At 58.9% G+C, this 57,671-nt stretch carries 44 protein-coding genes and 7 pseudogenes (1 of these 51 running past the window's edge); 24 read left to right on the top strand and 27 right to left on the bottom strand.

Translation table 11 applies throughout. The features are described 5' to 3' along the window. The 7 genes from ACR3FB_RS18365 to ACR3FB_RS18335 all read right to left on the bottom strand — a co-directional run. Nucleotides 1-242: the start of a zinc-dependent alcohol dehydrogenase gene (locus tag ACR3FB_RS18365; RefSeq protein WP_480566538.1), read on the bottom strand. The gene continues 739 nt to the left of window position 1, outside the view; 242 of the gene's 981 nt are visible here — the first part of the coding sequence; the start codon lies at nt 240-242; the stop codon falls past the left edge of the window. Continuing rightward, nucleotides 239-961: an SDR family NAD(P)-dependent oxidoreductase gene (locus ACR3FB_RS18360; protein ID WP_425085733.1), complete on the bottom strand. Its 723-nt coding sequence runs from the start codon at nt 959-961 to the stop codon at nt 239-241. Before ACR3FB_RS18360 ends, ACR3FB_RS18365 begins: the two co-directional genes overlap by 4 nt. Nucleotides 962-1,002: 41 nt before the next feature. Beyond that, on the bottom strand, nt 1,003-2,310 hold the full coding sequence (gene hisD / locus ACR3FB_RS18355) for a histidinol dehydrogenase (protein ID WP_170549840.1): 1,308 nt from the start codon (nt 2,308-2,310) through the stop codon (nt 1,003-1,005). A gap of 10 nt (nt 2,311-2,320) precedes the next feature. Next, entirely contained in the window at nt 2,321-3,649 is a 1,329-nt protein-coding gene (locus ACR3FB_RS18350; protein ID WP_170378176.1) for a TRAP transporter large permease, read from the bottom strand. Between the two features lie 11 nt (nt 3,650-3,660). Further along, nucleotides 3,661-4,176: a TRAP transporter small permease gene (locus ACR3FB_RS18345; RefSeq protein WP_480566535.1), complete on the bottom strand. Its 516-nt coding sequence runs from the start codon at nt 4,174-4,176 to the stop codon at nt 3,661-3,663. 115 nt (nt 4,177-4,291) lie between these two features. Continuing rightward, nucleotides 4,292-5,437: a TRAP transporter substrate-binding protein gene (locus tag ACR3FB_RS18340; protein WP_480566533.1), complete on the bottom strand. Its 1,146-nt coding sequence runs from the start codon at nt 5,435-5,437 to the stop codon at nt 4,292-4,294. A 26-nt stretch (nt 5,438-5,463) separates the two neighbouring features. Beyond that, nucleotides 5,464-5,646, bottom strand: coding sequence for a hypothetical protein (locus ACR3FB_RS18335; RefSeq protein ID WP_170467628.1), 183 nt, complete (start codon nt 5,644-5,646; stop codon nt 5,464-5,466). Between the two features lie 152 nt (nt 5,647-5,798). On the opposite strand from ACR3FB_RS18335, the gene ACR3FB_RS18330 reads away from it, so the two are divergent. Further along, a complete protein-coding gene (locus ACR3FB_RS18330) occupies nt 5,799-6,845 on the top strand; it encodes a LacI family DNA-binding transcriptional regulator (RefSeq protein WP_425085735.1) in 1,047 nt (348 codons plus the stop codon). 92 nt (nt 6,846-6,937) lie between these two features. Here ACR3FB_RS18330 and ACR3FB_RS18325 read toward each other — a convergent pair whose 3' ends face one another. Genes ACR3FB_RS18325 through ACR3FB_RS18310 form a run of 4 tightly spaced genes read right to left on the bottom strand, consistent with a single transcriptional unit; the run spans nt 6,938 to nt 12,049 of the window. Next, on the bottom strand, nt 6,938-7,882 hold the full coding sequence (locus ACR3FB_RS18325) for an ABC transporter substrate-binding protein (RefSeq protein WP_170689178.1): 945 nt from the start codon (nt 7,880-7,882) through the stop codon (nt 6,938-6,940). A 41-nt stretch (nt 7,883-7,923) separates the two neighbouring features. Beyond that, the gene (locus ACR3FB_RS18320; protein ID WP_480566531.1) at nt 7,924-8,931 is read right to left on the bottom strand and encodes an ABC transporter permease; all 1,008 of its coding nucleotides are present in this window, start codon (nt 8,929-8,931) and stop codon (nt 7,924-7,926) included. Beyond that, the gene (locus ACR3FB_RS18315; RefSeq protein WP_480566529.1) at nt 8,928-10,454 is read right to left on the bottom strand and encodes a sugar ABC transporter ATP-binding protein; all 1,527 of its coding nucleotides are present in this window, start codon (nt 10,452-10,454) and stop codon (nt 8,928-8,930) included. The genes ACR3FB_RS18320 and ACR3FB_RS18315 overlap by 4 nt, the downstream gene beginning before the upstream one ends. A 41-nt stretch (nt 10,455-10,495) precedes the next feature. After that, nucleotides 10,496-12,049, bottom strand: coding sequence for a UxaA family hydrolase (locus ACR3FB_RS18310; protein WP_425085737.1), 1,554 nt, complete (start codon nt 12,047-12,049; stop codon nt 10,496-10,498). A gap of 83 nt (nt 12,050-12,132) precedes the next feature. Here ACR3FB_RS18310 and ACR3FB_RS18305 point away from each other — a divergent pair, with 83 nt between their 5' ends. From ACR3FB_RS18305 to ACR3FB_RS18275, 7 genes are all read left to right on the top strand, one after another. Next, nucleotides 12,133-12,870, top strand: coding sequence for a GntR family transcriptional regulator (locus ACR3FB_RS18305; RefSeq protein WP_480566527.1), 738 nt, complete (start codon nt 12,133-12,135; stop codon nt 12,868-12,870). Then, nucleotides 12,867-13,919 (top strand): aldo/keto reductase, encoded by a 1,053-nt coding sequence (locus ACR3FB_RS18300; protein WP_480566525.1) that lies wholly within the window; start codon nt 12,867-12,869, stop codon nt 13,917-13,919. The genes ACR3FB_RS18305 and ACR3FB_RS18300 overlap by 4 nt, the downstream gene beginning before the upstream one ends. Next, nucleotides 13,909-14,337: an RbsD/FucU family protein gene (locus tag ACR3FB_RS18295; protein ID WP_480566523.1), complete on the top strand. Its 429-nt coding sequence runs from the start codon at nt 13,909-13,911 to the stop codon at nt 14,335-14,337. The genes ACR3FB_RS18300 and ACR3FB_RS18295 overlap by 11 nt, the downstream gene beginning before the upstream one ends. Next, entirely contained in the window at nt 14,334-15,164 is an 831-nt protein-coding gene (locus ACR3FB_RS18290) for an amidohydrolase family protein (RefSeq protein WP_480566521.1), read from the top strand. Before ACR3FB_RS18295 ends, ACR3FB_RS18290 begins: the two co-directional genes overlap by 4 nt. A 1-nt stretch (nt 15,165) precedes the next feature. Continuing rightward, nucleotides 15,166-16,278 (top strand): fumarylacetoacetate hydrolase family protein, encoded by a 1,113-nt coding sequence (locus tag ACR3FB_RS18285; protein ID WP_480566519.1) that lies wholly within the window; start codon nt 15,166-15,168, stop codon nt 16,276-16,278. Nucleotides 16,279-16,290: 12 nt separating this feature from the next. After that, nucleotides 16,291-17,793, top strand: a complete 1,503-nt coding sequence (locus tag ACR3FB_RS18280) for an aldehyde dehydrogenase (NADP(+)) (protein WP_480566517.1) — start codon at nt 16,291-16,293, stop codon at nt 17,791-17,793. Nucleotides 17,794-17,895: 102 nt separating this feature from the next. After that, the gene (locus tag ACR3FB_RS18275; protein ID WP_480566515.1) at nt 17,896-18,738 is read left to right on the top strand and encodes a fumarylacetoacetate hydrolase family protein; all 843 of its coding nucleotides are present in this window, start codon (nt 17,896-17,898) and stop codon (nt 18,736-18,738) included. Nucleotides 18,739-18,829: 91 nt separating this feature from the next. Here the strand turns inward: ACR3FB_RS18275 and ACR3FB_RS18270 are convergent, their stop codons facing one another. Beyond that, nucleotides 18,830-20,653 carry a BCCT family transporter gene (locus ACR3FB_RS18270; protein WP_480563951.1) on the bottom strand — a complete coding sequence of 608 codons (1,824 nt, stop codon included), beginning with the start codon at nt 20,651-20,653 and terminating at the stop codon, nt 18,830-18,832. 74 nt (nt 20,654-20,727) lie between these two features. After that, entirely contained in the window at nt 20,728-21,672 is a 945-nt protein-coding gene (locus ACR3FB_RS18265; RefSeq protein ID WP_480565742.1) for a PDR/VanB family oxidoreductase, read from the bottom strand. A gap of 256 nt (nt 21,673-21,928) precedes the next feature. Here ACR3FB_RS18265 and ACR3FB_RS18260 point away from each other — a divergent pair, with 256 nt between their 5' ends. The 5 genes from ACR3FB_RS18260 to ACR3FB_RS18240 all read left to right on the top strand — a co-directional run bounded on the left by ACR3FB_RS18260 (nt 21,929) and on the right by ACR3FB_RS18240 (nt 28,401). Then, entirely contained in the window at nt 21,929-22,834 is a 906-nt protein-coding gene (locus ACR3FB_RS18260; protein WP_480565740.1) for a LysR substrate-binding domain-containing protein, read from the top strand. Between the two features lie 103 nt (nt 22,835-22,937). After that, nucleotides 22,938-24,095 carry an aromatic ring-hydroxylating oxygenase subunit alpha gene (locus ACR3FB_RS18255; RefSeq protein ID WP_480565738.1) on the top strand — a complete coding sequence of 386 codons (1,158 nt, stop codon included), beginning with the start codon at nt 22,938-22,940 and terminating at the stop codon, nt 24,093-24,095. Next, the gene (locus ACR3FB_RS18250) at nt 24,092-25,543 is read left to right on the top strand and encodes an aldehyde dehydrogenase family protein (RefSeq protein WP_480565736.1); all 1,452 of its coding nucleotides are present in this window, start codon (nt 24,092-24,094) and stop codon (nt 25,541-25,543) included. Before ACR3FB_RS18255 ends, ACR3FB_RS18250 begins: the two co-directional genes overlap by 4 nt. A gap of 2 nt (nt 25,544-25,545) precedes the next feature. Continuing rightward, nucleotides 25,546-25,785, top strand: coding sequence for a hypothetical protein (locus ACR3FB_RS18245; RefSeq protein WP_170463900.1), 240 nt, complete (start codon nt 25,546-25,548; stop codon nt 25,783-25,785). A gap of 195 nt (nt 25,786-25,980) precedes the next feature. Continuing rightward, the gene (locus ACR3FB_RS18240) at nt 25,981-28,401 is read left to right on the top strand and encodes a GcvT family protein (RefSeq protein ID WP_480565734.1); all 2,421 of its coding nucleotides are present in this window, start codon (nt 25,981-25,983) and stop codon (nt 28,399-28,401) included. A gap of 377 nt (nt 28,402-28,778) precedes the next feature. On the opposite strand, the gene ACR3FB_RS18235 is transcribed toward ACR3FB_RS18240, so the two are convergent. The 4 genes from ACR3FB_RS18235 to ACR3FB_RS18220 form a co-directional block, all read right to left on the bottom strand. After that, the gene (locus tag ACR3FB_RS18235; protein ID WP_480565732.1) at nt 28,779-30,992 is read right to left on the bottom strand and encodes an NADP-dependent isocitrate dehydrogenase; all 2,214 of its coding nucleotides are present in this window, start codon (nt 30,990-30,992) and stop codon (nt 28,779-28,781) included. Nucleotides 30,993-31,214: 222 nt separating this feature from the next. Continuing rightward, the gene (locus tag ACR3FB_RS18230; RefSeq protein ID WP_480565730.1) at nt 31,215-32,246 is read right to left on the bottom strand and encodes a trans-3-hydroxy-L-proline dehydratase; all 1,032 of its coding nucleotides are present in this window, start codon (nt 32,244-32,246) and stop codon (nt 31,215-31,217) included. Between the two features lie 123 nt (nt 32,247-32,369). Continuing rightward, entirely contained in the window at nt 32,370-33,428 is a 1,059-nt protein-coding gene (locus ACR3FB_RS18225; protein WP_480565728.1) for an ABC transporter ATP-binding protein, read from the bottom strand. Further along, on the bottom strand, nt 33,425-34,231 hold the full coding sequence (locus tag ACR3FB_RS18220; RefSeq protein ID WP_480565726.1) for an IclR family transcriptional regulator: 807 nt from the start codon (nt 34,229-34,231) through the stop codon (nt 33,425-33,427). The genes ACR3FB_RS18225 and ACR3FB_RS18220 overlap by 4 nt, the downstream gene beginning before the upstream one ends. A 149-nt stretch (nt 34,232-34,380) precedes the next feature. On the opposite strand from ACR3FB_RS18220, the gene ACR3FB_RS18215 reads away from it, so the two are divergent. The 11 genes and pseudogenes from ACR3FB_RS18215 (at nt 34,381) to ACR3FB_RS18165 (ending at nt 45,594) form a co-directional block, all read left to right on the top strand. Further along, the gene (locus ACR3FB_RS18215; RefSeq protein WP_209250737.1) at nt 34,381-35,640 is read left to right on the top strand and encodes an ABC transporter substrate-binding protein; all 1,260 of its coding nucleotides are present in this window, start codon (nt 34,381-34,383) and stop codon (nt 35,638-35,640) included. Between the two features lie 93 nt (nt 35,641-35,733). Then, the gene (locus ACR3FB_RS18210) at nt 35,734-36,657 is read left to right on the top strand and encodes a carbohydrate ABC transporter permease (RefSeq protein WP_480565724.1); all 924 of its coding nucleotides are present in this window, start codon (nt 35,734-35,736) and stop codon (nt 36,655-36,657) included. Nucleotide 36,658: 1 nt separating this feature from the next. Next, complete coding sequence (locus ACR3FB_RS18205; RefSeq protein ID WP_170377452.1) at nt 36,659-37,507, top strand: carbohydrate ABC transporter permease; 849 nt, start codon at nt 36,659-36,661, stop codon at nt 37,505-37,507. A 22-nt stretch (nt 37,508-37,529) separates the two neighbouring features. After that, nucleotides 37,530-38,870 carry an alpha-galactosidase gene (gene melA, locus ACR3FB_RS18200; RefSeq protein WP_480565722.1) on the top strand — a complete coding sequence of 447 codons (1,341 nt, stop codon included), beginning with the start codon at nt 37,530-37,532 and terminating at the stop codon, nt 38,868-38,870. A gap of 55 nt (nt 38,871-38,925) precedes the next feature. Next, nucleotides 38,926-39,890: pseudogene (locus ACR3FB_RS18195) on the top strand (dihydroxy-acid dehydratase); the annotation flags it as partial. Next, nucleotides 39,888-40,634: an IlvD/Edd family dehydratase gene (locus tag ACR3FB_RS18190; protein WP_480566924.1), complete on the top strand. Its 747-nt coding sequence runs from the start codon at nt 39,888-39,890 to the stop codon at nt 40,632-40,634. The pseudogene ACR3FB_RS18195 and the gene ACR3FB_RS18190, both read left to right, overlap by 3 nt. Next, nucleotides 40,634-41,397 (top strand): annotated as a pseudogene (locus ACR3FB_RS18185) (SDR family NAD(P)-dependent oxidoreductase). Before ACR3FB_RS18190 ends, ACR3FB_RS18185 begins: the two are co-directional and overlap by 1 nt. A 4-nt stretch (nt 41,398-41,401) precedes the next feature. Further along, a pseudogene (locus ACR3FB_RS18180) lies at nt 41,402-42,294 on the top strand (2-dehydro-3-deoxygalactonokinase). Further along, nucleotides 42,291-42,896 carry a 2-dehydro-3-deoxy-6-phosphogalactonate aldolase gene (locus tag ACR3FB_RS18175; protein WP_480565715.1) on the top strand — a complete coding sequence of 202 codons (606 nt, stop codon included), beginning with the start codon at nt 42,291-42,293 and terminating at the stop codon, nt 42,894-42,896. Before ACR3FB_RS18180 ends, ACR3FB_RS18175 begins: the two are co-directional and overlap by 4 nt. Beyond that, complete coding sequence (locus tag ACR3FB_RS18170) at nt 42,893-43,753, top strand: SMP-30/gluconolactonase/LRE family protein (RefSeq protein WP_480565713.1); 861 nt, start codon at nt 42,893-42,895, stop codon at nt 43,751-43,753. Before ACR3FB_RS18175 ends, ACR3FB_RS18170 begins: the two co-directional genes overlap by 4 nt. Then, a complete protein-coding gene (locus ACR3FB_RS18165) occupies nt 43,750-45,594 on the top strand; it encodes a beta-galactosidase (protein ID WP_480566510.1) in 1,845 nt (614 codons plus the stop codon). The genes ACR3FB_RS18170 and ACR3FB_RS18165 overlap by 4 nt, the downstream gene beginning before the upstream one ends. Nucleotides 45,595-45,674: 80 nt before the next feature. Here ACR3FB_RS18165 and ACR3FB_RS18160 read toward each other — a convergent pair whose 3' ends face one another. The 10 genes and pseudogenes from ACR3FB_RS18160 to ACR3FB_RS18115 all read right to left on the bottom strand — a co-directional run. Beyond that, complete coding sequence (locus ACR3FB_RS18160; protein WP_480565709.1) at nt 45,675-47,636, bottom strand: beta-galactosidase; 1,962 nt, start codon at nt 47,634-47,636, stop codon at nt 45,675-45,677. Continuing rightward, nucleotides 47,633-49,279 carry an amino acid ABC transporter permease gene (locus tag ACR3FB_RS18155; protein ID WP_480565707.1) on the bottom strand — a complete coding sequence of 549 codons (1,647 nt, stop codon included), beginning with the start codon at nt 49,277-49,279 and terminating at the stop codon, nt 47,633-47,635. The genes ACR3FB_RS18160 and ACR3FB_RS18155 overlap by 4 nt, the downstream gene beginning before the upstream one ends. A gap of 65 nt (nt 49,280-49,344) precedes the next feature. Then, nucleotides 49,345-50,094 carry a basic amino acid ABC transporter substrate-binding protein gene (locus ACR3FB_RS18150; protein WP_419740815.1) on the bottom strand — a complete coding sequence of 250 codons (750 nt, stop codon included), beginning with the start codon at nt 50,092-50,094 and terminating at the stop codon, nt 49,345-49,347. A gap of 27 nt (nt 50,095-50,121) precedes the next feature. Continuing rightward, nucleotides 50,122-51,162 carry a LacI family transcriptional regulator gene (locus tag ACR3FB_RS18145; protein WP_170679961.1) on the bottom strand — a complete coding sequence of 347 codons (1,041 nt, stop codon included), beginning with the start codon at nt 51,160-51,162 and terminating at the stop codon, nt 50,122-50,124. Beyond that, nucleotides 51,163-51,909: a sugar phosphate isomerase/epimerase family protein gene (locus ACR3FB_RS18140; RefSeq protein WP_480565705.1), complete on the bottom strand. Its 747-nt coding sequence runs from the start codon at nt 51,907-51,909 to the stop codon at nt 51,163-51,165. It abuts the gene before it with no gap. An 80-nt stretch (nt 51,910-51,989) separates the two neighbouring features. Next, a pseudogene (locus ACR3FB_RS18135) lies at nt 51,990-53,071 on the bottom strand (ABC transporter ATP-binding protein). Between the two features lie 3 nt (nt 53,072-53,074). Next, nucleotides 53,075-54,727 (bottom strand): annotated as a pseudogene (locus tag ACR3FB_RS18130) (alpha-glucosidase). Between the two features lie 9 nt (nt 54,728-54,736). Beyond that, entirely contained in the window at nt 54,737-55,885 is a 1,149-nt protein-coding gene (locus ACR3FB_RS18125) for a carbohydrate ABC transporter permease (RefSeq protein ID WP_480565701.1), read from the bottom strand. A 3-nt stretch (nt 55,886-55,888) separates the two neighbouring features. After that, nucleotides 55,889-56,895, bottom strand: a pseudogene (locus tag ACR3FB_RS18120) (carbohydrate ABC transporter permease). A gap of 55 nt (nt 56,896-56,950) precedes the next feature. Beyond that, nucleotides 56,951-57,671, bottom strand: a pseudogene (locus tag ACR3FB_RS18115) (alpha-glucoside ABC transporter substrate-binding protein); the annotation flags it as partial.

Below are 57,671 nucleotides of genomic sequence, written 5' to 3'. Positions count from 1 at the left end.
ACCAGAGGGTTGATCGTCACACGCTCACCTGCGCGGGGTCCGTCAACGATGGTGCCAGCCGCCTCGTGCCCAAGGATAAGAGGGGCTGGGCGGCGGTTGTCGTGACCCAGATAGGCATGCATGTCCGAGCCACAGATACCCACGCTTTCCACCCGGATCAGCGCCTCGCCCAACTGTGGGGTTGGGTCCCTGGTCTCTTCGTAAGACAGGGCTTTAACGTCTGTATAAACAAGAGCTTTCATTTGGCGGTGAACCCTCCATCCAGCATCAGGATTTGACCGGTCACGTAGCGAGAGGCTTCTGAACACAGAAAGAGCAGAGGCCCATCGAGATCTCCGAGCGCCCCGTTGCGGCCAATGCAAGTTTGAGCTGCGTTACGTTCGGCGCGTTCGGGATCAGCAAAGACCGCCGCAGTCAGTTCGGTCTCAAAAAAGCCCGGGCCAATCGCATTTGTGTTGATCCCCGCGGACGACCACGCCTCGGCCATGGCGCGGGTCATCTGGGCCACGCCACCCTTTGAAGCGCCGTAGGGAAGTCCGTTTGGAAAGGCGCGGAAGGATTGTAGCGAGGCAAAGTTGACGATCCGCCCCCAGCCTTTTTCCTTCATGGCCGGAACAAAAGCCTGGCTCAGGAAAAAGGGGGCAGACAAGTTGACCGCGAGGGTCGCGTTCCAAATATCTGGTGACAGGTCCTCGGCTGGCAGTCTGGGGTTGAGGCCCGCAGCATGAACAAGAATATCCGGCGCGCCGAACGGAGCAGCTATTTCGTGCACCAGCTCCGGTTGGTTTTCAAGATCGGCCACATCGCCCGCGACGACGGCAACGTTTCCGCCCATCTCATCGGCCCAGCTTGCCAAGGCGTCGGCGCGGCGGGCAACGCCCACCACCTTTGCGCCAGAGTTTGCCAAGATCGTTGCCGCTTGTTGTCCGAGGCCAGAGCTGGCCCCGGTCACAACGGCCACGCGGCCGTCAACGCTGAATAATCGAGAGGAAGACAAGTGTTCTAGCCTTGCGCCGTCAGGTTGAATTCTTCGTCTGGGAAGTACTTCTTCAGGCGTATGTCAGCCGTGCGAGCGTGGCCTTCCATGCCCTCGAGGCGCGCAATTCGTGCGGTCGCTTCAGCGACGGGCTTGGCACCTTCACGGGTCGCGCGCTGCCAAGTCACGATTTTCATGTACTTGTGCACACTCAGGCCACCTGTGTAGCTGGCCGCCCCAGAGGTCGGCAGGACGTGGTTCGTACCGGCCGCCTTGTCGCCAAAGGCCACGGTGGTTTCTTCGCCCAAGAACAGCGAGCCATAGCAGCTGAGGCGATCCAACCACCACTCCAGATCTTCCGCCTGAACCGTCAGGTGTTCGGGTGCATAAGCATCGGAAGTTGCGGCCATTTCCTCACGATCCGCGCAAAGGATGACCTCTGCGTAATCGCGCCAGGCGGCGGTGGCATTGTCGCGGTTCACTTCTGGCAGATCGGCAATCAGCTCTGGCACCAGCCGCATGACTTCTTCAGCCAGCGCGCGGTCATCGGTGACCAGCCAAACCGGTGAGTTATAGCCATGCTCAGCCTGACCCACGAGATCGGCTGCAACCACCATCGGATCCGCTGTTTTGTCGGCCAGTATCAGGCTGTCGGTCGGGCCAGCAATCATGTCGATGCCGACACGGCCAAACAGCATCCGCTTCGCTTCAGCCACGAATTGGTTCCCCGGGCCCACGAGAATATTGGCCTTGGGCAAGCCAAACAGGCCAAACGTCATCGCTGCAACGCCCTGAACACCGCCCATGGCCAGGATTTTATCTGCACCACAGATATGCGCCGCATAGATGATAGCAGGCGCAATACCCACGTCGGGACGTGGTGGAGAACACGCGACGATGTGCTTACAACCGGCAACTTTCGCCGTGGTGACAGTCATGATCGCGCTTGCGATATGGCTATACCGCCCGCCGGGCACATAGCAGCCTGCAGCATCCACCGGGATTGCCTTCTGCCCCGCGATAAAGCCAGGAACGACCTCAGTTTCAAAGTCTTTGACCGTGCCCAATTGCGCCTCGGCGAACTTCTTGACGTTGGCATGGCTGAACTGGATGTCCTGCTTCAGCTTCTCGGGCACGAGGGCCGACGCAGCCTCAATGGCCTCAGGCGACAACAGAATTTCGCCATCGTAATTGTCGAACTTCCGGGCGTAGGCCATGGCTGCCTCATCCCCGCCGGCCTCAATTTCATCAAGAATGTCGCGGACGATTTTCTTGGTTTCCGAAGCATCGCTTTTCGAGGTCAGCGTCGCTTTTTTGAGATATTCTCTCGGCATTGATTGCTTCCTATTTGTAAATATCTGGCAGAAGAACGGTCGAGATCGTCGGCACGTAAGCGATGAACAGGGTGACGATCAGCATGAACAGGACGAACGGAATGGCGCGATAAGCGATCTTCAGGATCGACTCGCCCGTTATTCCTGCGACCACGAAAAGGTTCAGCCCCAAGGGTGGCGTGATAAAACCAACGCCCAAAGCTGTGATCATCATGATGCAGAACTGGATCTCGTTCATGCCGATGTCATCCGCCAGAGGCTTCAGGATCGGCGCGAGGATCACGATGTTCGGCGTGGTCTCCATCACGCAGCCCGCTGCGATCAGGATGCCGACCATCATCAGGATAAGGACAAGTGGTTCGTCACTGACCGAGGTGGCGGCTGCCACAAAGCCTTGCGGGACACCGATGATGGCCAGTGCTTCGGCCAAGGGGGCCGAAAAGGCGATGATTGGCAGAATGACCCCGTTCACCTTGGCTGAACTGACCAGCATCGCGGGAAAATCGCTCAGGCTCAGAGTGCGCAGGATGAACCCCATGACGATCGTCACCACCACGGCTGTAGCGCCTGCTTCGGTCGGCGTCAGACGACCTGAAAAGATGCCGTAGAAGATGATGCCGGGCACCAGAAAGGCATACCAACCGGACTTCAGGGCTTTGCCTAGCCGCGAGAAGTATTCGCCCATGCTGATGTTGCCACCACCTTCCCAGCCCTTGAGGCGGTTCATGATGATGTTGGTGGCAAGAATGGACAGAAGGATCGCGATGCCGGGGATCAGAGCGGCCAGGAACAGTGTCGAGGCAGAAATCCCCAAAACAAGGCCGATGATGATATAGGCGATCGATGGCGGGATAAGGATACCGGTACAGGCACCAGCCGCAACAAGAGCGCAGGCATAAGGCCGGGGGTAGCCGGATTCGACCAGTCGGTCGATCGTCATGCGGCCAACAGCTGCTGCCCCTGCGGCGTCCGAGCCCGAAATCGCGGCGAACATACCGCAGACAAGCACCGTGGCTGATCCAAAGCCACCCTTGGCGAATTGTGTTAGTGCCTCGGCCACATCAAGAAATTTTCGACTGAGCCCGGTTCTGACTAGGACGTCGCCCGTTAAGATAAACAGCGGCACAGCCGTCAGCGCGAAAAAGTCTATGCCAGAGAACAGCTTTTCCCCGACGAGGCTCAAAGGCAGAGCCCCGGACCAGACAAGCATCAGGATCGCGGCCGAACCGATGGCGGCCCAGACGGGAACGGCAAGCGCTACAAGGACGACGAACAGGATGACCGGGCCATAAAAATCCCAGCCGAGGACAACGGATTGATCGAGTTGGTTCCAAAGCATGTCCAGCCCCCTCAGTCGAACAGTTTGTCACCTTCGTAGACGGGGCGACCCGCACGAAGGTCCGCGATGTCGCGGAGGATGGATTGGAAGAGGCGAAGCAGAACCAGTGCGAAACCGATTGGAACGGCCATCAGGAACCAGACGCGGCTGATGCGCAGACCGTCTGTCACAGATCCAAATTTTGCGGAAACGTGGACTGTTTCATACGAGTAGTAGAGCGCCACGATTGACACGGCTACCATTACAAAATCGCCGAAGAGATACAGCAGCGCTTTAATCCGAGGGCTAACGTAATGCATGATCACGTCAATGCGGATATGGCCGCGTTCACGAACCGCAGCGGCCGCGCCGATCCAGGCGAGGTAGATGAACGAGTACCGGACGATTTCCTCGCCCCAGATCGAGGAATAGGACAACAGCTCGCGCCGAAGCACTTCGATGAACATCGTCGCCACCAGCATCGTGTAGAACACGAGCAGCAGCCAGCGCTCGGCATTCCGGTTCAGTTCTTGCAGTATTCTTTGCATGCAATCCTCCCGTTCACCGGCACCTCAAAGGCAGCCGGCAGCCGGATTTCCAAGTTGTCGTCAGATTTGTGGGGCGGCCAGTAACTATGCCGCCCCTGAAACGCGACGAGGCGTATCAAGCATCGTGGACGTAGTAGCGCCCTTTCGTGCCAGCCGCTTCTTCCAGCTTGGCAAAGTTGTCCATGGAACCGGCCAGCTCGACCTTGAACTCGTCCCAATCGGACAGTTGGTACCCACCAGCGGCTTTCCATTCCGCCAGCTGATCCTCGCTGAGGCTGTGGAACTCAACACCTGCTTTGCGCAGTTCCGCCATTGCGTAGGTGCGTGCAGATGGAACCTTGGCCAGATTCTGATGCGAGGTCAGTTCGCCCGCGAACTCGATGCCTTCCTGCACATCTGCGGGTAGCGAGTTGAACCATTCCAGATTCATCGAGTAAATCTGGCTGTCCGGCACTGCCTGGGTAAAGGTGACATGGCTCAGGATGTCCTTGAAGCCAAACACAAAGAGCGCGCCAACCGACGGATCCAGAGCATCTGCCACGCCCTGCTTGATCGCCGAAGGCGTTTCGCCCCAGGCCACCGGCGTCGGGTTCGCGCCGACCATGCGATAGTATTGCTGCAGCATCTTTGAGCCGGGCACGCGGAACTTGACCCCCGCCATGTCGCCAGGCGTGATCACGGCGTTGCCGCCCTTGCGCACTGCCACAACGCGCGGGTCGATATTGATGTAGAAAAGCGCCTTGAAACCTGCGGCTTCGATCTTGGGGTGTACTTCGGCTTTCCACGCATCCGAGGTCACTAGGTTGGTGAAGCGCTGGTTCGAGCCGCAGAAATAGGGCATGTTGATAAGGTCAGCCGCGCTCGCATAGGGAGCGAAATTCGACAGGGAATGCTGCGCACATTGGATGGTGCCAGCCTGCACTGCTTGCACCAGGGCGCCACCGGCCCCCAGCTGACCACCCGGTGCCAGCTTGACATAGACCTTGCCATTGGTGGCGTTCTGGATGTTCTCCTTCAGGTCCAGCTGCATGATCGGATAGCTGCGCGATGCACCCAGGACATACGCTGTCGCAAGGGTCATCGTGAATTCCGCTGCCTCCTCGCGTTCACGCTCTTCCTTGGCGGTTTGTGCCGCAGCCTCGGTAGACCACAAGGTCCCCGCAGCCCCTGCAACCAACGCTGCGGTGAAGCTACCGCTTCCTGCCAGCTTCAAGAAGTTCCGGCGTGAAGCCGAAGCCAATTCCTGCTTTTCACGATCCATGTTTTCCTCCCTATGGGTCATGTCATTTATTGTTTTTTTGATTGTGCGGCCGCCTCTTTCCTTAGCGTGACGACAACGAATGCGAGCGATGCCGCGAACAGCAACACCATCTCTCCTACGTCGCCCAGGAATTGGCCGTAGCCAAATGCGCCCGCGACGACGTTGATCAGGAACGCCAGAAAAAGCGCAATGGCCGCAAATATGAACATTGCCAAACCTCCTCCTCTCCGATTCGAAGCCACTGTAAGCGCTTACATTTTGCATTGCAAGCGCTTACACTGTATCTAAACGGGCACGCCAGTTGACCCCACATTCCGAAGGGCGCAAATGGAGCGCCAAAGCCACGAGTGTATTTAGGTAGATGACGAAGGCACCATTTCCAGACGAGCCAAGCCGGACGTCACCGACACTGGAAGACGTTGCGCAAAGCGCAGGCGTTTCAACGGCCACAGTTTCGAGGTGCCTCAACAATCCCAAAATGGTATCCGAGAAAACGCGCGAGAGGGTCCTCAGCGCGGTCAAAACACTTGGCTATACACCGAATTTCGGGGCTCAGGCTCTTGCCGCCAAGCGCACCAGAACCTTTGGGGCAATTATCCCGACGATGGAAAACGCCATCTTCGCACGTGGCCTCCAAGCCTTTCAGGAAGAGCTTCAGAGGCATGGCATAACCCTGCTCGTCGCCAGCTCTTCATATAACCCTGAGCTTGAAGAAGAGCAGATCCGCAGCCTCGTGGCGCGCGGTGCGGATGCGCTGTTGCTGATTGGCTTTGACCGGACCCCACAGGTTTACGATTTCCTTAAGAAACAACGGATCCCGTGTGTGGTCGCCTGGGTTTATGATCCCAGCCAATCGCAACTGTCCATCGGGTTCGACAACCGAAGCGCGATGCAGGCGCTGACCGAGCAGGTACTCGACTTGGGACATCGCGCCATTGCCTTTGTCACTGCGGAGCGGGACGGCAACGACAGAGCTCGGTTGCGCTGTGAGGGCGTAGAACAAGCGATGCTGTCTCGGAAACTTGATGCCGGTAACCTGCACGTGATCGAAACGCCCTACTCGATCGACAACGGAGCCCGCGCCCTTGAGGCGGCGATGGAATTGGACCCGAGACCGACTGCAATCCTTTGCGGCAACGATGTTCTTGCCGCTGGTGCTCTCAGGCAGGCCCGGAAGATGGGCCTCGAAGTACCGAGAGATGTCTCCATCACCGGGTTTGATGACATTGAAATAGCAGAGATCGTAACTCCGGCCCTGACAACTGTTCATGTTCCGCATCGAAACATGGGCAAAGGCGCCGCTCGTATGCTGGTCGCTTTGCGCAAAGGTGAGGATGCGGGGTCAAGTGTACAGCTCGAAGCCACGACAAAGATACGCGAGTCACTCGGGCCTGCACCCCAGGCCTAGGACACATGGCCACTAGTTGACCCGAGCTACCTCTAAGGCATCCGGCCCACCCAGTAAGGGCAGGCCGTACAGGTTTTCGTGAGTGGATGGTCTTAGTCGTACAGAACGGCCGAGATTTTCGGGTCGTCGATATTCGAGGCATCGTAGTAGTAGAAGCCCGTGTCGATCAGGGTCGGTACTTCTTCACCGTTCAGGGCCGAAACGGCAGCTTTGACGGTTTCATAGCCGATACCAACGGGGTTCTGCGTGATCGCACCAGCCATCAGACCGCTTTTGATCGCGTCTTTCTGCGCCTTGCCACTGTCGTAGCCGATGATGACCAGACCTTCAGTGCCGAGTTCCTGAACGCCATTCACAACACCAATGGCTGAACCTTCGTTGGTGCCGAAGATACCATTCAGATCCGGGTTTGCAGTCAGGATTGCCTTGGTCACCTCGGTCGATTTCAGGTGATCGCCCTGACCGTATTGAACCGTGACGACTTCGATGTCCGGATATTTCTCAGCGATGCGGTTTACGAACCCGTCGCGGCGGTCGATCCCTGTGCGGCTGGTCTGGTCATGCGCCACAACGGCAACCTTACCCTTGCCGCCAATCTTCTCGGCCATCTTGTCCGCTGCCAGACCGGCCGCTGCAAGGTTGTCCGTGGTTGCGGTCGAAAGCGGGATGTCGCTGTCGACGCCACTGTCAAAGGCGATGATTGGAATGCCTTTGTCATTGGCCTGTTTCAGCAGCGGGATCGCCGCTTGGCTGTCCAGCGCGGCAAAGCCGATGGCTTTGGGATTATTGGCCAGGGCTGCTGCCAGCATGTCGATCTGACGGTCCACCATAGTTTCGTTGTCCGGGCCTTCGAAGGTGATGGTGACGTCAAACTCATCCGCTGCTTGCTCTGCGCCGGACTTCACCGCCTGCCAGAACTGGTGCTGGAAGCCTTTGGACACCAGCGGGATATAGATTTCTTCGGCAGCCGCCATCGAGGCGGGACCTGCCAGGGTAGCGGCACTCAGCGCCCCCAGAATGAAACGACGTGAAAACATGTTTTCTCCTCCACAGTTGGTCGTTTTCTATTTTGTTATTCTCAGCCGGACTTCTTGCGCCGTGCCATGTCGGCATAGACCGCCAGAATAATGATCGCGCCGGTGACAACGGTCTGCCACTCCTGCGCGACAGACAGGACACGCAGCCCGTTGGTCAGAACCGCCATGATCAAGGCGCCGATCAATGTGCCCAGGATCGTGCCGCGACCGCCCGAGAGCGATGTGCCACCGATGACAACGGCCGCGATGGCCTCCAGCTCGTACCCAAGGCCCAAGGCAGGCTGTGCCGAGTTCAGACGCGAGGCGATTAGAATGCCGCCAATGCCGCAGATCGCTCCGGCCAGCGCATAGATGCGGATCTTCCACATATCGGTGTTGACACCGGACAGGCGCACCGCCTCTTCGTTCGACCCCAGCGCAAAGGTATAGCGGCCCAGAACTGTGCGGCTCAGGATATAAGAGGCGGCGATGGCGACGATGAACAGGATCAGCACGCCATTGGGGATGGGCAGCGCTGGGAAGACCTCTCCGATCAGCGACCCGCGCGAGATCTGGTCAAAGCCCGGCGTGTCATTGAAGTAGATTGGTCGCGTCCCCGAGATCACCAGCGAGAGCCCCTTCAGGATCAGCATCATGCCGAGTGTGGCGATGAAGGGTGGGATTTTCATCTTGGCGACGAAGGTCCCCGAACACAGGCCACAGAACGCACCCGCCGCGATTGCGGCCGCGACACCCAATAGCAACGGCATGCCCATATAGGTCAGCACCACCCCCGCGATCACCGCGCAAAAGGTCATCAACGTGCCCACCGACAGGTCGATCCCGCCGGTGATGATCACCAAAGTCGCAGCAACCGCCAGTACACCGTTGACCGAGGTCGCCTGCAAAATCGCAATCATGTTCGAGGTTTGCATGAAGTTCGGCGACGCGATCGAAAAGCCGATCAGCAACGCGATCAAGCTCGCGAAGGCCAGCATTTTCTGGTAGGCGCCGCTTTCCGACAAACCCCCGAGGGGTTTTTTCTTGTCGATATCCGTAGCTGTGGTCATTGAATTGTCCCCGTTACCTGCATCGCCGCAGCGCGTTGCGTGGCCAGATGCATGATGTCTTCTTGTGTGGTGTCTTTTCCGCCGGGCAGAATGCCGGTCAGCCGGCCTTCGCACATCACGGCGATGCGGTGGCTGAGGCGCATGATCTCGGGCAATTCGGACGAGATCACGATGATCGTCTTGCCCTGCTCTGCCAGCTCCTCAAGCAGTTTGTAGATTTCGGATTTTGCACCGACGTCGATGCCCCGTGTGGGTTCATCGAAGATCAGGATATCGCAATCGCGCAGCAGCCATTTGGCGATGACCACCTTTTGCTGATTACCGCCGGACAGCAGCCGAACCTCTTGCACATCTGATGGCGTCCGAATGCCCAGCTGCGCGATGTAGCCTTTGGCGGTGGTGCTGATTTCACTGTCGTTCAGAACGCCGCCTGCGCTTGTGAAAAGATCCATCGAGGCCAGCGCGATATTGTCCCGCACATTCATCCCCGTGGCGAGGCCGAAATGTTTGCGATCCTCAGATAGATACCCGACCCCGGCCTTCACCGCGTCAGTCGGCGACTTGATCGAGACCACGTGACCATGCACTCGGATTTCACCGGCATCTTTTGGATCAGCGCCAAAGATTGCCCGCGCGACCTCGGTTCGGCCAGCGCCCATTAGTCCGGCAAAGCCGAGTATCTCGCCTTTCTGAACCGAAAAGCTGACATCTTGGATTTCTTTGCTGCGGCTCAAGCCTGTAACTTGCAGCGAAACCTCAGCATCGCCCAGATCGGGCACGTCCAGAGGTTCCTCATTCACCTCACGCCCCACCATCATTGCGATGATCTGGCTGATCGGGGTCTCTGCGGCACCCACCGTGCCGACATATTCCCCGTCGCGCATGACCGTGACCCGATCCGAGATCTGCTTCAGCTCATCCATTTTGTGGCTTATATAAACGATACCCACACCCTCAGACTTGAGGCGGCGGATGATCACGAACAACTCGGCGATCTCGGCGTCATTCAGGGCGGCAGTCGGCTCGTCCATGATCAGAGCTTTCGACCGGAAGGACAAAGCCTTGGCGATCTCGACCATCTGCTGTTTTGCAATGGTGAGGCTGCCGACCAGCGCCTTGGGGTCGAGGTTCAGGTTCATCGAGGCGAAGATCTCGGCCGTTTGCGCATTCAGCGCGGCTTCGTCCAGACGACCAAAGCTTTTGCGCGGTTCGCGTCCGATGAAGATATTCTGCGCGACGGTCAGGTCATTCATCAGGCTCAGTTCCTGATGGATGATGCCGATGCCCAGATCCTGCGCCTCACGCGGGGTGGTTGGGCTGACAGATCGCCCCTCGATCACCAGATCGCCGCCGTCACGCTGATAGATGCCCGAGAGAATCTTCATCAGCGTGCTTTTCCCGGCACCGTTCTCGCCCATCAGCGCGTGAACTTCACCCGGAAACAGATCGAACTGCACGGATTTCAGCGCATGCACACCGGGGAAGTGCTTATCAATCCCCGTCATGTCGACCAGTTTCGTCATTTCTCCTCCCATTCTGCCCCTCTCCCCAAGGGCGGTGCGGCTTACATCACCGCGCCGATTTGCCAGGGGACGAACTCCACGCCCCCAAAGCCAAGTTCTTCACTTTTGGTTTTCTCGCCTGAGGCGACACGGATCAGGATTTCGAACAGCTCTTCGCCTTTGGCTTCGATGCCGACGCCATCGGTGACGATGTCGCCGCAGTTCAGATCCATGTCGTCTGCCATCCGGGCATACATTTCCGAGTTGGTCGCCAATTTGATGCAGGGTGTTGGCTGATAACCCGACACCGAACCACGCCCGGTGGTGAACACGATCAGGTTTGCGCCTGAGGCCACCTGCCCTGTAACCGAGCATGGATCAAATCCGGGGCTGTCCATGAAGACGAATCCGTGTTTGTCCACCTTCTCGCCGAACTTATAAACATCGCGGAGCGGGGCCGTGCCGCCTTTGGCGACAGCGCCCAGCGATTTCTCCAGAATGGTCGTCAGCCCGCCGCGCTTGTTGCCGGGGCTTGGGTTGTTGTCCATTTCGCCGCCATTGCGCTCGGTGTAGTCTTCCCACCAGTGGATGCGCTCTATGAGCTTTTCGCCCACTTCGATGGTCTCGGCCCGGCAGGTCAAAAGATGCTCCGCCCCATAGATCTCGGACGTCTCGGACAGGATCGTCGTTCCGCCGTGGCGCACCAGCAGGTCTGAGGCATACCCAAGGGCTGGATTGGCCGTGATCCCGGAATACCCGTCCGATCCGCCGCATTGCATCCCAACGGTGATTGCGCTGATTGGTGCCGGCGCGCGCTCGGCTTGATTGGCCAGCTCGGCTATTCCCCGCAGCTCATCCAAACCGCGTTCGATCGTGCGGCGTGTACCACCCTCGTTCTGAATGGTCATGTAGCGCAACGCGCCGTCTGACCGGATCGGGCGTCCTCCGACAAGGTCTGCGACCTGCATGACCTCGCATCCCAGTCCGATCAGCAGGATTCCTCCGAAATTCGGGTGCTGCGCGTAACCAGCCAGTGTGCGGAACAAGGTGGCGTAGCCTTCGTCCTTGCCGGACATGCCGCAGCCCGTGCCATGCACAATCGGCACCACCCCATCGACATTGGGGAAATCATCCAGCAGCCCGGACTTTTCGGCCGCCTCTGCAATGAACCTTGCAACCGAGCCCGAGCAATTCACACTGGTCAGGATGCCGATATAGTTGCGGGTCCCTACCCGACCGTCGGCACGGTGATACCCGTCAAACGTCCGATCTGCAGTCAGCGCCGGCAGCGGAGCATTGGCGCTGGCATGCGCATAGTCCTGCTGATGCGCGCCCATTCCCAGATTGTGGACATGGATGTGATCCCCGGGTGCGATGTCGTTTTTGGCCTGACCGATGATCTGGCCGTAGCGGATGACATTTTCGCCAGCCCGAATCGGCATCGTCGCAATCTTGTGCCCGCGGGCCACTTGCGAGGTCAGAGGTGTCGGCACATGTGTCGGCTGCTCGCCCGCCTGCAAGTCACGCAGGGCAATAACAATATTGTCATCAGGGTTCAGCTGAACCACGTCCCGCGCAGCCTTTTCCAGAACATTTGTGCCGTCGTGTGCTTGCATCACTTCCCCGCTTGCTTGGCCCATGTTGCTAAGTGGTAGATCTTCTATTGTCAACTAACATGTTAGAATGTTAAACCCTGATCATGAACAAGCTCCAAGATATTGACGCCTCTCTCCTGCCCGAGATTGCGACCACCGAAGGGTCGCTGGCTCAGCGGGTTCACCACTCTTTGAAAACGGCGATTCTGGCGCTGGACTTTCCACCGGGCGCGAATCTTCGGAAGGCCCCGGTTTGCGAGCGTTTAGGCGTGTCACGCGCGCCTGTTGCGGACGCCATCGCCCGGCTTGCATCTGAAGGTTTGGTGGATGTGGTCCCGCAATCGGGGACGCGTGTGTCCTATTTCTCGATGGACGAAATCCGCGAAGGCGCCTTTCTCCGTGAAGCACTCGAACTAGCAACCGTCGCCAAAGTGACGCGGGACCTGACCGAAGATCAGCGCAAACGCCTCAGCCGCAATATGCGCCTGCAAGAGCTTTTGATCGAAGATGATGATATTCCCGGCTTCTATCAGGCCGACGAAGAGTTTCACGGCATGCTGATGGACTTCACCGGCTTCCGTCACCTCGCCAACGTTGCACAGAATGTTTCTCTGCAGGTGAGCCGGGCGCGGATGCTGTTGCTGCCGACCCCCGGCCGGATTGCGGAAACACTGGCGGAACACAAAGCCATTTTTGACGCAATTTGCAGCCGCAACGAACAGGCCGCTCAGGACGCAATGCGCGCCCATTTGGGACAGCTGATGCCGAGCATCGAGGAGCTCAGGCAGCAAAAGCCCCACCTTTTCAATCTCACCCAACAGTCGCACAGCGAGGCAGGATGACCGTTTCACAGACAGAATTGCTCAATAACCGCACCGCGCGGCCCGTTCCGCTGACCCGGATGGGATTTGGCGGTGCCCCGCTGGGAAACCTGTACCGCAAAGTGTCGGATGAGGACGCGCAGGCCGCGCTTCAGGCCGCTTACGATGCGGGCATTCGGTTCTTCGACACCGCACCGCAATACGGGCTTGGGCGGTCCGAGCGCCGCTTTGGTGAAGCGATTGCCCGCCTTGGCCGAGAGAATATCCAACTGTCCACCAAGATCGGGCGTCTGCTGCTGGATTGCGAACCACATGAGGTCACACCCGAGGCCTTCGTGGACGTTCCGCAAAAACGGATCGTGTTCGACTATACCTATGACGGCGTGATGCGGTCCTACGAGGCCAGCCGTGAGCGGATCGGGGTCGCAAATGCCGATATCCTTCTGGTGCATGACGTCTGTGTGTTCAGCCAGGGCAGTCAGGAAATGTCGGACGCCAAGGTGCGTGAACTGTTCGACGGCGGCGGCTACAAGGCTCTGGTTGAGCTGCGCGACGCCGGAGAGATCGCCGCCATCGGCGCAGGTGTGAACGAATGGCAGGTATGTGAAAAGCTGCTGGGTCTGGGCGATTTCGACGGCTTCCTGCTGGCCGGTCGCTATACGTTGCTTGAGCAAGAGGCATTGGACAGTTTCCTGCCCCTTTGTGAAAAGCGCGACGTGGGGATCATTCTGGGCGGGCCATACAACTCCGGCATCCTCGCGACCGGAGCCGTGCCGGGTGCAAAATACAATTACGCCGATGCGCCCGAGGAAATACTGGCGCGCGTCCGTAAGATCGAGGCCGTTTGCGCTGCGCATGACACCCCTCTGATCGCGGCGGCCCAGCAATTTGTTCTGGGCCATCCGTGCGTCAAAACAGTCGTGCCGGGTGCCGTCAGCGCAGCCGAGGTGCAATCCAACGTGGACCTGCTAGAACGGGAAGTGCCCCCGGGCCTCTGGTCTGATCTGCGCTCCGAGGGGCTGATCCGTCCGGATGCACCGCTTCCGAGTGAGGCCGCCGATGCTGCGTAACATCGACCCCATTCTGTCGCCCAGCCTGCTACATGCGCTCAGAGCCATGGGTCACGGCGATGAAATCGTGATCGCGGATGCGAACTTTCCCGGTACAAGCACCGGCCCGGATTGCATCCGGGCGGATGGGTCAACCGCCAGTGAGGTGCTGCGGGCTGTGCTGTCCGTGATGCCTCTTGATACATTCGTGACCGACCCGGCCCTGACCATGAAGGTAGTCGGTGATCCGGACGCAATTCCCGAAGCCGTCGCGGATTTTCAGGAGATCATCGACACGACTGCGGACAACCCTGCTAAGATTCAGGGGCTCGAGCGGTTTGCCTTCTATGAGCGTGCGGCGGACGCGTTTGCCATCGTTCAAACGGGCGAGCGCAGGCTCTACGGCAATATCATCCTGAAAAAGGGCGTGATCGGATGAGGATTGACGCGCATCAGCACTTCTGGGCCGTGGCGCGGGGGGACTATGGCTGGCTGACGCCTGACTTGGACGTGATCTACCGCGACTTTACCCCCGATGATCTGGCCCCAATGCTGAAAGACGCTGGCATTGAAGGTACGCTGCTGGTGCAGGCTGCTCCGACGGTGGCCGAGACGGAATATATGCTGTCCCTGGCGGACGAGACCTCATTTATCAAAGGTGTTGTAGGTTGGGCCGATTTCGAAGCCTCGGATGCGGCGACCCAAATCGCTGCGTTGGATGCGCACCCAGCGCTGGTTGGGCTTCGTCCGATGATCCAGGACATTACCGACCCACAATGGATGCTCGGCGACGCTCTGACTCCAGCCTTTGCTGAACTCACAGCGCGGGGCCTGACGTTCGACGCATTGACCTTGCCGCAGCATCTGGGACCGCTCAGAAAGCTACTGTCTCGTCATCCGGACATGAAGGTTGTCATTGATCACGGCTCCAAGCCGCTGATCCAGGACGCAATACTCGAGGGTTGGGCCGAGGATATGGCAGCGCTGGCCAGCGAGACCAACGCATGGTGCAAACTGTCCGGTCTTGTCACCGAAGCCGCATCCGATTGGACCGTCGATGATCTGCGACCTTATGTGGACCACCTGTTGAACACCTTCGGCCCGTCGCGCCTGATCTGGGGCAGCGATTGGCCCGTTTGCACCTTGGCGAGCAGTTATGAACGCTGGCTGGAAACCACAGACCTTTTGCTGAGCCAGCTCAGCAGCTCCGAACGCGATGCCGTCATGGGTGGCAACGCCGCGCGGGCCTATAACCTCAGGGATTGATATGACTCTACCAAATCTGGACTCCAACGGGCTGTGGCTCGGACGTATTGAGCGCGCTGGGATTGGCCCCTGCGTAGTGACCCTACGGGATGGCCGCGTGGTCGACATCACGTCGAAAACTGCGCCAACCGTTCGGGATATTCTTGAGCGGGACGATGCAGCGGATTACGTCCGAGCGGCGCAGGGCGAAGACCTTGGCCCGTTTGACGCGGATCATCAGTGGCTCGCTCCTTGTGACTTGCAAGCGGTCAAAGCTTGCGGCGTCACATTTGCCGGTTCCATGGTCGAGCGCGTGATCGAGGAACAGGCCGCAGGTGATCCGGCCAAGGCCGAGGCGATACGGTCGCGCATCGGCGCGCGGATTGGCGACAGCCTGTCCAATATCACGCCCGGCTCGGATGAGGCCGCAAAGGTCAAAGAGGCGCTGATCGAAGAAGGACTCTGGAGCCAGTACCTGGAGGTCGGGATTGGTCCAGATGCCGAAGTATTCTCCAAAGCGCAGGTTTTGTCTTCGGTCGGCTCGGATGCGGATATCGGGCTGCACCCGATTTCCACCTGGAACAATCCCGAACCCGAGGTGGTCCTGGCCGTAACCTCTCGCGGCGAAATCAAGGGCGCGACCTTGGGCAACGATGTGAACTTGCGCGATGTCGAGGGGCGCTCGGCCCTGTTGCTAAGCAAGGCCAAGGACAACAACGCCTCATGCGCGATCGGCCCAATGATCCGGCTGTTCGACGATGGCTTCAACCTCGACGACGTGCGCAAGGCCGAGTTGACGCTGACTGTCACCGGACCCGATGGGTTTGTTCTGAATGGCGCGTCTTCCATGTCCCAGATCAGCCGCGATCCGGCGGATCTTGTGAAACAGACCATTGGACGCCATCACCAATACCCGGACGGGCTGATGTTGTTTCTGGGCACGCTCTTTGCCCCAACCCAGGACCGTGACACTCACGGAGGCGGCTTTACACATAAACTGGGCGATATCGTCACCATCGCCAACAGCCAGCTTGGGGCGCTGACAAACACGGTGCGCCTGTCCACGGAATGCCCCGAATGGACCTTCGGGGCCTCACACCTGATGCGAAACCTCGCCCAACGCGGCCTGCTGTAAGAGAGAACCAAAATGTTAACTGGAAAACACCTGATCGCTGGCGAATGGGTCGGCGCAGACGCCACTTTTGCATCGGAACCTGCCCATGGTCCCAGCCATGATTTTGCCGTTGGCACGCCTGCGCTGGTTGACAGTGCCGTAGGCGCCGCCGAGGAGGCGTTTACCTCATTCGGATGGTCAACCCGGGCCGAGCGGGCGGCCTTGCTGCGCAAGATCGCCGACGAGATTGACGCACGTGGCGAAGCGATCACTGAAATCGGAACGCAAGAAACCGGCCTACCCGAGGCCCGTTTACAAGGCGAACGTGGCCGTACCGTCGGTCAGCTGCGTCTGTTCGCCGATCACATTGAGGCGGGCGACTATCTGGATATGCGCCACGACCCGGCCATGCCCGACCGCGCACCCCTGCCCCGCCCCGACCTGCGCATGATCCAGCGCCCGCTGGGGCCTGTGGCTGTGTTCGGCGCGTCCAACTTCCCGCTGGCCTTCTCGGTCGCGGGGGGCGATACGGCGGCCGCGTTGGCCGCAGGCTGCCCCGTCGTGGTCAAGGGTCATTCGGCGCATCCCGGCACTGGTGAGATCGTCGCGCAGGCCATCGACGCCGCCATCAAGGCGACAGGCGTTCATCCCGGTGTGTTCTCATTGGTGCAAGGCGGCAAGCGGGATGTGGGAACGCGTCTGGTGCAGCATCCTCTGATCCGGGCGGTTGGATTTACCGGCAGCCTTGCTGGTGGTCGCGCCCTGTTCGATCTGTGCGCGCAACGCGACGAACCAATCCCGTTCTTCGGTGAGCTTGGCTCAGTCAATCCAATGTTCATCCTGCCGCAGGCCGCCGCCGCGCGCGGGGCTGAGATCGGGACCGGCTGGTCTGGCTCTTTGACCATGGGAGCAGGGCAGTTCTGCACCAATCCCGGCATCGCGGTTATAATTGACGGCCCCGAGGCAGATGCGTTCCAGTCTGCCGCCGAAGCTGGCCTGTCCGCTGTAGCCGAGCAAATCATGCTGACCGATGGCATTGCCGAAGCCTACCGTCAGGGGGTTTCGCGTGTTGCGGCGGGCACCGGGGTCACCCAGATCATGGGCATCAGCTGCGCGACGCGTGATGCGGCGCCCTACTTGTTTACGGTGTCCGGTGATGACTGGCTGGCCGATCACAAACTGCAAGAAGAGGTCTTTGGCCCGCTCGGCATCGTCGTCCGCGTCCGCGACACAGCTCAGATGCAGCAGATTGCGCGCGCCATCGAAGGCCAGCTGACCTGCACCTTGCATTTGGACCCCAGCGACAAACCCGACGCGCAGGCGTTGCTGCCGCTGCTGGAGCGGAAAGCCGGGCGCCTGCTGGCCAACAGCTTCCCCACAGGGGTGGAGGTCTGCGACAGTATGGTTCATGGAGGCCCCTACCCGGCCTCGACGAATTTTGGCGCGACATCGGTTGGTACTCTGTCGATCCGTCGTTTCCTGCGGCCGGTCTGCTATCAGGACATTCCTACTGATCTGCTTCCTGAGGATGTTTAACGCTGCAGGATGCGCATTGCGGGCGATGCCAGCAGAAATACCATCGAACAGCCGTCTGCCATCGGCGGCGGCTGAACGAGCTAAACAAAGAAGGGGCGCGATATGAAACTGCTCCGCTATGGCCCGAAGGGCGCTGAGAAACCCGGGCTGCTGGATGCCAAAGGTACGATCCGCGATCTTGCGGGGGAGGTTAGCGACATTTCGGGCGAAGCGCTGGGGGATGAAACGCTTGCACGGTTGCAGGCGATTGATCCCGCGAGCCTGCCCAAAGTCGACGGCTCACCCCGTATCGGCGCCTGCGTCGGTCATGTTGGCAAGTTCATCTGCATCGGCCTGAACTATGCGGATCACGCCGCCGAAAGCGGTATGGAACTGCCGCAAGAGCCGGTGATTTTCTTCAAAGCCACCTCGGCCATCATAGGCCCGGACGATACCGTCGAAATTCCGCGCGGCTCGGTCAAAACCGATTGGGAAGTCGAACTGGGCGTCGTCATCGGAAAAGAGGCCAAGTATATCTCGGAAGAAGAGGCGCTGGACCATGTCGCGGGCTACTGCGTGGTCAACGATCTGTCGGAACGCGATTTTCAACTGCACCGCTCGGGGCAGTGGGTCAAAGGCAAGTCCGCCGACACGTTCGGCCCTATCGGCCCATGGCTGGTGACACGGGATGAGGTCTCGGACCCGCAAAACCTGCTAATGTATCTTGAGGTGAACGGGCATCGCTATCAGGACGGCTCGACCAGAACGATGCATTTCAGTGTTGCGACGGTGATCTCGCACCTGTCGCAATTCATGTCGCTGCAGCCCGGCGATGTGATCTCAACCGGAACGCCCCCGGGTGTTGGCATGGGGCAGAACCCGCAAACCTATCTGAAGCCAGGCGACCGCATGGAGCTTGGAATCGAAGGATTGGGCGTACAACGGCAAAGTGTCGTCGCGGGATAACCGACGGTGCCCTTTCTACGGGGCCCTACTCTATCAACGCAAAAGCGCCGCCCTTTTGGGCGGCGCTTGGCTTGTTTGTGTTTTGGTGGGTTTATTCTGCGGCCTGTGGTGCCTCGGCGTGTTTGTCACGCTGGCTGTCGCGGAACAGTGCCTTGGCGAGGGCGACCATCATCAGGCCCATCACCATAGTGAAGGGCAGCGCGCCGATGATCATCGCGTTGCGCAGAGCGTCCATCGGGTTGTTCTCACCCGCTGCAAGGATCAGCGCGCCGATCACCGCCAACAGGATCAGACCCCAGATGATGCGGTGCTTGATGCCCGTCTCCTGGCTGCCGCCCGACATGATCGTGTTCATCACCAGGATGCCCGAATCCGCCGAGGTCACCAGGAAGGTCATGATCAGCACAACGCACATCACGTTCAGCATCGACAACAGACCACCGTCGATCATGTAGGACAGCGTCACGAACAGCTTGTTGGTGTTCGAGGCCCCGATGATCGCGCCTCCGGCTTCACCGGCCAGTTCCAGATCGATCGCGGTGCCGCCCAGAACCGTCATCCATGCAAAGCAGACCAGCGCCGGTGCGAAGACACAGCCCAGGATGAACTCACGCACGGTGCGACCCTTCGAGATGCGCGCCAGGAACAGGCCAACAAAGGGCGAGAACGCAATCCACCAGGCCCAGTAGAACGTGGTCCAGCCTGCCTGCCAGCCAAACTGACGACCCTGCTCACCGGCGGCATAGGCCGCGGCCAGAGTGGCCTCGTCGAGTTCCGCTGCCGCGCCTTCCAGGCCGCTCTTGAAGCCGTCATAGCTGCCCCAGGCATTGGTCGCGCCACCCATCAGGGCATCCGCATGGGCCTGAGCCTCGGCCGGTAGAGCCGCTGCAAACGCCTCGGCCGAGAGCGGACCATAGGCGCCAAAGCTCAGCGACAGGAAGTGCAGGATGTAATCCACCAGCGCGGTGCCATAGGTGGTCATCGCAAAGACGAACGAGCCGAAGACGACAAATGTGCCCAGCAGGATGATCGACAGCACCAAGTTCAGGTTCGACAGGTACTTAACACCCCGTCCAACACCCGACACAGCCGAGATGATCGACAGGCCCATGATCACCAGCAGACCTGCAATCAGGCCAACCTTCGACGGGGCCGGAACTTCACCATTGAGGTCCATGATCCACTCCATCCCGGTGATCGCATAGACACCGTCGATGAACTGGCTGACGCCGTAGCCGATGGTGACCGACACACCCAGGATCGTTGCCACAACGCCCAGAACGTCGACCACATGGCCCAGGAAACCGTTCATCAGCTTGCCAAACAGCGGCGTCAGCGCCGAGCGGATGGTCAGCGGCATGTTGCGCGTATAGGCGTAATAGGCCAGCGACAGGCCGGTCACCACGTAGATCGCCCAGGCGTGGAAGCCATAGTGCAGATAGGTGTAGCGATAGGCCGACTGGACCGCCTCGGGCTCATTGCCGGGCACGTCGCCCGCAACAACCACGGGGTTGGAACCCCACAGGCCCAGAGGCTCGGCGGTGGCGAACACCATCAGGCCCACACCCAGACCGGCGCCGAACATCATCGAGAACCACGAGAAATTCGAGAACTCGGGCTTTTCCCCGGGCGTCCCCATCACCCGCTTGCCGGTGGCCGGCAGCAGCGCAACGATGGCCAGAAAGAAGAAAAACAGACCTACGATGATGACGTAGAAGCTATTGAAGACCTCCAGAATCTGAGAGTTCCAGCTGCCCAGAGTGCTGTTCGCGTTCGCCGGAAAAATCAGCGCCCAAAGCACAAGGGCTACCATTACACCCTTACTGATCAGCGCAATCGGAACGCTGTTGTTCTCATAAAAACCGCTATCCGCGGTCTTAATGTCCAAATCCGTAAACGGTTCCTTAATCGACATCAATTTCCTCCCATTTTTGCGTTTCTTGTAGACGTTGCGCACCGAAAAACCCGGCTTGCTGTCAGGTTATCTTCTTAAAGTGCCAAGACCAGACGGTCGGATTTTGCCCTGGATACACAGGTGCATAGAAAGCTGTTCGATGCTTGCTCCTCGGGTGTCAGTATGCCGTCCCGGTGGTCCACCTCACCTTCGACGACGTCCACCATGCACGACCCGCACAGACCTTCGGAGCAACCGAAATCCACATGAACTCCGTTGGTTCTTAGCACGTCGAGAATGGTTTCATCCTTGGACACTTTTAAGACAGCTCCCGTCGACTGGACCTCGACTTCAAAGCTGTCGTTGGGCGCGTGCTCGATATCGGAAGCAGCCGCAAAACGCTCAAAGTGGATGGCCCCACCGCGCAGAGCGCTGCCAGACTCGAGGACCGCGTTCAGCATCGGTTCCGGACCGCAAGTGTAGACATCAGCGCCCATCGGCATGGATTGCATGACAGCGGTCAAATCGAACTGCCCGTCTGTGTCGTCGCAATGCAGATGGTACCACTCATCCAGACCCAAAGCGCGAAACTTGTCATCCATCGCGGCTAGATCTTTGGATCGGACCAAGTAATAGACCCGGAAATCCTGGCCCCGATTCAGCAGCTCACGCGCCATCGCGACCATCGGGGTGGCACCAATACCGCCCGCGATAAGGGTCACGTGGCGATCATGGCTTTCAAGCTTGAAGTGGTTGCGCGGACCTCCGATGGCGACCTCAACCCCCTCGTCCAATGCGTGCATGGTCAGCGACCCCCCGCGACCACCATCCTCACGCTTGACGGCGACGTTGAGGGTGCGACCGTCTTGGCTCCAACTCCAGAGAGAATACTGACGCACCAGATCGTCACCAAGGTGGATATCCACGTGCGCGCCGGGTTCAAGTCCGGTGAAACGCCCCTGTTCAATTTCGAAGCAGAAATCCGAAGTGTCCGAGCTGAGTTCAGTTTTTCGGATCAGACGCGCTTTCTGAGTGTTCATCGGGCTACTCATCTTATCTTGCGCCGAAAAGAACCGCAGAAAGGCAGTCATTGTGTCGGCCTTGGTGTTGACTACTTCCTGGCTTGGGTCGGGGCGCGCCTCGGAGGGACGGCAAAGAACTGCAATACCGCCCTTCGAGAAAGACGGAACTTCATCAGGCGCAAAACTGCAGAAAAAAAGATAGTTTTCAATTGCAATATTTTTCGCGCTCAGGTGAAGGTAGCTCAATCAAAAACCTCAGAGCCACGTATCCCTCATGTCGCGACGCCACTACAATCTACCTCCGCTTGCCTCGCTTTCTGCCTTCGAGGCTGCCGCCCGGCACCTCAGTTTCAAGGTTGCTGCAAGCGAATTGTCCGTCACGCCCGGCGCTGTCAGTCATCAGATCAAAGCATTGGAGGCCGAGCTGGCATCCCCGCTTTTCATACGTAAACATCGCGGCGTTGAACTGACCGAGGATGGCGCGGCGCTGCTAGAGGCACTGGGAAGCTCTTTCCTGAAAATCTCGAAAGTTCTTGAACAGATTCGCAGCGGGGATTCCGACAATCATGTCACCGTCGGGTCCACAACAGCGGTTGCCGCCTTGTGGCTGTCCCCGTCGGTCATTCGGTTTTGGCAGGACTATCCGCACGTAAAAGTGAACCAAATGGCCGAGGATGCATATTTTGCAGATCGCTCTGACGTGGACTTTTTCATTCGATACGGCAAAGATCCGAATGCCTCTCTGCCGCATACTAAGCTGTACCGGGATATTCTGACACCCGTTTGCAGCCCCGAACTGGCGGAAGAGCTTAAAGGGGCCAACCTCCGAGACCTGACAGAACACCGCCTGATTCACCTTGCAACCAAACACAGCAACTGGACCACATGGACGGACTGGTTTCAGGCGTTAGGGTTTAATGAGAGTATTCAGACGCAAGCGCGTGTAAGCAGCTATGCTCTGGCCCTGCAGGTTGCCAGAAAGGGCGCTGGAGTCGCCCTCGGCTGGAAGCGTTTGCTAAAACCCATGCTGGATTCCGGGAAACTTGTGGCTTTAGAGGCATTCAGCATCCCTGCGCCGCATAATTTCTATCTGGTTGAACGAGAAAACGATAGCCTGTCAGAAGGGGCGCTGGCCTTGAAAGAATGGCTGCTGAATGAGCTTGAGGAGAATTCGGTTTAGCTCTGCTCATCTATCGGTTAGGATTTTTAGTATTGAATGCAGGGCCTCTGCGCTGCCAATGGGAGCCTAGAAAACGCCAATTCAAAAGTCTTAGGAGTGACTGATGAACAAGCATGCACCGCTTTCGTCTGTTCTGACCCCGGTAAACACAGCAAAGGGGCTGCCGAACGCGCACTATATCGACCCTGAAGTGTTTACCGAGGAACGCGACTCGGTCCTGTTTGCGAACTGGTCCGGGATCGGTTTTGGCAAGGATATCCCTGAGGCTGGCGACGCCTATCCGATTGATTTCCTTGGTATGCCTCTGCTGATGGTCCGTGACCGCGACGGTCAGATTGGCGTGTTCCAGAACACCTGCCGCCACCGCGGCATGATCTTGGTCGACAAGCCTCAGAAAATCCGCGGCGCGATCCGCTGCCCCTATCACAGCTGGTGCTACGGCCTTAACGGTGAGTTGCGCACCGCTCCTCATGTCGGCGGCCCCGGTCAGAATACCCACGAAGATCTGGATTTCTCGGAACTGGGTCTGATCCGCATCCGTTCCTACGTCTGGCGCGACGTGATCTTTGTTAACGTCGACGGCAACGCCCCCGAGTTTGAAGAAGTTCACGGCGAGCTGATGGAGCGTTGGAAAGAGTTCGAACAACCTATGTATCACGGCGGCGCTGGCGCGTCGGTCCAGCTTGAGCTGGATTCGAACTGGAAACTGGCGGTCGAAAACTTCTGCGAAAGCTACCACCTGCCCTGGGTTCACCCCGGTTTGAATAGCTATTCCCGTCTGGAAGACCACTACAACATCAACGAGCTCGGCAAATACTCGGGTCAGGGCACCCTTGTGTATCGTCAGTTCGAAGGGGAAGACGGCTCGAAACTGGCTGATTTTGATGGCCTGAGCGAGAAGTGGCACGAAGGCGCGGAGTATATCGTGGTCTACCCCAATACCCTGTTGGGCGTTCAACGCGACCACGGTTTTGCCTTCATCATCGACCCGATCACTCACGAGCGGTCGAACGAGCGGATTGAGCTGTACTATGCCCAGAAACCCGAAGACAGCCCCGAGCACGAAGGCCTGCGCGCGCAAAACGCGGCGCTTTGGAAAACCGTGTTTGAAGAAGACGTCTTCGTGGTCGAAGGCATGCAGAAAGGTCGCCATGGCGTCAAATTTGACGGTGGTCGCTTCTCGCCCGCAATGGACGGCCCCACCCATTGCTTCCACCACTGGGTCGCAACGCAGATCGAAAAGGCACGCGCGGAGGCATGACCACTTTTCTGAACGACGGCTTGGCCAGGAATTTCCTGGCCGGGTCGTGGGTGGAGGGCGACAAGGGCGCCTCCATCGCGGTGGAAGATCCCGGCAATCAGGATCACGTGGCGGACGGCGCGCAAGCCCGTGAGGAGTCGCTGGCTCAGGCGCTCGAAGCCGCCCGCGCCTCGTTCGAACGCGGTGATTTGGCAGATATGAAGCCGGCCGAGCGTGGCCGCCTGATGATCCGCATCGCGCAGGAAATCCGCAACCTCGCGGATGAAGGGGCAGAGTTGCTGTGCCGTGAAAGCGGCAAAACGCTGGACGCGGCCCGGGATGAGTTCATCGAGGCGGCTCAGTATTTCGAATATTACGGCGGCGTCGCGGACAAAATTGAGGGCAAGTCGATCCCGCTGGGCCCAGACTATGCTGATTTCACTGTATTTGAACCCTACGGGGTGTCGGCGCAGATCGTGCCGTGGAACTTCCCTGTTTCGATCGCTGGTCGTTCACTCGCACCGTCCATGGCGGCGGGAAACTCGACCATCATCAAATCGCCCGAGCTGGACCCGCTTGCACTGGCGATGCTGGGCGTCGCGCTGGAACGCGCCGAGGTGCCTGCCGGTGCGGTATCGATCCTGAACGGGATCGGCTCGGATCTGGGCGCGAAACTGGTGGCAAGTTCGCAGGTGGATCAGATCGTCTTCACCGGATCGGTGCCGACCGGCCAGCATATCCTGCGCGCGGCCGCAGACAACGTGGTGCCTTCGTTGATGGAACTGGGCGGTAAATCCGCCGCCGTCGCCTTTGACGACGCGGATCTGGATACGCTGATGTCCAGCCTTCAAAGCGGTATTTTCTACAATGCCGGTCAGGTTTGCTCTGCCATGGCCCGAGTGCTGGTGCATCGCTCGATCTACGATCAGGCCGTGGAACGTGCGGCTGCGCTGGCCAATGGCCTAAGCGTCGGTCACGGGCTAGAGAACCCCGATCATACGCCGGTCGTGTCAAGCCTGCAGCTGCAGCGCGTGGAAGAGATCACCTCAACCGCCCGTCAGGACGGTGCGCGGGTCGCAGCCGGTGGTGCGCGACTGGATCGCAAGGGGTATTTCATGGCCCCGACCATTCTGGCCGATGTCGACCCCGCCAGCCGCATCGCGCAAGAGGAAGTCTTTGGCCCCGTCACCTGCTTCACACCCTTCGATACCGAAGAAGAAGCCGTCGCCATGGCCAATGGCACCGAATTCGGTTTGGTCGCGGGCATCTTCACGCGCGATCTCGCCCGTGCCCATCGGGTGGCGCGCAAATTGCGGGCAGGTCAGGTTTTTGTCAACGAATGGTTCGCCGGAGGTGTCTCGACCCCGTTCGGTGGCGTCGGCAAATCCGGCTTCGGTCGCGAAAAGGGACTTGAGGCGCTCTACAACTATGTTCGCACCAAAAACATCGCCATTTCGCTAAAGGGATAGCCATGGATCGCGAAGCCTTAGATCGTGAACTGCTAGAGGCACATGCCAATTGCGACCAAGAGGCGCTTGTGCGCCTGTACACGATTGCCGCCGACGAACGAGAGCTGGCCCAGGACATTGATGCCGCCTGTTTCTATCTAACCCATGCCTTCGTCTTTGCACTTGAATCCGGCCACCCAGAGGCAAGCAATCTGAACAAACGGCTGGCTGATTATGGCCGCGCCCACAGACTGGAGTTCTGAGCAATGTCGGCAAAGTCCAAGTGAAATAGTACGCGGTACCCGGCGGTGCCCCGTATCCCCAAGAAGTGAATGCAGGCTGCGTCTCTGGTCAAACCGGGTTCTCAGTTGACGCGTTTAGAACAGTTATGGGTCTGAATCGCCATATTCTTTACGAAAGACCGGTTCTGACATGACACAGCAAATCAGGAAGATGAAATGCGCGAAGAAGCACAGGCGGTAGTTATCGGCGGCGGGGTGATCGGTTGCTCGATCCTCTACCATTTGGCCAAATTGGGATGGTCCGATGTGGTCCTGCTGGAGCGGGATGAGTTGACCTCTGGCTCAACCTGGCATGCGGCAGCCAACATTCACGGTCTGCATGACAGCACCAATATCAGCCGCATCCAGCACTATACGATGAACCTGTATAACTCGCTGGAGGAAGAAACCGGCCAAAGCTGCGGTGTCTTCCAGCCCGGCTCGCTGTATCTGGCCCAGACGGAAGAGCGGGAACACCAGCTGAAACTGCAGGCCGCAAAGGCCAAGCTCTATGGCATGAACTTCTATGAGATCAGCATTGAAGAAGCGCAGAAGCTGAATCCGCTGGTCAACTACGAGGGCATCCGTTGCGTGATGTTCGAACCCGATGGCGGCAATGTCGACCCGTCGGGCGTGACCAACGCCTATGCGGTCGGTGCCCGCCAGCGCGGCGCCGAAATCCATCGTTTCACGCCCGTCACCGCGACCGAACAGCAGGAAGACGGCACGTGGATCGTCAAAACGCCCAAAGGTGACATCAAAACGCCTTGGGTCGTGAACGCGGCAGGCCTCTGGGGCCGCGAGGTGGCCAAGCTGGCTGGCATCGAGTTGCCGCTGCAGCCCACCGAACACCAGTATTTCGTGACCGAGGCGATGTCTGACGTCGAAGGCCACGGCACCCGCCTGCCCTCTGTCTCGGACCGCGATGGCGAGTATTATCTGCGTCAGGAAGGCAACGGCCTGTTGGTCGGCGCCTATGAAAAGGACATGAAGTTCTGGGCTGAGGAAGGCACGCCTCTGGACTTCGCCCATGACCTGTTCCCCGACGATCTGGAGCGGATCGAAGAAAACATGATGAACGCGATCGAACGCCTGCCCGCCGTGGCTGAGGCCGGGATCAAGCGCGTCATCAACGGCCCAATGATCTGGTCTCCGGACTCCAACGTGCTGATGGGGCCGGTGCCCGAGGTAGATGGCTATTTCTGCTGCAACGGCATCATCCCCGGCTTCTCGCAATCGGGTGGCATGGGCCTGATGGCGGCGCAGTGGATCATCGAAGGGGAAACCCAATACGACATGTTCGCGTGGGACATGGCGCGCTTTGACACCTGGGCCACCAAGGAATTCACCATGGCCAAGGTGCAGGACCAATACGCGCACCGTTTCGCCATTCACTTCCCAAACGAAGAACGCAGCGCAGGCCGCCCTGCCCGCGTGCGCCCCATCTACGAGACGCAGAAAGCCATGGGTGCTGTCTTTGGCCTAAACGTCGGTTGGGAACACCCGCTGTGGTTCGCTGATGAGCCGGGTGTCGTGGATACAAACGGCTTCACTCGTCAGAACTGGTGGGCCCCGGTTGGCGAAGAATGCAAGATGCTACGCGAGCGTGCGGGGATCATCGACATCTCGAACTTCGCCAAATACATCTGCAAAGGCCCCGGTGCTGCGGATTGGTTGAATGCGGTCTTCGCCAACAACATGCCCAAGGTGATCGGCCGGTCCTGCCTGACCCCGCTGATCTCAAAACGCGGTGGCATTGCCGGGGACTTCACCGTCACCCGCGTGGCCGAGGATGAGTTCTGGGTTATCGGTTCTGGTATGGCAGAACGCTACCACAAGCGTTTCTTCAAGCAGGTCCCTTTGCCCGAAGGCACCAGTTTTGAAAGCCACACCGAAGCAATGTGCGGCTTCAACGTCGCCGGTCCGAAATCGCGCGAGATCCTGCAGCGGCTGACCAACGCGTCGCTGACGAATGAGGATTTCCCCTTCATGCGCTCGGCCAGGATCGAGCTGGCAGGTGTTGAACTTCTGGCCCTGCGTGTCTCCTTCACAGGCGATCTGGGGTGGGAGCTGCACTGCAAGACCGAAGATCAGGCGCGCCTTTACGATGCTCTGCTTGAGGCGGGCAAAGAGTTCGGTGCTGGCCCGGTTGGTAGCCGCGCCCTGATGTCGATGCGTGTTGAAAAGGGTTATGGCTCCTGGAGCCGCGAATACAGCCCCGAATACTGGCCGCATGAGGTGGGTCTGGACCGTCTGTGCAAGTTCGAGAAGGACTTCCTCAACAAAGACGCCGCCCAGAAAGTGCTGGAGAACCCTGAACGTGAACAGTTGGTCTTGTTGCATCTGGATGAGGCCGACGTGACGGCCTCCAACGCGGACGCCACTGGCGGTGAGCCGATCTTCAAGGACGGCGAAGGCGTCGGTCGGGTCACCTCGGGCACTTATGGCTATACCGTCGGTATGTCGCTGGCCTTGGGTTACGTCAAAAACGCCCAAACTGGGGACGAGGTTGAAGTGATGGTTCTGGGTCAACCTCACAAAGCCACCATCCTGCACGAGCCGCCCTTTGACGCGGCGGGCAAAGCCCTTCGGGGCTAAACGTCGAACAATCATGTTTGAGCCAGTCCTTCTCTGGGCTGGCTTTTTCATTTCTTCATCAAAGTCGCGTGGCACTGCATAGGCGCGTTTGACCCAGCTACGCTCAAGCAGACTTCAGACAAACAAATGGCCAGCACCCCAAATGCTGGCCATTTTTTGAGTGAGTGATAGGCCCGAAGGTCTCACCGGTGAATCTCTTGTCTTGGACAAGTTATCAAGTGGGGACGGATCAGTGTATTGGGGGAATCCCGTAGATCATGCAGTTTTAGTCATGTCTTGCGGGCAAAGCTTCGCAACAGTCTGAAGCGAAAGGAAAAACTGGTCGGGTTTCCGCACCAGTAGGCAGGACCCGCGCCACTAGGGCGCGGGTCGTTTTCTTAGCCGATGATGGCGTTCAGCGTCGCACTCGGACGCATCACAGCCGCGGTTTTGGCTGGATCGGTGTGGTAGTAGCCACCCAGATCGGCAGCCCCACCCTGGGCTGAGGCAAGCTCACCCAGAATTTGCTCTTCCTTGTCGGCCAGAGCAGTTGCAAGCGGGGAAAATTCAGCTGCCAGTTCCGCATCCTCCGATTGCGCGGCCAGCGCTTCGGCCCAATAGCGCGCGAACCAGTAGTGGCTGTCACGGTTGTCAGGTTGACCGACCTTACGGCTGGGGGAGCGGTTGTTGTCCAGAATGCCCTGCGTTGCCGCCTCGGCCGCCGCACCCAGAACACCCGCCTTGGCGTTGCCCTTGCTGTCGGCGAGGAAGTTCAGGGATTCACCCAGCGCACAGAACTCACCCATCGAGTCCCACCGCAGGTGGTTTTCTTCGACCAGCTGCTGCACGTGCTTCGGAGCGGACCCGCCTGCGCCGGTCTCGAACAGACCACCGCCGTTCATCAGTTTGACGATCGACAGCATCTTGGCCGAGGTACCCAGTTCGAGGATCGGGAACAGGTCGGTTAGATAGTCCCGCAGCACGTTGCCGGTGATGGCGATGCTGTCATTTCCAGCGGTGATCGTCTCCAGCGACTGACGTGTCGCCTCACGCGGAGCCATGATCAAGAATTTATCCGCAACACCAGCCGCTTCCAGCGCGGGCTTAACATATTGGATCAACTCGGCATCATGGGCGCGGTTTGCGTCCAGCCAGAAGATCGCCTCGGACCCGGTCAGGCGCTGACGATCCATCGCCAGTTGGATCCAGTTCTCGATGGGCGCTTTTTTCACTGTGCAGGCTCGCCAGATGTCTCCGGCCTCGACCTCATGCGAATGCAGCGTTTCGCCATTGGCCAGAACAACGCGGATTGTGCCACTAGCAGGTGCCTGGAACGTGGTCGGGTGCGAGCCGTACTCTTCAGCCTTTTGCGCCATCAGGCCAACGTTGGCCACCGCACCAGCAGTGGCCGGGTTCAGCGCGCCATTGGCTTTGAAGAAGTTGATGGATTCGTCATAAACCGACGCGTAGCAGCGATCAGGAATCACGCAGTTGGTGTCGCCTTTGGCTCCGGTTTCATCCCAGCCTTTGCCACCTGCGCGGATAACGGCGGGCATGGAGGCGTCGATGATCACATCGGACGGGACGTGCAGGTTGGTAATGCCACGGTCCGAGTCGACCATATACATGGACGGACGGTCACCCTTGAGGGCGTCGATGGCGGCCACGATGTCCGCATTGTCCTTTACGCGGTCCAGCAGATCCCCCAGACCCGAGTTCGGGTTGACACCCAAGGCCTCCAGCTCTGCGCCGAATTTTTCGAACACCGGAGCCAGCCACGCGCGCACGGCATAGCCGAAGATGATCGGGTCGCTGACCTTCATCATCGTCGCCTTCATGTGCAGCGAGAACATGGTGCCGTCTTTCTTGGTGTCCTCGATGGCATCGGCCAGGAAGGACGACAGCGCTTTGACCGACATGAAGGTCGCATCGGCAACGGTTCCCTCTTCCAGCGGCCAGCCGTCTTTCAGCACGGTCACGCTACCGTCTTTGCCGACAAATTCGATCTTCGCGTCACCGGCTTGTGCTGCGGTGATCGTGGCCGATTTCTCATTGGCGTAGAAATCATTGCCGGACATTGAGGATACTTTGGTCTTGCTGTCCGACACCCATTCCCCCATCGAATGAGGGTTCTTCTGGGCGTAGTTCTTCACCGCACGCGCCGCACGGCGGTCGCTGTTGCCCTCACGCAGAACCGGGTTCACAGCCGAGCCTTTGATCGCGTCATAACGCGCGCGGATCGCCTTTTCTTCGTCACTCGAAGGCTCTTCGGGGTAGTTGGGGATGTCGTAGCCCTGCGACTGCAGCTCTTCGATTGCGGCCACGAGCTGAGGAACCGAGGCCGAGATGTTGGGCAGTTTGATCACGTTGGCGTCGGGCGTTTTCACCAGATCGCCCAATGCGGCCAGATCATCTGTGATGCGTTGCGCGTCGGTCAGCTTTTCTGGGAAGGTCGAAATGATACGGCCTGCAAGAGAAATATCCTTGGTGCCAACGCTGACACCCGCCGCCGAGGCGAATTTGCGAATGATGGGCAGGAATGAGGCGCTGGCCAGCTCGGGCGCTTCGTCTACAATGGTATACAATATGTCGAAGTTCGATTTATCTGCCATATTCTTTCACCTTTTTTAAGCCTTTTAGGGGCAATCGCTGCAAGAGTTTGGGCCGCTTTATTGCGGCGCGGGAGGGGCGCGAATGACATAACACCCCTGAGTGACTCTGATTTGACAGGGCTTCCCTTAAATCAGGTTTGCGTTGGGATCAATCGTCTACTGGGGGCGCAAATTGCCACGGTTGAGGAAAAACACGCCAATCGGCTTTTGATTGCGCACCTTTCAGCGCCCAACGCCCCAAGTATCACTTAACCGATATCCGCCGGGCCAAGGGTCATCCGGGTCCAGCATGTGCTGATGAACGCCGGTGATCCAACCTCGGCCACTGATCTCGGGGATGATGGCCGCGCGGTTTCCGATCTTGATTTCTTCGACAATCCGGCCGGTGAAACGCGATCCGATGATCGAAACTGCCTCAAAAGTCTGTCCGACCTTCATCTGGCCCTTCGCGGCCATCAGGGCCATGCGCGCCGAGACCGCCGTTCCGGTTGGCGAGCGGTCAACTTTGCCGGGCTGGATCGCAACGGCGGATTTCCCTTTCAGTCCGGTTTCGGTTGCCTGCAAAGGCCCGCAAAACGCGCAGAACGAGACATGGTCCCAAGCTGCGTTTTGCGGGTGGGTAAAGCCGAGTTGATCATTGGCGGCATTGGTGATGGCAACGCCCAGACGGGCGATATCGCGGGCCTCGGCCTCGACAATTTCGAACGCCAAGGCCTCGGCATCAACCACCACGAAACTATCCCCTCCATAGGCCGTATCCACGGCAAGGGTGCCCACACCCGGCACTTCCAGAGGGACCGCGATCTTGTCGGCAAAGCTTGGCAGGTTTTGCACATGGATACGCTGGGCTTTACCATCCCCACACTCTGCCCGGACCCGTACCAAACCGCCCGGAGCCTCGAGTGTCATATGCGTTTCCGGCTCTTGCATGGGGATGATGCCGCTGTCCAAGAGAACAGTGGAGACACAGATCGAGTTTGACCCCGACATGGGCGGCGTGTCCTCCGGCTCCATGATAATGAACGCCGCATCCGCCTGCGGATGTTTCGGAGGGACCAGCAGGTTGACATGGCGAAAGACGCCGCCTCGGGGTTCATTCAGCACGAAATTGCGCAAGCTCTGATCCTGCGCAATGAATGTGCGTTGATCCCACAGAGTTTCTCCGGATGGTGGTTGCACGCCACCGACGATGACGTCGCCCACCTCGCCTTCCGCATGGGCCGAGATCACGTGGACGGTTTTGACGCTGCGCATGAGGCCTCTCTACTCGAAATGAGTCGGGCCGACTGGCCTCGTTTGGACCAGTTCAGAGAACGACACCGTTTCGGTCAAGCCTAAACCTGCGCTCAAAACACCCCGGTTGAACTTGAATCGCTGCTACCTAAACCGAACGCCAGTCTTAGGGTCGAACACCATGGCACGTTCGGGTTGGACCGTGATCCCGATCTTTTCGCCTGTCGTGCTGCGTTGGTCATCCCGTTCTTCAACGATCAGTTTGTCGCCATTTGGGGTCAGAAGATAGGAATAGGACACGCCTCCAAGCGCCTCGGTCAAATCAACGGTGCAGGTGTCGGCACTGCGGTCGATCTGGATGTGTTCGGGTCGCATCCCTAGGGTCACCTTGCTAACACCAGCCGGAACTTGGGCCGATACCGGCAAAGGCTGACCCAGTGCTGGATGCGTGACGTGTCCGTCTGCATAGTCGCATTCGAGAAAGTTCATCGCTGGCGAGCCGATGAAGCCCGCCACAAAGCGGTTGTCCGGATCGCGGTACAGGTCCATCGGCGCGCCCACCTGCTCGATCCGGCCATCGCGCAGCACGACGATCTTGTCGGCCATTGTCATAGCTTCGACCTGATCGTGGGTCACATAGATCATCGTGGCGCCAATTTCCTGATGCAGGCGCGCGATTTCGACCCGCATTTCGACCCTAAGCTCGGCATCTAGGTTGGAGAGCGGTTCATCGAAAAGGAACACCTCGGGGCCGCGCACAATCGCACGCCCGATGGCGACTCGCTGACGTTGACCACCGGACAAGGCCTTGGGCTTGCGTTTCAAATATTGATCCAGTTTCAGAATACTGGAGGCATCCTGAACCTTCTGGTCGATCTCTGCCTTGGGAACGCCGTTCATGCGCAGGCCAAAACCCATATTCTCGGCAACCGTCATATGCGGGTACAAAGCGTAGGTCTGGAACACCATCGCCACGCCGCGTTTTGCCGGATCCATATGGGTCACTTCGCGCGCGCCAATATGAATTTGGCCTTCCGAGGTTTCCTCGAGCCCCGCGATCATCCGCAGTAGGGTGGACTTACCGCAGCCCGAGGGGCCGACGAACACACAGAATTCACCATCTTCGATTTCCAGATCAATCCCGTGGATCACCTGAGTCTGGCCGTAGCGTTTGATCGCCTGATTGAGCGTTACACCTGTCATGTCGATTGCATCCTGTTGTTCTGTCCATTCGGGCGGGTTTCAGGGAACCGCCAAGCCTGCGCCTCGGTCGCGATCTGGTCGGCAACGCGCCGCACCCGAGGAACCCAGGCCTCTAGTTGATTGAAATCCATCCGCCCGGTTGAACCGGTCACGGAAATTGCGCCCAAAACGCGCCCGCCCGAGGTCAGAACCGGACAGGCTACGCAGATAATGCCGGGCTCATGCTCTTCATCGTCGATCGCGTAGCCTCTTCTGCGAATCAGTTCCAGATCCGCCCGCAATGCCGCCTCCGAGGTCAGCGTCTTGTCCGTGAAACGGTGATAGCTTTGCTGGGATACGGCGCGGTCCAATGCGGGCCCATCCAGAAACGCCATCATCGCCTTGCCTACGCCGGTGCAATAGGCCGGGCCGACCTTGCCGGCTTGAGAATACATCTCGACCGGCTGCGCAGCGTTGCGTTTGTCGACATACAGAACCTGATTGGAATCCAGCTGCGCCAAATGCACCGTTTCGCCCGTCTCGGAGCTGAGCGTATCCAGAAACGGCCGCGCAATAGGGGCCAGAGAGCTTTGCGTCCACGCCGTATGCGCCAGACGGACCAGCCGGAGACCCGGTGAATAGGTCTGGCGGTCTGGCTCATAGGCCAGCATGCCCTGATTGGTCAGCGATTGCAGAAAGCGATAGAGCGTCGCTTTGGGAAAGGTGCTGCTCTCTAACAGTTCTGCAAACCGCACCGGGCGCTCGAACGAGGCCACGTGCTCCAGCACATCACATGCTTTGCCTATTGTTCCGTCACCAGCCACGGGTGTGTGTTCTCCTCCGTTTGACCCCCGTTCAACTACGGTGTTTGCACGAGGGTCTTGACAAGACTAGCCGAGTCGATGTGTAGTTTTCAATATATAAAACACAGTTTCATTATTTGGAACTAAAATGGAAGCTAAGGGAGGACACCATGCATTCCATGTTCAAGCGCACCGCTGCCGCACTGGCGGCGAGTGTGGCACTAGCTGCACCCGTTGCCGCCGAACTGACCGGCGAACTGCGCATCTTTCTTGACACCTCGAACCCGGCGCCACGTGCGACGATGGAAGCGATGATCGAACAGTTTCAGGCCCAGCACCCGGATCTGGCCATCGAAACCACAGTGATCGACCGCGAGGCGTATAAGACGCAGATCCGCAACTTCCTGACGGCTGACACGCCGGATGTTGCAACATGGTATGCCGCAAACCGCATGAAGCCTTATGTTGAAGCGGGTCTGTTCGAAGATGTTTCGGACCTGTGGGCAGAGCCAGAGATCGCCGAGAATCTGGCCTCGACCAAAGGCGCGATGACCCTTGATGGTAAGCAGTGGGGCGTGCCCTATACCTACTATCAGTGGGGTGTTTACTACCGCAAAGACATCTTTGACGAACTGGGCCTGACCGAGCCGACCACCTGGGAAGAAGAGCTGGCGAACTGCGAGAAGATCGTCGCCTCGGGTCGCGCCTGCTATACCATCGGGACCAAGTTCCTGTGGACCGCCGGTGGCTGGTTCGACTATCTGAACATGCGCACCAACGGGTTCGACTTCCACAACCAGCTCGCCAATGGCGAAATCAGCTGGGAAGACGACCGGGTCAAGCAGACCTTCGCCAACTGGAAACAGCTGGTCGACATGGGTGCCTTTATCGACAACCACCAGACCTATAGCTGGCAGGAAGCCCTGCCCTTCATGGTGAACGGAGACGCGGCGGCCTATCTAATGGGTAACTTTGCCGTTGCTCCTCTGCGCGAAGCAGGTCTGACCGACGATCAGTTGGACTTCTACCAGTTCGTCGCGATCAACCCTGATGTTGAACTGGCCGAGGACGCCCCGACCGATACGTTCCACATCCCGGCCAACGCTTCGAACAAGGAAGCCGCGCGCGAGTTCCTGCGCTTCGTCGTGTCTCCGGACGTTCAGACCGAAATCAACAACGGTTCCAACCTGGGCCAGCTTCCGGTCAACGCACAATCCTCGGTTGATGACGACAAGTTCCTGCAGCAAGGTTTCACCATGCTGTCCTCGAACAGCCCCGGCGGTGTCGCCCAGTTCTGGGATCGTGACGCTCCAGCGGAAATGGCCAAGGTCTCGATGGAAGGCTTCCAGGAATTCATGGTCAAGCCAGACAATCTGGACAAAATTCTGGCCAAGCTGGAACGCGCTCGTAGCCGTATCTACGACAACTGATCTGGCAGGGGCCGGGTAAAAAACCCGGCCTACGCCTTCCTCAAATGCAAGGCGAGCTTCAACTCGCCTTCGCCCCCAGATCCGAGATAGCCCATGTCAGCCGTCGACACACTGGAACAGGAAAGCTGGTTCCATCGCAACCAACAACGCATCGCGCCCTGGCTTTTCCTTGCGCCGGGCCTGTTGTTCTTCATGGTCTATGTGATCATCCCGGTCTTTCAGTCCTTCAACCTGTCACTATACGAATGGGATGGGCTTGGCGCCGCAGAATATGTAGGGTTCCGCAACTACGAGGACCTGTACTGGGAGTGGGTTGACCGCGACGCGTTCTACATCTCACTCAAGAACAACCTGATCTGGTTGATCCTGTATTTGGCAGCGATCCCGGCGGGCCTGTTCATCGCCCTGTTCCTGAACCAGACGGTCTGGGGCATTCGACTCTACAAGTCTCTATTTTTCTTTCCGTTCGTGATCTCTCAGGTCGTCGTCGGGCTGGTTTTCACATGGTTCTACGATCCGACATTCGGGTTGCTGAACGAATTCCTGGGTTTCTTTGGTCTTGGTCCGCTGAATGTGCTGGGGGATGAAAAACTGGTCACATACGGCATCATCGTCGCCGGCCTGTGGCCGCAGACGGCCTATTGCATGATCCTGTATCTGACCGGCCTGAACGCCGTGGACCCCGAACAGATCGAGGCCGGACGTCTGGACGGCGCAAAAGGCGGGCGGATGCTGTGGCACATCATCCTGCCGCAACTGCGCCCGGCGACGTTTATCGCCTTTGTCGTGACGATCATTGGCGCGCTGCGGTCCTTCGACCTGATCTCCATCATGACGCAGGGTGGGCCGTTCGGGTCGTCCCGCGTGCTGGCCTACTACATGTTCGAGGTCGCCCTGTCCGAATACGGCTTCCGCATGGGATATGGCGCCGCCATCGCTGTGATCCTGTTCCTCATCATGCTGTGCTTCATCGCCTACTTCCTGTGGTCGATGTACCGCGAAGAAAGGGGGCACTGAGATGTTTCCCAAACCCATCGAAAAACAACCCCGCGCGGCGCAGATCACCTATCAGGCCATGCTGCCCATTGCCCTGCTGCTGTGGCTCGGCCCCTTGCTTGCTGTCGCCTTGTTCTCAATCAAGCCCGAGGCGGATTTCACCAACGCAAACTACTGGGGCCTGCCGTCCCGGTTTGAAGGCGCGGTCAATTACGGGCAGGTCTTCTTCAACTCGGACATGCCGCGATATCTGCTGAACTCATTCATGATCACCATCCCGACAGTGATCGGAGCGGTCGCGCTCAGCTGTATGACCGGGTTCGCGCTGGGGATCTACAAATTCAAGTCGAACCTGTGGATTTTCTTCATGTTCGTAGCGGGCAACTTTGTCCCGTTCCAGATCCTCATGGTTCCGGTCCGCGACCTGACTTTGGAGCTTGGCCTCTACAATACCAAAACCGGGCTAGTCCTGTTCCACATCGCGTTCCAGACCGGGTTCTGCACGCTGTTCATGCGCAACTTCATCCGAGCGCTGCCTTTTGAGCTGATCGAAGCTGCACGCGTTGAGGGCATCAGTGAGGTCCGTATCTTCTGGTACGTGGTCCTGCCCCTGATGAAACCCGCCATCGCGGCCCTGAGCGTGCTGATCTTCACCTTCATCTGGAACGACTATTTCTGGGCCGTGGTCCTGACCCAAGGGGCTGAAAGCCAACCTGTGACGGCCGGGATCACCAGCTTCAACGCTCAGTACCGCGCGGCATATCAACTGATGAGCGCGGGTTCCCTCGTTGCCGCCTTGCCGCCTGTGGCCATGTTTTTCCTGATGCAGAAACACTTCATCGCGGGTTTGACCCTTGGAGCTGTTAAATAACGCCAAACGAGAGTTTTGCAAAATGACCAAAATCACCTTTATCGGCGCGGGTTCCACGATCTTCATGCGCAATATCGTGGGCGATGCGCTGCTGACACCGGCGCTGGCCGACAGCCATTTTGCGTTGATGGATATCGACCCGCAGCGCCTGGCCGAAAGCGAAACCGTAGCGCGAGCCATGATCCGTTCAGTCGGCACCGGAGCTACGGTGACCACCCACACCGACCGCCGCGCGGCGTTGGAGGGGGCTGATTTCGTCATCACCGCCTTTCAGGTCGGCGGGTATGAACCCTGCACGGTGACGGATTTCGAGATCCCCAAGCAATACGGGTTGCGCCAGACAATTGCAGACACGCTCGGGATCGGAGGGATAATGCGCGGGCTGCGCACCGTCCCAGTACTGTGGGGCGTGGCACAGGATATGATGCAGCTCTGCCCCAACGCGACGCTGTTGCAATATGTGAACCCGATGGCGATCAACACCTGGGCTCTGGCCGAGCAATTCCCGGACCTGAAACATGTCGGCCTGTGCCATTCGGTCCAGAATACAGTCGAAGAACTTGCCCATGATCTGGACCTGCCCAAGGATGAGATCCGCTACAAGGTCGCAGGCGTGAACCATGTGGCCTTCTTCCTGCGGCTGGATCATCAGGGCCGCGACCTCTACCCGGCCTTACGCCGGGGCTACGCGCACGGTACTCTGCCGAAACCACCTCTGTTGATGCCACGCTGCCCCAACAAGGTTCGGTACGAAGTGATGGACCATCTGGGCTATTTCTGCACCGAAAGTTCGGAACATCTGGCCGAATATGTGCCGTGGTTCATCAAGGACGGTCGGCAAGACCTGATCGAACAGTTCTCGATTCCGCTGGATGAATACCCAACCCGCTGTGTCGAGCAGGTCGCGGATTGGAAAGAACAGGCCAAAACACTGACAGACGGGCGCGATGTCTCGGTTATTCGCAGCCACGAATTCGCAGCGGATCTGATGAATGCCGTCGTCACGGACACGCCCTATACGGCCTATGGAAACCTGCCCAACACGGGTCAGATCCCACAATTGCCCTTGGGCGCTGCGGTGGAAACCCCCTGTTTGGTCGACTCAAACGGCCTTCAGCCCTCAGTCGTTGCCGACATTCCGCCGCAACTGGTGGCGCTGATGCGCACCCAGATCAACGTGCAAGAGCTAACCGTCCGGGCGCTGACCGAGCAAAACGCCGAGTACATCTACCATGCCGCCATGATGGACCCGCACACTGCTGCGGAACTGGACCTGCGCCAAATCCGAAGCCTTGTCACGGACCTTCTGACCGCACATTCGGACTGGCTGCCCGACTGGTGCCGCCCGCTCCGCGCCGCATGATCTTCAATTTATCACGAACCTCAATTCCAGCCCCAGCCAAAGAACCAAAGCCAGAATGACAAAGAAACGCCGCTCATCGCATTGGTACGGAAAACTCGACAAAGACGGGTTCATCCACCGTTCCTGGATGAAAAACCAAGGCTTCCCAGATCATGCCTTTGATGGGCGGCCCATCATTGGCATCTGCAACACCTGGTCGGAACTGACGCCCTGCAACTCGGGCCTGCGTGATCTGGCCGAAGGCGTGAAACGAGGCGTGTGGGAGGCAGGAGGCTTCCCGGTCGAATTCCCGGTCATGTCGCTGGGCGAGACCCAAATGAAACCCACAGCCATGCTGTTCCGCAATCTGCTGGCCATGGATGTCGAAGAATCCATCCGCGCCTATGGCATTGACGGCGTAGTTCTGCTGGGCGGATGTGACAAGACCACGCCGGGGCAGCTGATGGGCGCGGCCTCGGTCGATCTGCCCTCAATCGTGGTCAGTTCCGGGCCGATGCTGAACGGCAAGTTCAAGGGCAAGGATATCGGATCGGGCACCGATGTCTGGAAGTTCTCGGAAGAGGTCCGTGCGGGCGAGATGACCCTGCAGGATTTCATGAACGCTGAATCCGGAATGTCGCGCAGCGCCGGGGTTTGCATGACGATGGGCACGGCCTCGACCATGGCCTCGCTGGTCGAAGCGATGGGCATGTCCTGCCCACCAACGCCGCCCTGCCCGCCGTTGACGCACGGCGCATGGCACTGGCACACCTGACCGGCAAACGGATTGTCGAGATGGTAGACGAAGACCTCAAACCCTCGGACATCCTGACCAAGGAAGCATTTGAGAATGCCATTCTGGCCAATGCCGCTGTGGGTGGCTCGACCAACGCCGTAGTCCACCTGCTGGCGCTGGCGGGTCGAGTTGGTGTCGATCTGACGCTAAAAGACTTTGAGATCGGATCTGAAATTCCCCTGCTGGTCAACTGCATGCCTTCTGGCAAATACTTGATGGAGGATTTCTGCTATGCCGGTGGCGTGCCCGCGGTGCTGAATGAACTCAAGTCTTTATTGCGCCCTGCCAAAACGGTTCTGAACAAAGATATCTTGGCCCACTACGACGGGACAGAGTGCTACAATCGCGACGTGATCCGCCCCTTCGAAGATCCTGTGAAGTCCGCAGCCGGTCTGCGTGTTCTGCATGGTAACCTGGCGCCGAACGGGGCGATCGTAAAACCTTCGGCAGCAACGGGTGAGTTGCTGGAAACCGAAGCCGAAGCCTTTGTTTTCGAAAGCATCGAAGACCTGAAGGCCAATATCGACCGCGAAGACCTGCCTGTGACGCCCGAGACCATTCTGGTTCTCAAAGGCTGCGGACCCAGGGGCTATCCCGGCATGCCCGAGGTCGGTAACATGCCGATACCGGCGAAACTGGTGAAAGAAGGCGTGCGCGACATGATCCGCATTTCGGACGCGCGCATGTCCGGCACAGCCTTCGGTACAGTCATTCTGCATATCAGCCCCGAGGCGCAGGCTGGAGGCACACTGGCGCTGGTCAAGACCGGCGACCGCATCCGCGTCTCCGCAAGTAAGGGAGAGCTTGAGCTGCTGGTTGACCAGGCGGAACTCGACACCCGCCGCGCGGCCTGGCAACCGGAGGCGCCGCATTACACGCGCGGTTACGCCCGACTTTACATCGACCACGTGCTGCAAGCCGATCAGGGCGCTGACCTTGATTTCCTTGTCGGCAAAGACACACGCCTCGTTACAAGAGAGAGCCACTAATGGACCAACCTGCTGTATTCCAGGACCTGAAAGGGGCCTCAGTCTATATCACCGGCGGCGGCTCGGGCGTTGGCGCTTCGCTGACCGACGGGTTCATGGCGCAAGGGGCCAACGTGGCCTTCATCGGCCGCTCGGACGCAAGTGCCTTCGTGGAAGAAATGCGTGCCAAACACGGTCGCGCGCCCTTGTTCATGCAGGGCGATATGACCGATACGGAACTGTTGCACGCCACCATGCAAAAGGCCGCCGAGGCCCATGGGCCAATCAAAGTGCTGGTCAATAACGCCGCCAACGATCAGCGCCACTCTCTGGAAGAGACAACCTCTGAATTCTGGGACTGGATGATCGAGGTGAACCTCAAGGCCTATTTTTCGCCTGTCAGGAAGCGGCGCGGCAGATGGAGAATGGCGGCTCGATCATCAATTTCAGCTCGATCAGCTACATGATGGGCAACGCGGGCTATCCGATCTATACGACCTCGAACGCGGGCATCACCGGCATGACCCGCTCGCTGGCGCGCGAGCTTGGACCGAAAGGTATCCGCGTCAACGCGCTGGCCCCCGGTTGGGTTCTGACGCAAAAGCAGATGGACATGTGGGCCACGCCCGAAGACCTGGCGGCACATTTGGATCGCCAATGCCTGAAAGAACATCTAAAGCCCGACGACATGATCGGACCCACCTTGTTTCTGGCCTCGGACGCCAGCCGCGCCATGACCGGACAGTGCATGGTTGCCGATGGTGGCGTCGTGGTAACGGGGTAGAGTTATGAAACCAGAATGGATCGCAGCAGACTGGGGCACCTCGCACTTGCGCGTCTGGGCGATGGAGGGGTCGACCCCTGTTGACCACGCCCAGTCAGACATGGGCATGGCGCGCGTCTCCAAAGGCGGGTTTGAGGACGCCCTGTTGGCATTGATCGAAGGCTGGTTGGGCAGTGCCCTGTCGACGTCGTCGCCTGCGGCATGGTCGGTGCTCGTCAAGGGTGGGTCGAGGCGCCCTATGCCGCCGTTCCAAGCGCGCCTGTGCAGGGCGTTCCGATCCGCGTGCCCGCCACCGACCCTAGGATCCGTGCTTTTGTCGTGCCTGGTTTGAAACAGGTGTCCCCGCCGGATGTGATGCGCGGCGAAGAAACGCAGATCGCGGGATTTCTGGATACGCACCCCAACTGGGATGGTGTAATCTGCTTGCCCGGCACTCACACAAAATGGGTGCAGGTCAGCGCGAACGAGGTCGTCAGCTTCCGCACATTCATGACCGGAGAACTGTTCGACCTGCTGAGCGGTCAATCGGTCCTTCGACACTCGGTACGCGAAGGTTGGGATGAGGCCGCATTTGCTGAGGCTGTCGAAGATACTCTGTCCAAACCCGAACAGCTTGCCGCCCGCCTGTTCAGTCTGCGTGCTGCAGATCTGCTGCACGGGCAGGATGGCAGCACGGCCCGCGCGCGTCTGTCCGGGCTATTGATTGGGGCCGAACTTGCGGCCTCACGCCCCTATTGGCTGGGTCAGCAGATCGCGATCATCGGGGCCGAGGGGCTATCGGCCGCCTACGCGCAAGCGCTGCAACCGCAAGGCGCGTTTGTCGAGATGGCCGACGCCACCACATCCACTCTGGCCGGGTTGAACAAAGCCCGCAATATGACAAGAGAAACCGTATGAGCCGCCCTATCATTGCCATTCTGCGAGGTTTGACCCCCTCGCACGCCGAGAAAGTCGGTCGCCTTCTGATCGAAACCGGGATCGACCGTATCGAGGTGCCGCTGAATTCTCCGGATCCTCTTGAGAGCATTGGCATTCTGGTCGAGGCATTCGGCGATCGCGCCCTGATCGGCGCGGGTACGGTGCTGACGCCTGAACAGGTTGAGGCCGTTCGGGATGTGGGCGGCAAGCTGATCGTCTCGCCCAATGCCGATCCTGATGTGATCCGGCGCAGTCGCGAACTGGGGCTGCAATCCTGGCCGGGCATCTTCACCCCGACCGAGGCCTTTTCGGCCCTCAAAGCGGGTGCAACCGGTTTGAAGCTGTTCCCCGGCTCCTTGGCAGGCCCCGCCGGGCTATCTGCCTTACGGGCCGTCTTGCCGGCTGGCACGCAGGTCTTCGCGGTTGGCGGCGCGGGTACAGACAATTTCGACGATTGGATCGCAGCCAGCGCTGACGGCTTCGGCATCGGTTCGGCCCTGTTCAAACCGGACATGGAGATCGCGGAAATCTCGGAACGCGCCATCCGCATCGTCGCCGCCTATGACGAGGCTGTTGCATGAGCGTCACTTTCGACGACCGCCCGTGTATGCTCGGCGAAGGTCCCCTCTGGCATCCAGAGCGGAAGCAGTTGTTCTGGTTTGATATCCTCGGCAAACACCTACTGACCCGCGAAGGCGAGGCGCAGAAAAGCTGGGATTTCGACGAATATGTCTCGGCCGCAGGCTGGGTGGACCGTGATACTCTGCTGATGGCCTCAGAAACCGGGTTGTGGCGATTTTCGCTGGCCACGGGCGAGAAATCATTGATTGCCCCGCTAGAGGCTGAAAATCCCGTCACCCGCTCGAATGACGGTCGCGCCGACCCGTGGGGCGGGTTCTGGATCGGGACGATGGGCAAAAGCGCGGAGCTCGGTGCTGGTTCAATCTACCGGTTCTACAAGGGCGAGCTGCGCCGTTTGGTGCCGGGTATCTCCATCTCAAACGCGATCTGTTTCGCTCCGGACCGGTCCTCCGCTTACTACGCAGACACCGCGACACGACAGGTAATGCGGTGGGGCCTGAACACTGAGACCGGCTGGCCCGAAGGGGAGCCTTCGGTCTTTCTGGATCTGAACGAAGACGGTTTGAACCCGGATGGCGCGGTGGTTGATACCGCCGGGAACGTCTGGATCGCTCAATGGGGCGCGAGCCGGGTCGCGGCCTATGATCCGACGGGCAAGTTCCTGCGCGCGGTCACCATTGACGCCGCCCATACATCCTGCCCCGCCTTTGGCGGAGACGACCTGACGACACTGTTCTGCACAACTGCCCGCCAAGGGCTGAGCGCGGAAACGCTTGAAACCCAACCCACGAACGGAATGACCTTTGCCGAACTGAACGCAGGCCAGGGCCAACCGGAACACAGAGTCCTTCTATGACCCCCGAACTCGGCGTTTGCTACTACCCCGAACACTGGCCCGAGGCTGTTTGGGCCGAAGATGCCGCGCGCATGGTCGAAACGGGCCTGAGCTGGGTGCGCATCGCCGAATTCGCCTGGAGCCGTTTGGAACCCTCCCCCGGCGATCTGCAATTCGACTGGCTGGATCGCGCGGTCGAGGTCCTGGGATCGGCCGGTTTGAAGGTGGTTATGGGGACACCCACAGCGACGCCTCCACGCTGGATGCTGGACAAACACCCCGATATGCTGGCCGTCGACGCCCAAGGTCAACCGCGCAAATTCGGGTCACGTCGGCACTATTGCTTCAGCCATGCGGGCTATGTCGACGAGTGCGTCCGCATCGCCCGGATCTTTGGTGAACGATATGGACGAAACCCGCATGTCGCTGCTTGGCAAATCGACAATGAATATGGCTGCCATGACACCACGATCAGCTACAGCGCACCGGCGCTCGCAGCGTTTCGGCTGTGGCTGGCCGATCAATATGGCAGCATCGACGCCCTGAACGAGGCTTGGGGCAATGTGTTCTGGTCGATGGAATACGACCACTTTGACCAGATCGACCTGCCAAACTTGACCGTGACCGAGCCGAACCCGGCCCATGTTCTGGCCTTCCGCCGCTTTAGTTCAGACCAGGTGGCGGCGTTCAACAAGGCTCAAGCCGAAGTGTTGCGCCCGCTGACCGATGCGCCGCTGTCGCACAACTACATGGGGCGCGTGCTTGAGTTCGACCATTTCGATGTTGGTGCGGACCTCGATATCGCCACCTGGGATAGCTATCCGATCGGCTTCTTGTCCGACCGATTGGAAGATGATGCCGAACACAAGGCCAAATTCCTGCAACAGGGCGATCCGGATATGCAGGGCTTTCACCACGATCTCTATCGCGCAGTTGGCCGTGGTCGTTGGTGGGTGATGGAGCAACAGCCCGGCCCTGTGAACTGGGCCCCTTACAACCCAGCCCCCCTGCCCGGCATGGTCCGGCTGTGGTCACTTGAGGCCGTGGCCCATGGGGCCGAGGTGGTGAGCTATTTCCGCTGGCGCCAAGCGCCGTTTGCGCAGGAACAGATGCACGCCGGATTGCTGACACCAGACAGCCGCGCGGCCCCCGGTCTGGCCGAGGCACGCCGGACGGCGGAGGAATTGAAGGCCATCGGTCCGGTGCACCAGAAACAGGCGCAGGTTGCGATCCTGTTTGACTATGCCTCAGATTGGGCGTGGACCACGCAGCCGCAGGGCGCAGGTTTTGACTATTTCCGGCTGGTATTCTCGGCCTACCGCGCTCTGCGTCGCGCCGGGCTTTCGGTGGACATCGTTTCACCAAAGGACCTGCCGAAGGGATACGCGGTGATCATTGCGCCAGGTCTAGCCACTATCGATGCCGAGTTGGAAACGCGTTTGGCTGAGGCCTGCGAGCTTGCCATCCTTGGCCCGCGCAGCGGCGCAATCACCCGCGATTTCCAAATCCCTCTGTCGGGTCGCCCGGGCCTTGATACCGTCGATTGCCATGTCGATCTGGTTGAAACCCTGCCGCCGAATGTCAAACGCCCGGTCGCAGGAGGCGGCGCGGCGCAACACTGGATAGATCGCCTGTCCGGAGACGGTGCAGACCTCTTGCAATTTGCTGATGGGACTCCTGCCGTGAAAACGGGGACGGCGTTTGGTATCTGGCGGGTTTCCCGACGAGGCGCTCTGGGATCGTCTTATCGGTCTGGCAGCGCACCACACGGGACTGACGTTGCAGCCGATGCCCGAGGGCTTGCGGCTTCGGGAAACGGCCGAGCATACGTTCCTGATCAACTACAATGCCGATCCGGTTGAGTGGAACGGGCAAACCATTGCGGGCTGCGGCGTTGTAATCCTCGAAAACAGTGCGGGCTCGGAGGGCTGATCCGGGCGCACTATTCCGTCCAGACCGCAAGGCTGTGGGGGGCGACCGGGTCTTCTCCGACCAGAAACGTGCGCTTTGAGTTCACTTGCAATGGTTGATCTTGATCGCCGAAATTGAAGGCAAAGCGCAGGTCCCCGCGTTGGGTCAGCCTCAGGTCCTGATGCGTTTCGGTGACCTCCAGCCCCGCCCATTCCAACACGTCGCGCAAGATGTTTTGTAACAACGCGCCGCTCGGGACCATCGCAAGATAGGTCGCCCTGTCCGAGCGAATGACCGCCGGGCTGCCATTCTGGTATCGGCTGGCGAAACGGCCGATAACTTCTGCGCTCGTCTCGACAATTTCGCGCCAACCTGTGAAAGGCAGCGGGTTTTGCTCACCCAACTGCACGGCTTCGTCCGCAAGGTCGGGCAAGGACTCGACTCGCAAAACGCGAACACCTGTCAAATCGCTCAACACCCCCGGCGCTAGGCTATCCGGGCTGTGCATACCTGGCGTCTTGCTGCCCGACCGCGCCCCGATCAACAGTTTCGCTGAGGTCGTCTTAAGTCTTGAGGCCAACCCGTCGCTGACGATCATGCTCTGCGGTAAAACGATCAAAGCATAGCCATTCAGATCATCCTCCGGCCCGACAAAATCCAGATCGACGCCGAAACCGCGCAATCCCGCGTACCAGTCTCGTAGGATGTTCGCATTAGGAAATGCGTCGTCATGCGGCAGGATATCCGCCGCCCAGATCGACGTATAGTCGATCAGAATTGCAACTTGGGCCTTCTGCCTATTGGCCGGCGGCAAAACCGCCCGATCCTTCACCACCTGCGCCAGCTCGACCGCTGCCTGATCCGGGCTGCCGTCAGATCGTAAAAGCGCGGTGTGGAACTGTTCCTGAGCAAACCTCGCCTGCCGCCAGCGAAAGAACATCACCGCCTGCGCACCATGAGCATAGGCTGCCCATGTCCATAGCCGAACCATGCCATCTGCGGGCGACGGGTTCTTTTCCGCCCAATCCACTGGGCCGGGTTGTTGTTCCAACACCCACATGCGCCCGCGTCCCTGCGAACGATAGAGATCGCAGTGAAACCCCTGATAATCCGGTGCCCCGGTTCGCAAGTAGCGGTGCTTGTCCTGATCAGACAGGGACGATCCCAGCAGATTGCCCAGCGGGTAACTGTCGAAGCCAACGATATCCAAGTCGGCGGCCACCGCGTGGTGATCATACTCGAAACTGCCCGCCATGAAGTTATGCGTGATGTCCCTGCCCGGAGAATGTGCCCGAAGAATATCCACCTGAGCCTTGTTGAACAGTCGGACCCGGTCCGAGGAATAACGCGCAAAATCCAAAGATTGCGTCGGGTTCGCGGCCGCGACCAAGCCGTTTGGTAGCTCGATCTGGTCAAAACTTGAATACTGCGTGCCCCAGAAAACCGCACCCCATCTCTGGTTCAATTCTTCAATCGTGCCATAGCGCTCTTGCAGCCATCGGCGAAACCCATGGCGAGCCGGGTCGGAGTAGCTGAGGACGGTGTCATGGTCATTGTATTCATTGTCGATCTGCCACGCGTGAACATGCGGGTTTTGCCCATAGCGCCGGGCATATTCGGTGGCGATCCGTTTGGCCTCCTCCAGATAGACATCGCTGGAGAAGCAATAGTGCCGTCGCGATCCAAAGCCGCGCACGCGACCGTCAGGACCCACGGGCAGAATCTCTGGATACTCGTCGATCAGCCATTTGGGTGGCGAAGCCGTTGGAGTAGACATCATGACCCGCAGGCCAGCCTCACCCAATATCCCGATCACCTCATCCAACCAACCCCACTCGAAGTGACCGCGCCGGGGCTCGATCAGGCCCCAGGTGAACTCTGCAATCCGCACCCAATCGAGGCCCATTTCGACCATACGCGCAGCATCGTCTCGCCATTGGGACGGGCCCCATTGCTCGGGATAGTAGCAAACCCCCAGTTCAAGTTTGCTCATCTGGTGTCCTTCGCAGTTCGCCGCTCGATCCATTTCAGGAAGCTGGCGCAACCCAGAGTAATCACTACATAGAGGATCGCCGCCGTGTTGAAGGGTGCAAATGGCAGGAAACTGGAAGCCTGAAACTCGCGCATGCGTTGGGTCATGTCGCGCACCGACAGGATCGACAGCAACGAGGTGTCCTTGATCATCGCGATGAATTCGTTGCCCAAGGGCGGTGTGACGATCCGCAAGGCCTGCGGCAGCACGATCAGCCGTGCTGTTTGCCAGCGTGACAGACCCAGCGAACTGCCGGCCTCGAGCTGGCCTTTCGGTATCGCTTCGATGCCGGATCGGAAGATCTCGGCCATATAGGCGGAATATCCAACCGAAATGGCGATGATCCCGCGGGTCATGTTGGTCATGTCAATCCCGCCACCAGTGGCATCCTTGACCGCGCCCGCCAGAGGAAGGCCGATATAGAGGATGATCACCAGCATCGGAATGCCTCGGATCGTATCCACGAAAAACTCGGCCCCGACCGCAAGTGGGTGCAGTTTGTGCTGGGATCCACCGACCGTAAGGGTCAGCAAAAGGAAACCGAAAACGGCAAAAGCGAGCCCCGGATTTCGAAACTTGTCTGGCAGAAAGCTGGTCTGCCAGATTACCGGATAGCCCTGTGTATGGGCCTCAACCGGAACAAATGCGCCTGAGACGCTTTCTACGGTCTCAATCTGCTCAATCGCTGATGCCGCGTCCGGAGCGCTTCGGATGCGGATTTGCTGATCGCCGCCACCCTCGAATTCACCGAAGCGGATCACATCGGCTTGCGCCTGAGGGGTGCCGCGCACAATGGCAATGCGGCCCTCGGCATTGCCGACAAGGACATAGCTGACCTGAGGCTGCATGAAAAAAAAGGTGGATACCGCAAGCAACGCCAGACTGATCGCGCCATAGACCATCGTTGTCCGGGCCTTTGGCTTGAATGACTGAAGCCCGACCCAGATCAGGCCAAGGATCGCTGCGAAGATATAAGCAAAGATCGCCGCGCGGAACGTAATCGCGACGCCTGTTGCGAATTGCCAATGGGCCATAAACATCAGGTAGAACAGCGCGGCGCCCGTCAGAATTTCGAACCCAAACTGCACGCGCCCACGTAAAGGTTTGGCCAAACGGCCCGAGATCAGGCAGAGCGCGATGATCACAGTATAGACGGCCAGTAGTATCAGCAGGCCGCTCTGAACTTGTGCAACCACTTCGGGAAACAGAACCCACGTTTGGTTGGAGCGGTCAATCAGGGTCGAAGTGTTCTGACTGAGCGCATGAAAGAAGACGGACTCGGCGAAGGGCATCAGGACATGCGGGGCGACAAAAGCCAGAATGGATAGGCCAACCGCCGCCGGAAACGCCGCCAAAGCGGAAATGCGAAGCCATGCGGGCGCTTGCGCTTCGAACCGGGTGTGGCGGGCGCAAAGATAGCCGAGGATCGCAGTCGCAAGGACCAGCAGGAACCCCACGAATATCGGCCCTGCATTGTTACCGATCCCAAGAATGGCGACCAGAGATCGCAGGTATTTTGACGAGGTGGCAAACAGATAGATGATAAACGGCGCGGCTGCGAGCAACACGAGGTTGCTCGGGCGGATCGAGCTGAGGCGCGACATGGTGTTCTCCGCTAAGTCAAAGCCCCGGCGGCAGAACCCGCCGGGGCTGGAGGGGGTTCAAAGGGTCAGTTGGTGCCCCAGTATTTGGCTTTCAGCTCATCCAACGTCCCGTCTTGCTGAATTGCGGCCAGACCTTCGTTGATCGCATCGACGGTCGGATCACCTTCCTGAAACACGATGCCCAGAGGGTCGGATTGCAGGCCGGTAATGCCCACGGTTAACTCGCCCGCGAACTCCTGCTCATACGCGGTGGCCGAAGTTCCGTCGATGATCACGCCTTCGACGTCAGCATTCTGCAACGCCAGAATGGCGGCAGAGAAGTTGTCATAGAGGCTGACATTCTCGCGCCCGACCAGCTCTTCCGCCAACTGCGCGTTGGTTGTTCCGGTTTGAGCGGCCAGTTTCAGACCTCCGGCCTTGAAGTCATCCAAGGTCGTGTCGCCCTTGTCGACTTGCAGCAGGATGGCCTGGCTGACCACGATATACGGTTCCGAGAAATCCATGGTCTCTTCCCGTTCCGGCGTGATCGACACGCCCGAGATGACCAGATCGAACTCACCTTGCTGAAGGGCTGCGAAGATGCCGTCCCACGCGGTGTTGACGAAATTCGGCACGCAGTTCACGCGTTCGCAAATGGCGTTCATCACGTCGACGTCAAAGCCCACGATCTCGCCCGTTGTCTCATCGACGGTCTCCATTGGCGGATAGGTTGCATCTGTTCCGATCTTCAGAACGCGGCCTTCCAAATCGGCGGCAAAAGCGGCCGGGACCGTCATCGTGGCAACGGCTGCAGCGGCAAGTAGATGTTTGAACATGTTTGGTTTCTCCTTTGTTGGGTCAGGTCAAATCGCCGGGTTCGGCGGAGGTGTGTCAGGTTGCCGCTCGATTAACGTGGCCCTGATCTTCTTTTGAATTTCAGACGGATCGACCCCGTCCAATGATTTTAACATGAACGCGCCCAGCAACCGGCTGGTCTCGTCAATCGGCACGTAGTAGGCGCTGGGCGCGGGCACGAAATACTTGCTGAGTTGGAGGTCATCGGTCGAAATGACCACAACATCGCGCCCGACCCTGATGCCATCTTCGGCGGCGGCGGACAAAACGCCCAATGTCATCGCCTCATTGGCGCAAATGATACCGGTCGGGCGGTCTTTGCGCTGCATCAGGCTGCGAAAAGCCTCTTGGCCGCTTTGCGCCGTTGTGGGGCCGTTGTAGATCAGATCGGGTTGAACGGGCACGCCCGCCGTCTGTAGCGCGGCGGCATAACCAGTCTGACGCTGTCCGGTGTAAACCAAATCGGCGGGTGGGTTGATAAGCGCAATCCGCCGATGACCTAAACGCAACAACCGCTCTGTGGCGTCGTGCGCCGCGCTTTCGCTGTCGAAATCGACATAGGGATGAGGTTCAGAACTGTCGCTCATGCCATAGGTCACAAAGGGGAAGTTCTGGTTTTGTAGATAGGCGATACGCGGGTCGTTATGTCGAGTGCCCGAAAAGATCACCCCATCCGCCGAGCGTTCCTGTACGATCGCGCGCAGGGCGGCCATCGCTTCGTCCAAATCGGCCACGCTGCACACGCTCAGCTCATAACGTGACCCCTGCAAGGCGGTTGAGATGCCAGCCACAATTCGGGTGAACTCGACACCCTCCCACTCCTCGGTTGCGTCGGTGGAGACGCCCACCAGTACCGCGATCCGGTAGGACTTGTTCGTGCGCAATTTCAGCCCGGCAAGGTTTACTTTGTAACCCTGCTCCACGGCCACTTTCTGTATCTCTTCACGGGTTTCGCGTTTGACCGAGTCCTCTCCGCGCAAGGCATTGGAAACGGTCCCGACGGAGTAGCCTGTCTGCTTGGCGATAGACTTGATCGTTGCGCGGGCCATTTAGTTGCGACCTTTCAAAAGGTCGGTCAGAAAGCGCCTGCCTATTGTCAGCGTCGTCGCCGGACTCGGCGACTCGTCATGCTCAACGAACAGATCCGAACACGCGGTACGATGCAGCGCGTCAAGAACTGCGTTCCAGTCAATATCGCCCTGCCCCAGATCCCGCCACCGGGCGTCGCCCTCTTGGCTGGGGTCCACGTCCTTGGCATGGACCGAGACCACACGGTCGGCATAGCGCCCAATTATCTCGGCAGGGTCCAAGTTCGCCGCCCCCAGCCAACCGATATCGGGCTGCCAAAAGACGTTCCCTGTTTCCAGGAACATCTCCAACGGCGTCTGCGAGGGATAACCGACCAGATCGAAATCGTGGTTGTGATAGGCCAGCCGAACGCCCGAGCCGGACAATTGCGCAGCCCATTGTGTTAACTGGCCCGACACAGCCTTCCATCCCTCGGCGGTGTCGGGCCGCGCCTCTGGTGCCAGCCAAGGCATGACGGCAACCGGGCACTCCAATCGTTCCAGAAGGTCCTGAATTTCGGGTAAACGCCCCTCGTACTCTTCCCAGTCGAAATGCGCCGAACGCACCCGTAGGCCAGATTGCGCAACGATCCGGGCCATCTGAGGCGCCGTCAGATCGTGCAACCCTATCGTTTCGACATCTCCATAGCCACAGGCCACCGCCAATTGCAGTTGATCGCCGAGATCACCACAATTCCGGACTGTGTATAGCTGCGCAGAAACCCGCATTCGCCACCATTGAAACGTTTCAATAATGGTTGAACGGGGTTGTATGAGTTGTCAAGCGGCTTGAAGCAGCGCGCGCCAAGTCACTTGCGCATGGACAGGCCGTTATGGAACAGATGCACTTTTTCCGGCCGTGCTGTGACCGAAACCTGCTGCCCGCGAAGGTTCCGTTGAATACCGGGCAGTTTGGCGATGACCTGATCCGCGCCGTTGGATTTGGCAAAATAGAGCAGAGTCACTTCACCCAACGCTTCGGTGAAATCAACCTCGCCGCTCAGGATCGGGTCGCTATCCGTCAAAGTGAAATCTTCGGGCCGGACGCCGATGTTTACCTGCTTGCCTTCATCCTCGGGCCCGGTCGGGATCGCGGAAATCGCCATGCCTCCGCCCTCAAGGCTATCGTCGTCATCTGCCCAGTGCCAGTGATCGTTCCGGGTAACAGGTTCATCGAAGGCGAGCCGATGAACTGGGCAACGAACTCATTGTCCGGGGTTTCATACAGCTCAAGCGGGGTGCCAACCTGGGCGATGCCTTTGTTGGCCAGCACAACGATGCGGCTGGCCAAGGTCATCGCTTCGACCTGGTCATGGGTCACATAGATCATGGTGCTGTCGGGCATCGCCTCTTTGAGGCGCGCAATCTCAATCCGCGTGGCGACGCGCAGCGCTGCATCGAGATTCGAGAGCGGCTCATCAAACAGATAGACCTTGGGGTCCCGCACAATCGCCCGCCCGATCGCGACGCGCTGGCGTTGACCACCAGAAAGGGCTTTGGGTAGGCGATCAAGATATGGGTCCAATTGCAGAATTTGAGCCGCGCGCTCAACAGCAGCGTCAATCTCTGCGGCGGGTCGCTTGGCGATCTTAAGCGCAAAAGACATATTCTCGCGCACGGTCAAATGCGGATAGAGGGCATAGGACTGGAACACCATCGCGATGCCGCGCTGCGCGGGCGGCACGTCATTCATGACCTGACCTTCGATCTCCAGCGTGCCGCCGGTGATCTTCTCCAGCCCCGCAATCATCCGGAGCAGAGTGGATTTTCCGCATCCGGACGGGCCGACAAAGACGATCAACTCGCCCTGCTCGATATCCAGATCAATGTGTTTCAGGACATCAACTGGTCCATAGGATTTCGCCACATCTGTGAGTTTGAGTTCCGACATGACTTACCCCTTGTCCCTGCGCATCAGGCAGAATTCGGCAGGTTGCAGCGTGACGCGACCTTCACCCGTGACACTGCCAATGTCCTCACCAATTGCCTGCCAGCTGCCCGAGGGCAGATCGACCTGCCCCGCCCCTCGTCCCAGATTAAAGGCGCAAAACACCTCCTCGCTGGCGTTTTCGCGGCGGAACATCAGGATCGGGCCGACTTGCACCATCTCTGATTGCGCCCCCGCAGCCAGCGCCGGATGCGCATGTCGCAGAGCAATCGCGCGGCGATAGTGGTGCAGCATGGATTGGTCGTCCGCCTCCATACGATCAACCGCACGTTCGGACTGCGTATCACTAACAGGCAACCATGGCTCGCCGGTGCTAAAGCCCGATTGTTCATCCTGAGTTGCCCAGACCATTGGCGTCCGGCATCCGTCACGGCCTTTGAACTCAGGCCAGAATTCAACGCCATAGGGGTCTTGCAAGCGTTCGAAGGGCACGTCGGCCTCAGGTAGGCCCAATTCCTCGCCCTGATACAAACAGGCCGAACCGCGCAGGCACATCATCAGAACCGCGTGCTGACGCGTTGCCGCATCGCTGAGGTTCCAGCGGGAGGCATGGCGTTGAACATCATGGTTCGAGAACGCCCAGCAAGGCCAGGCATCTCCGGCCTTGGCCTGAAGCTGGTCAAACACCTGCTTCGCGTAAGACGCTGTCAACGCGCGTTTTTCCAGGAACTCGAACGCATAGCACATGTGCATACGCGCATCACCCGAGGTGTACTCCCCCATGATCTCAAGCCCGCGCTGCGCGTCGCCGACCTCACCCAGACAGGCGCGTCCTTCGTATTCGTTTGTCAGCGCCCTCAGCCGCTCCAGGAAGGCGATGTTTTCCGGCTGACTTTTGGAATAGAGATGGTTCTGGTGGTTGTATGGATTCACTGCGGGTGCAATCGAGGCATTGCGCTCCTCAACCGGCAGCGCGGGGTTATCGCGCAACTGCTTGTCGTGGAAATAGAAGTTGATCGTGTCCAGACGGAAGCCATCGACCCCAATCTCCAGCCAGAACCGGGCCACGTCCAGCAGCGCGTCCTGTACCTGTACGCAGTGGAAGTTCAGGTCCGGCTGCGACGTCAGGAAGTTGTGCAGGTAGTATTGCAGGCGGCGCGGGTCCCACTGCCAGGCAGACCCTCCGAAGATCGACAACCAGTTGTTCGGCGGCGTCCCATCTGGTTTGGGGTCAGCCCAGACGTACCAATCGGACTTCGGATTTTCCGTTGAAGCACGGCTTTCGGTGAACCACGGGTGTTGATCCGAAGTGTGTGACAGCACCAGATCAATCATCACTTTCAAACCCTTGGCGTGGGCCTGATCCAATAGTTCTTGAAATCCTCAAGCGAGCCGAACATCGGATCGACATCACGATAATCGCTCACGTCATAGCCGAAATCCTTCATCGGCGACTTGAAGAAAGGCGAAATCCAGATCGCATCGACGCCGAGCGAGGCGATATAGTCGAGCCGTTGGGTGATCCTTCAGGTCACCAATCCCGTCGCCATTGCTGTCCTGAAAGCTGCGCGGATAGATCTGGTAGATCACGCCGCCCCGCCACCAGTCTGACGGCGCTCTGGTTGAGTTGGATAGGTCTACGGTGTTTTGCACGTTCATCAGACGCCTCTATTTGACGGATCCGGCCAGTAGGCCCCGGACCAGGTATTTTTGCATTGCGAAGAACACGACCAGTGGCACAAAGATCGATACGAAGGCCGCCGTCGCGAGGATTTCCCAGTTGCCGCCTCTTGTGCCCAAAAGCTCGACGATGCGGTTGGTCATAACGGTGGTCTGGCCGGTCGCATCGATCAGGAATACCTTGGCGACCAGAAGGTCGTTCCATGTCCACAGGAACTGGAAGATCGCAAAGGATGCGAGTGCCGGGAAGCTGAGCGGCAGGATCAGCTTAGTGAAGATCTGGAACTCGGTCGCGCCATCGACGCGAGCATTCTCGATCAGATCCCGTGGCAACCCGGCCATGTAGTTGCGCAGCAGGTAAATCGCCAGTGGCATACCAAAGCCTGTATGGGCCAGCCAGACGCCCAGATAGCCTTTCCCGATCCCGATATTCAGGTGGAATTTCAACAGCGGTATCAACGCCAATTGCAATGGCACAACCAAAAGCCCAACGACGGCCGCGATCAGCAGCGCACGGCCTGGAAACTCCATCCAGGCCAGTGCATAGGCTGCGAAGGCCGCGACGAGGATCGGGATGATTGTTGCCGGGATTGTCACCGTCAACGTGTTGAAGAACGCTTTGGCCATACTGTCCGAACTGCTCTGATCCAGCAGGACTTTTCGGTAGTTGTCCAACGTGAATTCCGGCGGCAATTCGGCCGTGACGAACACACGGACACCTCGGTTTCCGGTGAACTCCTCAGTGTTCTCCATCCTGTAGGCGCCGTCCGCATCAACGGTGATCGTGCCGCCTCGACGCAGTTCAGCGGTGTCGCCGGGAACAAAGGCGTCAACCTCACGAGCACTGATACCCCAGTTCGAGATCTTCACCTGCTCGTCATCCCCGAAAAGCTGACCTTCGATTACGTAGAGGCCGTTCTTCAGCACCTGCGTTTCAGGTGCGGCGCTGCGCAGGGTCAGGTTCTGCTCGGACGGAAAAACCGACCGCCACCAACCACTGCCCGAGATCTGATCCGCAGTCCGGAAAGATGAGATCAGCAGACCGAGGGTCGGAATCACCCAAAGCACCACCAGAAAAACAACCGAGGCATGGACAACCCAGCGCAGTGCCGGTTTGGTTCCTGCAATATCGCTCATGGCCTACTCCATTTCCTTGCGCGCGTTGCGCACGTTCCAGATCAGGATCGGAGTGACCAACAGCATGATCACCATGGCCGAGGCCGACCCCACCCCCCAATCATTGGCGCGGAACAGCTTGTCGTACATGTAGTTGGCCAGCACCTGCGTCTCCCATTGGCCATTGGTCATGGCAAAGACGATGTCGAAGACCTTGAGGACAGTGATCGTGATCGTCGTCCAGACCACCAGAATGGTTGTTTTGATCTGAGGTACTTTGATCTTGAAGAAAATCTGGAACGGGTTTGCCCCGTCCAGAATAGCGGCCTCGACCGTTTCCTCGGGGATGCCACGTAAGGCCGCCGACAGGATCACCATGGCAAATCCGGTCTGAATCCAGACCAAAACGATCATCAGAAAGAAACTGTTCCAAAACGGAACGGTCAGCCATGTCTGCGGTTCAGTCCCGCCGAAGAAGATGTACAGGGCGTTAAGAATACCGATCTGATCCTGTTCCGCCGGCCGCGCGTCATAGACCAGTTTCCAGATCACCGAGGCCCCCACGAAGGAAATCGCCATCGGCATGAAGATCAGCGATTTGGCAAAATTGCCCCAGCGGATGCGATCGGTCAGCTGCGCTACGAGCAGACCAAAACCCGTTGACATCGCGGGCACCACGATTAGCCAGAACATGTTGTTGCGCATGGCTTCCCAGAATTTCGGCTCTGCCGCCATCTGGGTGTAGTTGTCCAGACCAACCCATCTGTACCCGCCGCCAGGCACGCGCTCCGTGAGTGAAAGGCGCAGCGTCTCAACAACCGGATAAGCCAGATAGAGGCCAAGCGCCGCCAGCGCAGGAACAGGAACAGCCAGGGCCGGATCATGTTCGCGCGGTTGATATTGCGCCCTGCGTTCGGCCCGCGCGGCGGGAACAGGACTTTGTCCAGAAATTGGTTCGAGAGGTAGAAGTAGCCCACGCAACCCGACACACCGATGATGATGGTCAGCAGGCCCTGAAGTGCCGGTGTCATGATGCCCTCGTCGGTTTGGAAACGGGGCAGCCTAATAGCCGCCCCGAAGCGTCAGTTACTTCGCGGCATCCCACGACGACTGGATTTCACCCGCAACAGTGGCCGCGTCCTTCGCGCCCGAGGAATAGTCGACCATGCCGGTCCAAAACGTCCCCGCGCCGACCGCACCCGGCATCAGGTCTGAGCCGTCAAAGCGGAACGTGGTGGCGTTGGTCAGAATCTCACCCTGACCGCGTTGCGTGTCATTGGCATAGTTCTCGGGGTTTGCCCCCAGATGCGGCGTCAGGAACCCGTCCTGAGACATCATGATCTCATGCGCAAATGGAGTTTTGAGGAATTCCATAAACACTTCAGTCGCCGGGCTTGGGTTTGTGATAGTGAACAAGGTGCCCGCGCCCAGAACCGGTGTGCCCAGATCTTTCTCAGCGTAGGCCGGGAAATAGAAGAAATCGGCATCCACGCCCAGCTCTGTCCCTTCCGGGAAATAGGCCGGTATGAACGAGGCCTGGCGGTGCATCATGCAGGCAGGCGGACTGTCGAACAAGCCCTTGGGGCTGTCGCGAAAATCGATCGCGGCCGTGTCGTCTGCGTTCCCAACCACATAGTCGTCATTGCGGGTAAAGCTGCCATATTCCTCAATCGCGGCAATCACGCGCGGGTCGTCGAACTTCATCTCATTCGATACCCACTGGTCGTAAACCTCTGGCGATTGCGTGCGCAGCATCAGGTCCTCACCCAATCCGTCGCAGGCCAACCCGTCGCGCCACCGGATGCTA

The sequence above is a fragment of the Ruegeria sp. AO1 genome, assembly GCF_056535985.1.
This window is presented reverse-complemented; position numbering and strand designations above follow the sequence as displayed.

What these genes read in the sequence shown, in the direction of transcription:
- ACR3FB_RS18310 (WP_425085737.1), bottom strand. Translation starts at nt 12,049, where the DNA reads ATGCAAGCACACGACGGCACAAATGTTCTGGAAAAGGCTGCGCGGGAC.
- ACR3FB_RS18225 (WP_480565728.1), bottom strand. Translation starts at nt 33,428, where the DNA reads ATGACAGGTGTAACGCTCAATCAGGCGATCAAACGCTACGGCCAGACT.
- ACR3FB_RS18265 (WP_480565742.1), bottom strand. Translation starts at nt 21,672, where the DNA reads ATGAACACTCAGAAAGCGCGTCTGATCCGAAAAACTGAACTCAGCTCG.
- melA (WP_480565722.1), top strand. Translation starts at nt 37,530, where the DNA reads ATGACCAAAATCACCTTTATCGGCGCGGGTTCCACGATCTTCATGCGC.
- ACR3FB_RS18245 (WP_170463900.1), top strand. Translation starts at nt 25,546, where the DNA reads ATGGATCGCGAAGCCTTAGATCGTGAACTGCTAGAGGCACATGCCAAT.
- ACR3FB_RS18270 (WP_480563951.1), bottom strand. Translation starts at nt 20,653, where the DNA reads ATGTCGATTAAGGAACCGTTTACGGATTTGGACATTAAGACCGCGGAT.
- ACR3FB_RS18295 (WP_480566523.1), top strand. Translation starts at nt 13,909, where the DNA reads ATGCTGCGTAACATCGACCCCATTCTGTCGCCCAGCCTGCTACATGCG.
- ACR3FB_RS18140 (WP_480565705.1), bottom strand. Translation starts at nt 51,909, where the DNA reads ATGCGGGTTTCTGCGCAGCTATACACAGTCCGGAATTGTGGTGATCTC.
- ACR3FB_RS18165 (WP_480566510.1), top strand. Translation starts at nt 43,750, where the DNA reads ATGACCCCCGAACTCGGCGTTTGCTACTACCCCGAACACTGGCCCGAG.
- ACR3FB_RS18305 (WP_480566527.1), top strand. Translation starts at nt 12,133, where the DNA reads ATGAACAAGCTCCAAGATATTGACGCCTCTCTCCTGCCCGAGATTGCG.
- ACR3FB_RS18275 (WP_480566515.1), top strand. Translation starts at nt 17,896, where the DNA reads ATGAAACTGCTCCGCTATGGCCCGAAGGGCGCTGAGAAACCCGGGCTG.
- ACR3FB_RS18235 (WP_480565732.1), bottom strand. Translation starts at nt 30,992, where the DNA reads ATGGCAGATAAATCGAACTTCGACATATTGTATACCATTGTAGACGAA.
- ACR3FB_RS18280 (WP_480566517.1), top strand. Translation starts at nt 16,291, where the DNA reads ATGTTAACTGGAAAACACCTGATCGCTGGCGAATGGGTCGGCGCAGAC.
- ACR3FB_RS18345 (WP_480566535.1), bottom strand. Translation starts at nt 4,176, where the DNA reads ATGCAAAGAATACTGCAAGAACTGAACCGGAATGCCGAGCGCTGGCTG.
- ACR3FB_RS18330 (WP_425085735.1), top strand. Translation starts at nt 5,799, where the DNA reads ATGACGAAGGCACCATTTCCAGACGAGCCAAGCCGGACGTCACCGACA.
- ACR3FB_RS18230 (WP_480565730.1), bottom strand. Translation starts at nt 32,246, where the DNA reads ATGCGCAGCGTCAAAACCGTCCACGTGATCTCGGCCCATGCGGAAGGC.
- ACR3FB_RS18125 (WP_480565701.1), bottom strand. Translation starts at nt 55,885, where the DNA reads ATGAGCGATATTGCAGGAACCAAACCGGCACTGCGCTGGGTTGTCCAT.
- ACR3FB_RS18255 (WP_480565738.1), top strand. Translation starts at nt 22,938, where the DNA reads ATGAACAAGCATGCACCGCTTTCGTCTGTTCTGACCCCGGTAAACACA.
- ACR3FB_RS18300 (WP_480566525.1), top strand. Translation starts at nt 12,867, where the DNA reads ATGACCGTTTCACAGACAGAATTGCTCAATAACCGCACCGCGCGGCCC.
- ACR3FB_RS18250 (WP_480565736.1), top strand. Translation starts at nt 24,092, where the DNA reads ATGACCACTTTTCTGAACGACGGCTTGGCCAGGAATTTCCTGGCCGGG.
- ACR3FB_RS18320 (WP_480566531.1), bottom strand. Translation starts at nt 8,931, where the DNA reads ATGACCACAGCTACGGATATCGACAAGAAAAAACCCCTCGGGGGTTTG.
- ACR3FB_RS18205 (WP_170377452.1), top strand. Translation starts at nt 36,659, where the DNA reads ATGTTTCCCAAACCCATCGAAAAACAACCCCGCGCGGCGCAGATCACC.
- hisD (WP_170549840.1), bottom strand. Translation starts at nt 2,310, where the DNA reads ATGCCGAGAGAATATCTCAAAAAAGCGACGCTGACCTCGAAAAGCGAT.
- ACR3FB_RS18150 (WP_419740815.1), bottom strand. Translation starts at nt 50,094, where the DNA reads ATGTTCAAACATCTACTTGCCGCTGCAGCCGTTGCCACGATGACGGTC.
- ACR3FB_RS18170 (WP_480565713.1), top strand. Translation starts at nt 42,893, where the DNA reads ATGAGCGTCACTTTCGACGACCGCCCGTGTATGCTCGGCGAAGGTCCC.
- ACR3FB_RS18215 (WP_209250737.1), top strand. Translation starts at nt 34,381, where the DNA reads ATGCATTCCATGTTCAAGCGCACCGCTGCCGCACTGGCGGCGAGTGTG.
- ACR3FB_RS18155 (WP_480565707.1), bottom strand. Translation starts at nt 49,279, where the DNA reads ATGTCGCGCCTCAGCTCGATCCGCCCGAGCAACCTCGTGTTGCTCGCA.
- ACR3FB_RS18340 (WP_480566533.1), bottom strand. Translation starts at nt 5,437, where the DNA reads ATGGATCGTGAAAAGCAGGAATTGGCTTCGGCTTCACGCCGGAACTTC.
- ACR3FB_RS18335 (WP_170467628.1), bottom strand. Translation starts at nt 5,646, where the DNA reads ATGTTCATATTTGCGGCCATTGCGCTTTTTCTGGCGTTCCTGATCAAC.
- ACR3FB_RS18175 (WP_480565715.1), top strand. Translation starts at nt 42,291, where the DNA reads ATGAGCCGCCCTATCATTGCCATTCTGCGAGGTTTGACCCCCTCGCAC.
- ACR3FB_RS18145 (WP_170679961.1), bottom strand. Translation starts at nt 51,162, where the DNA reads ATGGCCCGCGCAACGATCAAGTCTATCGCCAAGCAGACAGGCTACTCC.
- ACR3FB_RS18350 (WP_170378176.1), bottom strand. Translation starts at nt 3,649, where the DNA reads ATGCTTTGGAACCAACTCGATCAATCCGTTGTCCTCGGCTGGGATTTT.
- ACR3FB_RS18160 (WP_480565709.1), bottom strand. Translation starts at nt 47,636, where the DNA reads ATGAGCAAACTTGAACTGGGGGTTTGCTACTATCCCGAGCAATGGGGC.
- ACR3FB_RS18315 (WP_480566529.1), bottom strand. Translation starts at nt 10,454, where the DNA reads ATGACGAAACTGGTCGACATGACGGGGATTGATAAGCACTTCCCCGGT.
- ACR3FB_RS18210 (WP_480565724.1), top strand. Translation starts at nt 35,734, where the DNA reads ATGTCAGCCGTCGACACACTGGAACAGGAAAGCTGGTTCCATCGCAAC.
- ACR3FB_RS18240 (WP_480565734.1), top strand. Translation starts at nt 25,981, where the DNA reads ATGCGCGAAGAAGCACAGGCGGTAGTTATCGGCGGCGGGGTGATCGGT.
- ACR3FB_RS18285 (WP_480566519.1), top strand. Translation starts at nt 15,166, where the DNA reads ATGACTCTACCAAATCTGGACTCCAACGGGCTGTGGCTCGGACGTATT.
- ACR3FB_RS18325 (WP_170689178.1), bottom strand. Translation starts at nt 7,882, where the DNA reads ATGTTTTCACGTCGTTTCATTCTGGGGGCGCTGAGTGCCGCTACCCTG.
- ACR3FB_RS18290 (WP_480566521.1), top strand. Translation starts at nt 14,334, where the DNA reads ATGAGGATTGACGCGCATCAGCACTTCTGGGCCGTGGCGCGGGGGGAC.
- ACR3FB_RS18260 (WP_480565740.1), top strand. Translation starts at nt 21,929, where the DNA reads ATGTCGCGACGCCACTACAATCTACCTCCGCTTGCCTCGCTTTCTGCC.